This window comes from Agromyces laixinhei, from assembly GCF_006337065.1.
Classification (GTDB): domain Bacteria; phylum Actinomycetota; class Actinomycetes; order Actinomycetales; family Microbacteriaceae; genus Agromyces; species Agromyces laixinhei.
In genome coordinates, this window is record NZ_CP040872.1 from 1586576 (window position 1) to 1644246 (window position 57671).

Below are 57671 nucleotides of genomic sequence, written 5' to 3' on the forward strand. Positions count from 1 at the left end.
GAGACTCGGTGACCGTCAATGGGCTCCCTCGCCTCAGACCCCCGTTCTCGCCGATGCGACTGCGCACCAATGACTACCTCGGCCCCGTGGTGGCCGCACGCGTCAGCGCGCTGCGGCGGCTCGGCGGGTTCCGGCCCGAGGCGCGTCGCGCCCACGTGCTCGATCTCGTGCTGCGCGCCCACGCCGAGGGCCTCGTCGTCGCGCTCGACCCGCAGATCATGGCGACGGAGCAACTGACCCGGGACGACTTCGCAGAGACGTCACCGTCGCAGGCCGCCGTGGTCGCCGCCCACCTCGAGCGCATCGGGGTTCGTGCCTCGATCGAGGCGTTGGAGCCGTTCGTCCGGCGGGTGCGCTACGAGATCGAGGGCGACCCACTGGTCTCGATCGTCATTCCGACCCGCGGGAGCAGTGCCACGATCGCCGGAAGAGACCGGGTACTGGTCGTCGAGGCGATTCGCGGCATCATCGAGCGATCGACGTACCGCAACGTCGAGTTCGTGGTGGTGGCCGATGCCGAGACACCCCCCGAAACGGTCGAAGCGCTGGAGGAACTCTGCGGCGACCGGCTTCGCATGGCGCTGTGGGACGCACCGTTCAACTTCAGCGCAAAGATGAACCGGGGTGCCGCTGTTGCTCGCGGCGACTATCTGCTGCTGCTGAACGACGATGTCGAGGTGGTCACCGACGATTGGATCGAGTCCATGCTCGGCCTGGCGCAGCAGGAGGGCGTCGGCATCGTCGGAGCCCAACTGTACTTCGAAGACAGCACCGTGCAGCACGCCGGCCAGATCTACACCGGGGGAGTCGCCGGGCACGCCGCATTCGGGTGGGTCGGCGGTCGAGACGACTCCATCAAGTCGATGAACACCGACCATGAGGTCTCCGGCGTCACTGCCGCGTGCGCACTCATGGCTCGCGAACTCTACTTCGAAGTCGGCGGATTCACCCTCGCGCTTCCCGGAAACTACAACGACGTCGACCTGAACCTGAAGATCCGCGCGACCGGACGATCCGCGGTATTCAGCCCGTGGGCGCGGCTGTACCACTTCGAGTCGAAGTCCCGTGATCCGCGTATTCTCGAGAGCGACCTCACCACCCTGCAGGGGCGCTGGGCCCGGCGCATGCAGGTGGAGCTCTACTCGCGCATGCTCTGACGCGCGGCGTTCTCAGACTGCGCGTCTCGACCGGGATGCGATCCCGGTGTAGAGATCAGCATGCCCTTCGGCGTCTCTTCCGGCGCGAAACGGGGGTCCCTTCCGTCGCGCAATCGTCGTCGGTGACCCCTCGATTTGGGGACTCACCGAGCGGGAGCGCGGTGCATAGGCTTTCCACGCCCGCAGTGATCTGCGGTACCCGAGAGAAGGCGCACGGATGCATCGTCAGGCACCCTACGGCAGGCATGCCCGATATGCGGCGGCGTGGCTCGCCGCCTTCCTGATGGTCGTGCCGCTTGCGGTCGTGATGCAGACTGCAGCCCCGGCCAGTGCGATCGACAACGAGATCTCGGCCGAGAACGCCCTGCCCGGGTCGCCGGCTTCCGAATGGGACGTCAGCGGTGCGGGCGATGAGAGCATTCAGGGGTACGCGACGCAGATCAGCGTGAACCGGAGTGAGACGGTCGAGTTCAAGATCGACACGGATGCCGCCGACTACGGGATCGACATCTATCGCCTCGGGTGGTACCAGGGCAATGGAGCCCGGAAGGTCGCAACGATCGACACGGCAGCCACGATCGAGACGCAGCAGCCCGAGTGCGCACTCATCGACGGAACGACCGACGACAATCTCGTGGACTGCGGCAACTGGTCGGTCTCGGCGTCATGGAGCGTACCCGGCGACGCGGTGTCCGGCGTCTACATCGCGCGACCGACCCGTGCAGACACGGGCGGCGCGAGCCACATCGTCTTCATCGTGCGCGACGACGACGGAAGCTCCGACCTGCTGTTCCAGACGTCCGACACGACGTGGCAGTCGTACAACCCGTACGGCGGTTACAACGCCTACGACACCGGACCCGAAGGCGTCAACGCGCAGAAGCTCAGCTACAACCGCCCGTTCGCGACGCGCGGCGCAGAACGCGAGAACTGGCTGTTCAACTCCGAGTACCCGATGATCCGCTGGCTCGAACGCAACGGCTACGACGTCAGTTACACGACCCACCTCGACACCGGCACACGCCCGGAGGAACTCCTCGAGCACGAGGCATTCCTGTCGGTCGGACACGATGAGTACTGGTCACAGGAGCAACGAGACGCTGTGGAGGCTGCGCGTGACGCCGGCGTCGACCTCGCATTCTTCAGCGGAAACGAGGTCTACTGGAAGATCCGGCTGGAGGATTCCACGCAGGATCCGGCGCCGGACCAGCGAACCCAGGTCATCTACAAGGAGGGCTCCGCGGCACCGCTCGCGCCCGACGAGCACCGCCGTTGCTACGCCGACTACTCGTGCGACCCCAGCGAGACATGGACGGGTCTGTGGCGAGAATCGCCGCAGTCGTCTGTTGCAGACCCCGTCATCGGCGACCCTGAGAACGCGTTGACGGGCCAGATCAGCTGGCGTAGCAACACCGCGGCGATGGAGGTTCCGGGCGAATTCGCAGGGCTGCGGTTCTGGCGGAACACCGACGTCGCGAATCTCTCCCCGGCCGACGAGGTCACGCTGCCCTATGGCACCATCGGGTACGAGTGGGATCCCGAGCAGGAGCAGTACGCCAACTGGTATCCACCCGGGCGTGTGCTGCTCTCGACCACGACCATCCAATCGTTCGCCGGCTCGGAACAGCACCACATGAGCCTCTATCGAGCGCCGAGCGGCGCGCTGGTCTTCGGAGCCGGAACGGTGCAGTGGTCCTGGGGCCTCGACCGCGTGCACGATCACGGCAGCTTCATGGGCGACCCGGGCAACACCGAGAGTCGGACGATGCAACAGGCGACTGTGAACCTCCTCGCCGACATGGGAGCCCAACCCGCGACGATCCAGTCCGATCTCGTCGCCGCGACGGCATCGACCGACTCCGTCCCGCCGAGCGTCGCCATCGACTCTTCGGTCGCCAGCGTCACCGGCCCTGGAACACGCACCGTGTCCGGTACGGCCACGGATGAGGGCGGCGTGGTCGGAGCAGTCGAGGTTTCGACCGACGGCGGGTCGACGTGGCGCCGTGCGACGGGGCTCGAAGAGTGGAGCTACACGTTCTCCGCACCGGCCGGCGCCCCCGCCATCAGGGTGCGTGCCTCCGACGACAGCGCGAACCTGAGCGGTGTGGTCGGCCTGGGCACCCCCGTGACAGCGTGCCCGACCGGCCTCGCCTGCTCGTCGATCTTCGCTCAATCCGTTTCCGGTGAACAGAACGCCGACGCGTCCGCAGTGGAACTCGGCGTGAAATTCCGTTCGGATGTCGCTGGACAGGTCGTCGGGATCCGCTTCTACAAGACGAGCGGCAACTCCGGTGCCCACACCGGCACCCTGTGGTCGGCCACTGGCCAGCCGCTCGCAACGGTGACGTTCGCCGCCGAGTCTGCGACAGGATGGCAGGAGGCTGCATTCTCGGCTCCGGTCACGATCGAGCCCGGTGCGACCTACGTCGCGTCATATCACACGACAACCGGCCGCTACGCGACCGGATCGTCGTTCGCGAACGCCGGTGTCGACCACCCGCCGCTGCATGCGCTCCAGGAGGGGGTCGACGGCTCGAACGGCGTGTACATGTACGGTCCGGGAGGAATCTTCCCGGCGAACAGCTGGAACTCGGCGAACTACCTGGTGGATGTGCTCTTCTCTTCCGCCGTGCCGGAAGACGCTGCGCCGCCGACCGTCACCGCCACGGGGCCGCAGGCCGACAGTTCCGGCGCGAACGTCGCGGCGGACGTCACCGCGATATTCAGCGAGGCGATGGACCCCGCCTCGGTGAGTTCGACCACGTTCCAGCTCCACGATCCGGCGGGAAGTGTCGTGGGCGCCGTGGTCTCCTACGACGCGCTCAACCGGCGGGCAACGCTCGACCCCGACACCGACCTTGCCGCGGGTACCAGGTACGTCGCCAGCATCAGGGGTGGTGAGGAAGGTGTGTCGGATGCCGCAGGCAACCGGCTCGCTGCAGACCACGTCTGGGGTTTCCTGACCGGGGGCGAGAACACCACGGCACCGGTCGTCATCGGAACATCGCCGTCTGCGGACTCGACCGGCGCAGCCCGAGACGCGAACGCGACGGTCACGTTCAGCGAGGCCATGGATCCCGCCTCGATCAACGCGTCGACGATCGAACTCAGGGACGACGCCGGCAACCTGATCCCGGCGAGCGTCGGATACGATGTCGCCGCCACTTCGGCGGTGGTCGACCCGAGCGGGCCGCTCGCGTTCGCCACACGGTACACCGTCACGGTCAAGGGCGGCGCCGGCGGCGTGTCGGACGCTTCCGGTGTGCCGCTCCAGTCGAACTTCACCGCGGCATTCAGCACCGCCGGCCCCGACACCGCACCCCCGGTGGTGAGCGCGATCTGGCCGACCCGCGATGCGGCGGACTTCGGCGTCGAGGCGAACCTCTCCGCCATCTTCAGCGAGCCGATGGCACCGGACAGCATCAATGGAAACACCGTTCGACTTCGGGACTCCGCAGGTCGCACGGTGAATGCCGTCGTCACCTACGACGCCGGAACCAGGTCGGCAGTGATCGATCCCGTCGCCTCGCTGTCCAACAGCGCCGAGTACACCGTCACGCTCCGTGGCGGCGTGGGAGGCGTGACGGATGCCGCCGGCAACCCCATGGTCGACGAGTACTCCTGGACCTTCGCCACGATCGCCCGTGCCGGAACTCGTGCGAACCCGAATATCGGTCCTGGCGGGCCGCTTCTCATCGTCAAGGGCACGAGTCCCTACGGCGCATACCTTCCTGAGATGATCCGCGCTGAGGGTCTCAACCTGTTCACCGTGCGCACCACGTCATCGTTCAGCGCGGCCGCGCTGGCGCCGTACGACACACTGGTGCTCGGCGAGACCACGCTGACTCCCGACCAGGTGACCTCGCTGACCGACTGGGTGAACGCCGGCGGCAACCTCATCGCGATGCGGCCATCGGGGTCCCTTGCGAATCTTCTCGGACTCGCTCCCACGGGCGGCACCGGGCTCTCCGAGGGATACCTCAAGGTGGACACTTCGACAGAGCCGGGAAGCGGCATCGTGTCGTCGACGATGCAGATCCACGGCACCGCGGACCTTTACCATCCCAGCGACGCAGGCACGCACGTTGTGGCTCGCCTGTACAGCACCGCGACGACGGCGACGGAGTTCCCGGCCGTGACGCTCCGCAGCGTCGGCACGGCCGGTGGAACGGCATCCGCATTCACCTTCGACCTCGCACGCTCGATCGTCTCCACACGACAGGGCAACCCGGCGTTCGTCGGCCAGGAGCGCGACGGGATCTCGCCGATCCGCAGCGACGATCTCTTCTACACCGACTACATCGACCGGTCGAAGGTGGCGGTCCCGCAGGCAGACGAGCAGCAGAGACTCCTGGCCAACCTCGTCACCGAGACCACCCGTGATGAGTTCCCTGTTCCCCGATTCTGGTACTTCCCGCGAGGCGAGGTCGCCGCCGTCGTCATGACGGCGGATGAGCACAACGGCGGAGCAGTCCCCGCTCGGATCGCCAACGAACTCATGCGAAGCCCTGCGGGCTGTTTCGTCGCCAACTGGGGGTGCGTGAGGTCGACGTCGTACCAGTTCATCAACTACCCGCAGATCTCGGATGCCCAGGCCAAGACGTACGAGCAACAGGGCTTCGAGTTGGCGCTGCACCCCAACTCCGAGTGCGGCGACCCCGATCGCGCCGAGTTCGCCGCGATGCTGTCGGAACAGCTTGCAGCCCTCGCCCTGCACTACCCGAGCATCACTTCGCCCAAGACCAGCCGCAACCACTGCGTGTTCTGGATCGACTACACGACGGTCGCCGAGGAGGAGGAGAAGGCCGGCATCAACCTCGACACCAATTACTATTACTGGCCGCCTTCGTGGGCGGCAACGCGACCCGGCATGTTCACCGGCTCGGCGATGGCACAGCGATTCCTCTCGCTCGACGGCCGCCTCATCGACGTCTACCAGGCCGCTACCCAGATGACCGACGAGTCGGGGCAGGAGTATCCGTCGACAGCAGTCGCGCTCTTGGACGGCGCGATCGAGAAGGGCTACTACGGCGCGTACGTCGCGAACCTGCACACCGACCGCACCGGCGGCGAGCATGACGCGGTGATCGCGGCCGCGCAGGCGCGGAGCATCCCCGTCATCACAGCCGAGCAATTGCTCGAATGGACTGACGGTCGCAACGCCTCCTCGTTCAAGAACATCGCCCGAAACGGCGGCGAACTGACGTTCACACTCACTCCGGGCAGCGGGTCCGCCGGGCTTCAGGCGATGCTACCGACCGAGGGCGCCACCGGAACCCTCCGGTCGGTCTCCCGCGGCGGCACTGAGGTGTCGTTCCAGACGAAGGTGGTGAAGGGCGTCGACTACGCCGTGTTCGCTGCGGTCGACGGCAACTACACGGCTCGATACAGTGTCGATTCGACGGCCCCGACAATCAGTTCGGGAACCGCGGTCGCGACCGGTGGCACCACGGCCGATGTCTCGTGGACGACCGATGAGCCGGCGTCCCCGCGGGTCGAGTTCGGCACGTCGCCGACCGCGTTGACATCGTCGTCCCAGGCGGCGACGCTTGCCACCTCGCATCGGGTCCAGCTCACCGGCCTCGCCCCGAACACCACCTACTACTACCGTGTCGTCGCGACCGACGCGTACGGGAACACCGCCGAGTGGCCGGAGACCGGGGAACCGGCTGCGCGTTTCAGCACGCCGTCGGCTGCCGCCACCGACACGACCGTGTCGCAGTTCGGTGCGGGCTCCCTAGGCACGGGCACGTACCTTGCCGACTCGGCCGGCGGGGAAGTGCAGCTCGCACCGCTCTTCGGCACCGAGTTCGCAGGATCTGGCGTGCCTGCCGGCTGGTCGACCGGAGGCTGGACCGGCGGGACGACGACGTTCTCCGGCGGCACCGCATCGGTCGACGGCTCGTGGCTCCGCACGGATGTTCGTGTCGCCTCCGGCCGTGCCGTCGAGTTCGCCGGAACATTCAGCGGCGCACCGTACCAGAACGCAGGATTCGGTGTCACGCTCGCCTCCGGCGGTGAGTCATGGGCGATGTTCGGCACGAACGAGACCACCGGGGTGCTGCAGGCGCGCACCCGCAACGCCGGGGGGGCGGTGATCGACGTCGCACTCGGGTCCCAGTACACGGGCTCCGAGCACGTGTTCCGGATCGAGTGGGATTCGTCGGTGCGGTTCTACGTCGATGGTGTGCTCGTGCACACCGCGGCGACGGTGAGCGGCACGATGCGCGCGCTCGCCAGCGAGTACACCAACGGCGGCGGCGATCTCGAGCTGAAGTGGTTGCGTGTGACGCCGCACGCCTCCAACGGCTCATTCCTGTCGCGCATCCATGACGCCGGGGTGACCGCCGACTGGGGCGCACTGAGCTATTCGGCCCAGGTTCCCGCGGGTTCGACCCTTGCGCTGGACGTTCGTACCGGAGATACCGCGAATCCCGACGCGACCTGGACCGCGTTCACGCGGGTCGCGACCGGCGAAGATGTGCCGGGTTCCGGCCGATACCTCCAGTACCGAGCGCGGTTCACCACCGGAGACGGCTACGTCACGCCCGTCCTCGCTGCGGTGAACCTGCCGTACACCCCGCGTCCGCCGGCGCCTGACACGACCGCGCCGACGATCTCGGATCTCACCTCCCAGGTGATCGGGCAGAGCACGGCGAGAATCACGTGGTCGACGGATGAACAGGCAACGACGCGCGTTGAGTACGGCACTTCCCCCGATGTGCTCGATTCGGCCGCGGAGGTCATGACACTCACAACGGCGCACAGCATCGATCTCTTGGACCTCGCTCCGCAGTCGCAGTACTTCTTCCGCGTCGTCTCGGCCGATGCAGCCGGGAACACCGCGACCTCGACGGTCGCACAGTTCACCACTCCGACACCCGACACCACTGCCCCGCTCATCACGGGACAGACCCCGGCACCGGGCGCGACGGAAGTGGCGGTTGACACCGACGTCACGGTGACGTTCAACGAGCCGATGTCCACACCGACGTTCACGCCCGCGAGCGTCGTGCTCCGCGCGGCGGGTGCAGGAACGGACGTCGCCGCGACGATCGCCGTCTTCGGCGCCGTCGTCACCCTCGATCCAGACGCGAATCTGCTGCCGGCCACCGCATACAGCGTCACCGTTGCGGGCAGCGTCGCGGATGCCTCGGGCAACCCGCTCGGCTCTGCCGCCACGTGGTCCTTCACGACCGCATCGGCCGTCGCCACCGTACTCGACGACAGCACGTTCTCGCAGTTCACCGCGGGGGCGACGGACCCGTCGACCTACGTCGCGAACTCCGCGGGCGGTGAGGTCACGCTTGCACCGCTGATCGGTGCCGAGTTCGAGGGATCGGGCGTGCCCGCCGGATGGGCGAGGGGAAGCTGGACCGGCGGCACGACGGCGTTCCCCGGCGGCAACGCGTCGGTCGACGGGTCGTGGCTGCGGACCACCGCATCAGGCGGCTCGGGGCGGGCCCTCGAGTTCTCGGCGACGTTCACGGGTGCTGCGTTCCAGAACGCCGGATTCGCCGAAGCGCTGACCGGTGCGAACGAGTCGTGGGCGATGTTCGGCACGAACGAGACCACCGGAGTACTGCAGGCGCGCACGCGGAACACCGGCGGTGCGGTCGTCGATGTCGCGCTCGGGTCGCAGTACGTCGGTTCGGAGCATGTGTTCCGGATCGAATGGGACTCCGGCGTTCGCTTCTACATCGACGGTGCGCTTGTTCACACCGCGGCGTCCGTCGGCGGCTCGATGCGCCCACTCGCCAGCGACTACAGCACGGGGGGCGGCGGTGTCACCTTGCGCTGGATGCGCCTCACGACTTCGCTTCCGACGATCACGACCGACTTCGACGGTGCAGGTCTGCCGTCAGGTTGGCGAAGTTCCCTCTGGGCCGGCGGTTCCGGCGGCACGGCGGTCTCCGGCGGCGTGGTCGCGGTGAACGGAGCGCTCCTTCGCACCGCCGACCTCTCGGGTCCCGGCAGTTCACTCGAATTCGTCGCCACGTTCGGTGCCGCGAGCTTCCAGCACGTCGGCCTCGGAACCGACCTGTCGGGCAGCTCTCCGTGGGCGATCTTCAGCACGATGGGGAGCACGGACACGCTGTATGCGCGCACCAACGATGCCGGGAGGTTCGCCGACACGCCGCTCGGCACGGGGCTCGTGGGCACTGCGCACACCTACCGGATCGACTGGCTCGAGGACCGCCTCGTGTTCTCGATCGACGGCACGGTTCGCCATACAGCGAACCTCTCGCTCTCGGGCAGGATGGGCGTCGTGGTCAGCGACTACACTGCAGGCGGCGCGGCCGTGACGGTCGACCGTGTGCAATCGACCTCGGCCCCGCGGACCGGAGTATTCACGTCTCGCGTGCTGGACGCCGGGAAGACGGCCGAATGGCAGACCCTCGACGTCGCGGCACAGGGGCCCGGGGGTACCTCGGTCGTGATCGAGGTACGAACGGGCGACACCGTGACTCCTGATGGATCGTGGACGGCCTTCACGCTGGTGAACGCCGGAGCAGACATACCGGGTGGTTCCCGCTACATCCAGTACCGTGCGACACTGACGGGAACGACGTCGGTCTCCCCGACGCTCGAACGGGTGGGTGTCACCGGCCTGGTCGCGCCGTAGCCGACGGCGGCCGGCGGGGCCGCCGCCGGACGCACGGATGGGCTCAGGCGGGGGTGACGCCGGCTTTGGTCAGCACGTTCTGCATCAACTGCTGGATCGTCGGATCCACGACGAGGCTGCCCCCGAACGTCAACGAACCGACGGAGAACACGAAGCCGCCCCCCGGATGCTCATAGCAGATCATGTCGGCGCCGGGCCCAGTGCCGTCGAACACACCGGTCGCGAGGAACGCCAACCCGTCCGGCAACTCGGAAGGGGGGATGACGGCGGGAGTCTCCATGGCGCAGCTGTACGGAATCGAGATCGCTCCGAGCCCATCTGCCGTATCGACCTCCCATGCGCTCGCCTTGCCGTTGCCGAATCCCGTGTTCAGGCCCACTTGGCCGAATCGGTCGCCGTTCGACAGACCCATGCCCCCGAAGAGGGGATGATCGGCGTCCACCACCTCGTACGGTGATCCCGTCACTGCACATCGTTCGGTGGCGACGCCGATCACCGCTCGTTCAGGGCGCAGAGGTTCACGCGTTCGCAGGAGCGCGGGCACGCGAGAGCCGCCTTCGACGCCTTCGAGGTACATCATCTCGCGTGCCCCGGCGTTGTACACGCACGTTTCGAAGAGTCCGTTTCCGCCCAGGTAGGCAAAGCTGCCACCGTCATCCAGGTAGGCGAGGAGATTGTCGTACATCTCCGGAGTCCAGTACTCGGGGTGGGTTCCGACCACCAGAAGACGGTATTGCCCGGCGTCGCATCCGTTCTCGTGGAAGTCGAGGTCGGAGTACGAGTCGGGGTCGTAGCCTGCACTCTCAAGCCAGCCCTGGATCCAGAGTTCGCCTCGGGTGAGGTGCCAGTCGGTCGGGAACGGCGTGGATGGAGCGGCGTTCTCCATCGGACGCATGAGGCTGATCTGCGCCAGTCCGGTGTACTTGGATGCGCCGCCCCACCCGTCGTACGCCAGCCACGTGTTGGTGTTCGCCAGCAGCGCGACCTGCGAGCGTTGCGTCGGCTTCGGTTTCACCACGAAGGTGATGTCGGCACTGCGACCCTCGGCGTCGACGCACAGTGCGGAGTAGATCCCAGATCTCCACCCAGCACCGACATCGACCCCGAACGTCTCGCTCCAGCCGCACCCGACATGCCACGGCTCCGCCGGGGTGGGCTGCACGGGCGAGGTGAAGTCGATCTGCATCACCGTCTCCGAATCGATGTCAGCGGAGGTGGATGTGTGTCGGCGGATGGTTGCGGTGCACGCGTCTCCGCCCGAGGTCATGAAGGAGATGCGCTGGCCCGGCTCGGCCGAGAGTGGCCAGCAATACCCTTCCACGGGTCGTACGGTCGATCGCCACAACCGCAGCTGCCCCGTCGCCGCCTGATATCCGAGCAGGTCGACCCACGTGTCCTCGGTGAACTGCCCGGGAATGAACTCCCATCCCGACGTCGGATTCGCCGAGTCCCATTGTTCGAACGCGAAGCGTGTTCCGTCGTTGGTCCCGACCCACATGCTGCCGTTGCTGGGGTGATAAGCGAAGAGGTCCGCTTTCGCCCGGCCGGTGAAGTACCCCGGGGACAGTTGCCACCCCGCCGCAGGCTGAAGGACCCCGTGCTGCGCAAGATCGAACTCACCTCCCGCATTCTCTCCGAGCCAGATCGAACCGTCGCTCGGGTTGTACCCGGCCACATCCGGACGACCGCTGCCGGTGAAATCACCCACCGCGAATTGCCATACGGGGCCAGTCGTCACCGTGCCCCACTGGGTGAACGAGAACCCGGCGCCGGTATTCTGGCCGACCCAGAGACTCCCGTTGCTCGGGTGGTACGCGAACAGGTCGGCCTTGGCTCCTCCAGTGAAGTAGCCGACGCCGAATCGCCAGCCCGATGCGGGTTGCACCGAACCCCACTGTTCCAACGCGAAGTGGGTACCGGCGTTCCTGCCGACCCACAAGGTGCCATTGCTGGGGTGGTAGCCGACGATGTCGTCTCCTGTTTCCGCGCTGAAATCGCCTGCCCCGAACCACCACCCGTCCGAGGGCGAGACCGTACCCCAGTGCCCGAACCCGAATCCGCCGCCGGCGTTCGTGCCCACCCACAGGGTGCCATTGATCGGGTGATATCCGAAGAGGTCGGCTTGACCCGACGTGGTGATGAACCGCCCGGAGCAGAATTGCCATCCGGAACTCGGCGACACCAGCCCCGAGTCGGCCACCGTGAACGTGCGCTCAGCCATGATCCGCCAACCTTCCGGTTCGCCTTGGAGCCGATGAAGAATCGACTCTCCTCCGGCACGGTCACATTGCGCCGGGAGTCACCGCTGCATCGATGCCCAGACGAGCAGATCAAGCGCCATCAGGCTCTCTCCGCACCATAGCTACGCGAGGCCATCGCCACAAGGTGCTTCCACCCGACTCCGCTACGAGCGGTCGAACACTCCGGAGGAGAAGGCTGCGGTGAGCGCCTCATGCCATGGCCGCAGCGGGGTGATGCCGGCGGCGTTCCAGGCGTCGTGGCCGAGCACCGAATAGGCGGGCCGTGCTGCCGGGCGCACGAACGCGCTGCTGTCGGTCGGCCTGATCCGCTCGGGGTCGAGCCCGGCCCCTTCGAGCACCGCTCGCGCGAACCCGAACCAAGTCGTCTCGTCGGAGTTCGTGCCGTGGTAGATTCCAGCCGGAGCATCGGCGTCGATCATGGCGACGAGCTGTGCCGCGAGATCGGCAGTCCAGGTGGGTTGGCCGAGCTGATCGTCGACGACCGACCAGGTGTCTTTCGACTCGGCGAGCTTCAGCATCGTGGCACCGAAGTTCGGCCCGTGGGCGCCGTACAGCCATGCGGTGCGTACGACGAAGGTACCGTCGGGGTGGCGTTCGAGCGCGAGCTCCTCGCCCGCGGCCTTGGTCCGCCCGTACGCGTTGATCGGGTCGCGCGGGCGGTTCTCGGCATAGGGCGTCGTGGCGTTGCCGTCGAACACGTAGTCCGTCGAGATCGTCACGAATCGGGCGCCGTGGTCGGCGCATGCCGTCGCGAGGTTCGCCGGGCCGGTCGCGTTCACCGCGAAGGCGACATCTTCATGCGACTCGGCGTCATCGACCTTCGTGTACGCCGCGCAGTTCAGCACGACGTCGTGGCCGCGTACCGCGGCCGAGACCGCCGAGGCATCGGTCACATCGAGGTCGGTGCGGCCGAGCGCAGTGACATCGCGGCCCGCGAGCACCGCCTGCAGGTCTCGTCCGAGCATTCCGGATGCCCCGGTGATCATGTAGCGCATCGCGCTATTGTCCCTGCGCCTTGTAGCGCGCCTCGGTCGCGTTCTTCTGGGGTGCCCACCACGCCTCGTTGTCGCGGTACCACGCGATCGTGTCGGCCAAGCCGGACTCGAAGTCTGCGAACTGGGGCTGCCACCCGAGTTCCGTGCGCAAGCGGGTCGAGTCGATCGCGTACCGAAGGTCGTGGCCGGGCCGGTCGACGACGTGGTCGTAGGCATCGGCCGCCTGCCCGAGGTGGGTGAGGATCAGTTCGACGACGTCCTTGTTGTTCCGCTCGCCGTCCGCGCCGATGAGGTACGTCTCACCGAGCTCGCCCCGGTCGAGGATCGTGAGCACAGCGGAGGAATGGTCGTTGGCGTGGATCCAGTCGCGCACGTTCTCGCCCGTGCCGTAGAGCTTGGGCCGCTCGCCGCGCAGCACGTTCGTGATCTGGCGCGGAATGAACTTCTCGACGTGCTGGTACGGACCGTAATTGTTCGAGCAGTTCGAGATCGTCGCACGCACGCCGAATGACCGCACCCAGGCCCGCACGAGCAGGTCGCTGCCTGCCTTGGTCGACGAGTACGGGCTCGACGGGTTGTAGGGCGTCGATTCGGTGAACCTCGCAGGGTCGTCGAGTTCGAGGTCTCCGTACACCTCGTCGGTGGAGATGTGGTGCAAGCGCATGTCATGCTTGCGCGCCGCCTCGAGCAGCGTGTACGTGCCGATGATGTTCGTCTCGAGGAACGGCCTGGGGTTGTCGAGTGAGTTGTCGTTGTGGCTCTCAGCGGCGTAGTGCACGACCGCGTCGTGCTCTACGAACAGTTCGTCGACGAGCGCCGCGTCCTGGATGTCGCCCTTGACGAAGCGGAAGCGATTCTCGGGCAGCCCTTCGAGGGAGGCGAGATTGCCGGCGTATGTGAGGCTGTCGAGCACTGTCACCGAGTGGTCGGTGTTCGCGAGCACGTGGTGCACGAAATTGGAGCCGATGAAGCCGGCACCGCCGGTCACGAGGATTCTCATGGAAGTGGGTGTCTCCTGACGATGTGTGGGGCAGCCCACCGAGTCTATCCGGACGCGGCTGGGAAGGGCCGTCGAGCTTCGCGCGCGCAACACCTATGCTGTTCCACAGGACTCGGATCAAGGATGCTCATGACGATGCTCGACGACGACCCCACCCGTCAATGCGCTGTGACGTCTGTTTCTGCCTGGCTCAGCCCGGCGTCGTACTGGCAACCGGCGCACATCGTGACATCCGCTTGGCTCGAGCACGCCCCGTTCGCATTCTGGCTGGCCGACGCCGTCCGTCCGCGTCGCATCGTCGAACTCGGCACGCACTACGGGTTCTCCTTCTTCGTCTTTTCAGAAGCAGCTCGCCGTCTCGAGATCGACATGGAGATCTACGCACTCGATACGTGGGAGGGCGACGACCATTCCGGCCACTACGGCGACGAGGTGTTCGAGTCCGTGAAAGAGGTGGTCGATCGCGAGTATTCGCGCACGAGCCATCTCCTGCGGGGATTGTTCGAGCACTCGCGGTCACTCATCCCCGACGATTCGGTCGATCTCCTGCACATTGATGGCAGGCATGGGTACGACGACGTCAAGCAGGACTTCGAGCAGTGGCGAGATTCCGTGCGCGAAGGGGGGATCGTACTGTTTCACGACGTTGCCGAACGTGATCGCGGTTTCGGAGTGTGGCGGTTGTGGGAAGAACTGTCGTCGCAGTACCCCTCGTTCGAGTTCACTCACGGTCATGGGCTGGGTGTGCTTGCTCTTGGCACTGTTCGCGTCGATGCGTTGACCGAGCTCTTCGGCGCCGACGAATCGACGACGGCACTGATCCGGTCGGACTACGAGCAACTCGGATCGAGAGTCACACGCCAGGCGCAGCTCGAGGCCATGCCCGCGGAGGTCGCATCGCTCCACGACGTCGTCTCGGCACAGACGGCAGAACTCGCGCGGGTGAACAGCGCGCTCGATCAACGCGATGAGGTGCTCGCGGAGTATCTGCACAGCACCAGCTGGAGGATCACTCGGCCCCTGCGAAGCCTCGGCCGATTCCTGGGCCGGGGCAGGGGCGGCTCGGGAGCCTGATGCGACGACGCGCGTGGGGCCGATCCGGGCGAGTCGGCGGCGCCGTCGAGTAGGCTTTGGTTCCGTGCAGATTCGAGAACTGAGCATTCCTGACAGCTACGAGATCACACCGCGACAGTTTCCCGATGATCGTGGCGTTTTCCTCGAGTGGTACCGTTTCGACCGGTTGGCGGAAGTCGTGGGGCATCCGCTCGACCTCGCCCAGGGGAACAGCTCGGTTTCCAAGCGCGGTGTGGTTCGCGGAATCCACTTCGCCGACGTGCCGCCGAGCCAGGCGAAGTACGTCACGGCAGTGCACGGTGCGGTGCTCGACTTCGTCGTCGATGTCAGGGTCGGGTCTCCGACATTCGGGCAGTGGGACTCAGTGCTTCTCGATGATGTCGATCGGCGTGCGATCTACATCGCCGAGGGGCTCGGGCACTGCTTCGTCGCGCTCAGCGACAATGCCACGGTCAGCTACCTGGTGACATCGACGTTCAACGCCGAGCGCGAGCACGGCATCGACCCCACCGACCCGGAGATCGGCCTCGTGTTTCCCGAAGCTGCCGGCGACGTCCTCCTCTCTCCGAAAGACACCGCGGCGCCGAGCCTCGCCGAGGCCGAGGCAGCCGGTCTCCTGCCGACGTGGGGCGCGGCGCGCGCGTACTACGAGCAACTCAACGGAAAGGCCTGACATGCGCGGAATCATCCTGGCCGGCGGGTCTGGAAGTCGGCTCTGGCCGATCACCAAGGGCATCTCGAAGCAGCTCATGCCGATCTACGACAAGCCGATGGTCTATTACCCGCTCTCGACCCTGATGATGGCTGGCATCAACGAGATCCTCATCATCACGACACCCGAGTACAACGCACAGTTCCGTGCGCTCCTCGGCGACGGATCGGCGCTCGGGATGCGGCTCGAATACGCTGTGCAGCCGAGCCCCGACGGACTTGCGCAGGCGTTCATCATCGGCGAGGAGTTCATCGGCGATGACTCGGTCGCGTTGGTCCTCGGCGACAACATCTTCCATGGAACCGGACTGGGCTCCGCCCTCCGCAGAAACAGCGACATCGATGGCGCGCTCATCTTCGCCTACCAGGTGAGCGACGCCACCGCGTATGGTGTCGTGGAGTTCGATGACGAGTTCACCGCCCTTTCCATCGAGGAGAAGCCCGAGGATCCGAAGAGCAACTTCGCCGTGCCCGGGCTGTACTTCTACGACAACGACGTCGTTCGAATCGCCAAGACCATCGAGCCGAGCGCCCGCGGCGAGCTCGAGATCTCGACGGTCAACGAGCGGTACCTCGAGGCTGGAAAGCTCAGCGTCCAGGTCCTGGATCGCGGTACCGCGTGGCTGGACACGGGCACATTCGAATCCATGATGCAGGCCTCGGAGTACGTTCGCGTGATCGAGGACCGGCAAGGGTTCAAGATCGGCTGCATCGAGGAGATCGCGTGGCGAGCGGGCTGGATCGATGATGACCGGTTGGCCGAGTTGGCGGCCCCGCTCGTGAAGAGCGGCTATGGCGCATATCTGCGCACTCTGCTTGCGCAGGGCAGGTCGTAGGTCCGATTCGACGGATACGACGGCCGAGTCTCAGCGGCTCGTTCGACGCACCGCCAACGTCGATCGGAGCCGCAGACCGGTCAGAAGCACGAGACGAACCGGCCAGTTGACCGCGCCGGGGTACTTCTTCTGGATGAAGCGTTCAGCACTTCGGTGATGGGCGCGAACCATCGCGGCCGACTCGCCGGCGGTGGAATGACCGCCGGTATGAGTGACTCGTGCTGCGGGCGTGAACCGGTTCCGCCAGCCTGCGCGGCCCAGGCGATATCCGAGGTCGACGTCTTCGAAGTACATGAAGAAGCCTTCGTCGAAGCCGCCGATCATGTCGAATGCCGCGCGACGCACGAGGACGCAGGCACCGGACAGCCATCCGGCATCGCGCTCAGACGTGGTTGCGGCAGTGGCGTGATAGCGCCGGGTCCATGGGTTCGACGGCCAGACGCTCGAGAACACGGCATGCCCCGAACCGACACGTACTCCGGGTATGACTCGGGCCGACGGGTAGACGCTGCCGTCGTCGTTGAGCGTGAGAGGACCGACTGCGCCGATGTCGTCGGCCGCCCTTCCGACCTCGATCATCCGATCGATCGCACCGGCGTGGAACACGACATCGGGGTTCGTGATCATCACCCACTCGATCTCGGGCGGCAGACCGCGGACGGCCTCGTTGATGGCACCACCGTACCCGAGATTCGACGTCATCGGCACGTAGCGCGCTCCGGCAGCCGTGACGACCTGCTTCGTATGACCTGCTGCAGGAAGATTGTCTGCAACGACGACGAGTGGAGCGACGGATGCCGCGCTCGGCAGGCTTCGCAGCATCGACTCGAGCTCCGCCTCCGAGCGGTAGCTCACCGACACCACAGCGATCGTCGACGACGATGTCGCACTCATGTGGCTATCGGCGTCACACTCGCGGCCGCCTCGAACTGCACGACGCCTGCGCCGAACGGGTCGTCGGCGAAATCGAGCTGGCCTGCCGATTCGAGCAGTGCGAGCGGTTCCCCGAGGCCGTCGGTCGCGCCGGCGCTCAGAACCAGTCGACTGATGCCGAAATTGGTGTGGGGAATCGAGAACTGCACGTCGTAGCGGCCAGGCTCGGTCGGAAGCTCGATCCCGAACCCCTCGGTGTTGAGCCGGTAGATCGCCTGTCCGAGGGTCGATTGCAGGGTGAAGCCGGTGATCCACTCGGTCGGCTGGAGCACCTCGGCGTGAATCGTCACGACGAGCCCGGTGCCGCGCTCGATGGGGCCGGCGGGCAAGGGGTCGCCGGCACTGTCGGTGATGGACACCGAGGCGATCTCCACTATCGGGCGCTGTGGTTCGCCGGAGTCGTTCTCGTGGCTCGCGAGCCGATCCCGCTCGTACCCGTCGCGAAGTACGCGGACGCCTTCGCCGACATCACCGTCGTGCACCACCTGACCGCCGTCGAGCACGACAGCACGCGTGCAGACGTCGGCGACCTGCTCCGAGGAGTGGCTCACGAGCACGATCGTGCGACCCTCCTGCTGGAACTGACGGATCTTGTTCATGCACTTCAACTGGAACGGTTCGTCCCCGACCGCCAGTACCTCGTCGACGAGGAGGAGGTCGGGATCGGAGTGCACGGCGACAGCGAACGCCAGACGCACATACATGCCCGACGAATAGAACTTGACCTGCGAGTCGATGAAATCGCCGATTCCCGAGAACTCGACGATCTCGTCGAAGACGGCGTCGGTGTCTGCGGTCGACATGCCGAGGAGCGCCGCGTTGAGGTACACGTTGTCTCTTCCCGACAGATCCGGGTGAAAGCCGGCGCCGAGTTCGAGGAGAGCGGCGACTCGGCCGCGGCGGAACACAGCTCCCTCGCTCGCCTCGATGATGCCGCCGATCACCTTCAGGAGCGTGCTCTTTCCGGAGCCGTTGTGGCCGATGAGGCCGACGGTCTCGCCGAGTCCGATCTCGACATTCACATCTTGGAGGGCGAAGAACTCGGAACGAGATCTGGACCGAGACTTCCAGTAGAGGACGCGATCTTTCAACGACTTGTCCTTGTGGAGGACGAATCGCTTCGAGACGCGTTCGACGCGGACGAGTGGCTCTGCCATGGACGTGATGCTCACAGTTCCTGCGCGAAGTTGCTTTGAAGACGGGAGAAGATGCGCTGCCCGATGACCAGCAGTATTCCGCAGATGACGATCGCGACGAGCATGCGCAGCCAGAGGAGATCGGGCCAGAACTGCGTCGGGTCCGCGCTGCCCGAGATCCACATGGCCTTCTGCATGCCGAGTACTCCGAGCGTGACCGGGTTGGCGAGGTAGATCTCCTCGAGCACCGTTCCGCCGATCGCCGAATGCACGAAACTCATCGAGTACACGATCGGAGACGCCCAGAAGAGCACCAGGAGCAGGATCTCGATGAGGTGCTGGATATCCCGGAGGTACACGTTCAAGGCGGAGAGCACGAGCGCGAGTGCGGTGGCGAAGAGGAAGATGAGCGCCACGCTGAGCGGCAGGTAGAGGAGATCCGCGTGCAGTGGCGCCTGGCCGAGCACGACGGTCGCGATCACGAGGATTGCGAATTGGACGACGAAGTTGAAGCCTGCGGCGCCGACGGCGGCCAACGGGAAGATCTCTCGCGGTACGTAGACCTTCTTGACCAGTCCCGAATTGCTCACGATGGAGTTGGTGCCTGCTGTGAGGATCTCGCTGTAGAGGCTCCACGCGGTCAGTCCGGTGAACACGAAGATCGCGAAATCCGGAATCGAACGTGCAGCACCCAGGAACTGCCCGATCGCCACGTAGTAGATGAGGAGCTGTGCAAGTGGCCGCATCAGGGACCACACGATGCCGAGGCTGCTGTTCTTGTACTTCGCCCGCACCTCGCGATCGACGAGTCGACCCAGCAGTTCCCGGTGCTCGAAGACCTCGGTCAGCGATTGCCAGGTGCCACGCCCGAGCGAGGGGTTGCGGCCGATGCGCCTCAGCGGTTCGTCAACCACCCGGGTGCCGGAGGCTCCGCTGGGTTCAGGCATATATGTACTTCCAGTCTGTGGGGGTCCAGACGATCTTACCGACTGTCGAGCTCGAGTGCCCCCCACGATGCGGGGCCACGATCCGTGTCGGTTCGTTCGAGTTCGACAGGCATGGCATACCCTGAACGCGACCGCCCGGCATGTTCCGGGGCAGGGATCGACCGGGGGGTATCGATGGTGCACGTCAGGCCACGGGGGCGCGTTCTCATCATCGTGTTGGCGCTCGTCGCTGCAGTGATCGCTCCGCTCGGAGGCGGTGCCGACAGGGCGGCAGCGGTCACCGCCGCCGATTGGGACCCGGGCAACATCATCAGCGACGCGAACTTCTACAACGGGTCGGCGATGTCGGAGGCCGAGATTCAGCAGTTCCTGGTGGGAATGGTCGGCTCCTGTCAGAACGCGAACTGCCTCGCGGCGTATCGAGCGGACACCCCCACCCGGACCTGGTCGTTCGGAACCTGTTCCACGTACCCCGGCGGTGCAGCCGAATCCGCTGCGCGGATCATCTTCAAGGTTCAGCAGGCGTGCAACCTCAGTGCCAAGGTCATTCTGGTCACACTGCAGAAGGAACAGGGTCTGCTGACTGATCGCGCTCCGAGCGACGGAGTGATGCGGAAGGCCATGGGGTACGGGTGCCCCGACACCGCGTCGTGCGACTCCACCTACTACGGGTTCTTCAATCAGGTCTTCGCCGCCGGCCGTCAGCTCACGTGGTACGGCAATCCTGCTGGATCCTTCACTTCGATCCGGGTCGGTTCGTACAACGCGATCCAGTACCATCCGAACTCCGGATGCGGCACCCGCGACGTGCTCGTTCGAAATCGTGCGACGGCGGCCCTGTACTACTACACGCCGTACACGCCGAACTCGGCCGCGCTCGCGAACCTCACCGGCACTGGCGATGGATGCTCCGCATACGGGAACCGTAATTTCTGGGTCTTCTACAACAACTGGTTCGGACCGGCGTCGGGTCCCGACGGACGGGCGTTCATCGCTGCCGAGTACGGCGCACAGGGCGGCGTGACCGGTGCCCTCGGTCCGGCGATCTCCGATGTCATCACGATCCCCGAGAACGGCGGCGGACTCGGCCAGGCCTTCAGCGGAGGCTCGATCTACTGGAGCGCCGGCACCGGCGCGCTGACGGTCTACGAGAGTCCGCTCCGCCAGGCCTACTTCCGACACGGTGGCGCTGCGGGCGCCGTCGGCTGGCCGGTGCTCAACCAGCAGTCGGTCGCCGCCAACGGCGGGGGCATCGCGCAACTCTTCACGGGGGGCTCCATCTTCTCGTCGGCGGCAGGCGGATTCGTGGTCTCGGGACAGTTGCGCAACGGTTACTTCTCCCAGAACGGGGCACTCGGTGCACTCGGCTGGCCGAAGGCCGACGCGGTCTGCGGCCTCGCCGGCGGCGCGTGCACGCAGGCATTCCAGGGCGGCACGGTCTACTCGACGTCAGGAGGGACCCACGCCTTGTTCGGATCGATCGACACGGCATATCGGGCGTCGGGCGGCGTCGATTCCGCGTGGGGCGTCCCCGACAGCGGAATGATCCGAATCGGCGACGGCTTCGGTGCGGCATTCAGGCAGGCGTCGGCCTATTCGCTCGGTAGCGGTCCGGCGTACGGGGTGGACGGTGCCATCCGCCAGCTCTACTTCGAGCACGGTGGGGCGACCGGACGATTCGGATTCCCGACGTCCGAGAAGTCCTGCGACCTGCCCGGGGGAGAGTGCGGTCAAGCCTTCCAATACGGATCGATCATCGCCTCCGCCGTTGGCGTCGCCAGGATCGCTTCGCCGGAGATCGAGGCCGCCCACGCCCGCAACGGTGGAACGTCCGGAGTCCTCGGAGCTGTTGCGAGCCAACTCACCTACTATCCGTACGGGGGTGGCGGGCTGGCTCAGGCATTCGCGGGCGGTTCCGTGTTCTTCAAGCCTGCGCACGGAGCCTTCGCCGTCACCGGCGAGTTCCGGGCAGACTACTTCGCGGGCGGCGGCGCGGCCGGCGCATACGGCTGGCCGCGCTCGGACGTCGTCTGCGGAACACCGGGAGGGTCGTGCGCCCAGACCTTCGAAGGTGCCACCGTCTACTGGACCGAGTCGACCGGGGCTCACGGTGTGAGCGGTGCGATGCTCAGTGCGTATGATGCGGCCGGGGGAGCGGGCGGGGGCTGGGGCTGGCCGGTGTCGTCGAGGCTGCAGGTCGGCGATCGAGGGGCGGGGCAGGTGTTCACGAACGGCTCCGGCTTCGCGCTCGACCAGGGCTCCGCCCACCTGGTCTCCGGCCCGATCCGCGACGCCTACTTCGGCACCGGCGGCGCCGTGGGAAGGTTCGGATTCCCGACCTCCGATGCGACGTGCGACCAGGGCGCTTGCGTGCAGACCTTCGAGGGCGGTACCGCGCGATCGGATGCCTCCGGCGCGGTGACGCTGGGATGAATCCGCCGTTCACCGTGCCCTTGCTAGGCTGGCTCGGTCGCGCCGACGGTGCGTCCGAGCCGTCACCGACATCATAGGCACCATGAGAATCGCAGTCGTCAACAACTTCTTCCCGCCGCGACCCGGCGGCTCCGCCCACCTCTCGGATCACCTCGCGGCCCAGTACGCCGCAGCGGGCCATGAAGTGCTCGTTCTCACCGCTGCGTACAAGGATGCACCGGCCGAGGAAGCGCGCGACGGGTTTCGTATCGTTCGGATCCCCGCGTGGACGCTCCCGCAGACGCGGTTCGCCGGAAACTTCGACATCGGGTTCACGATCTCGCCGCGCGCGAAGCGCCGGGTGTTCGACCTGCTCGACGACTTCGCCCCCGATGTGGTGCATCAGCACGGCCAGTTCTTCGACCTCACCTGGCTGTCGGGATGGTGGGCGAGGCGCCGGAGGGTCCCCACTCTTCTCAGCATCCACACCAGGCTGGAGAGCCCGCTCAGCAAGTTCAATTCATTCGTCTACGCCACAGCGGACCGCCTGCTCGTGGCACCACTCATGCGTGTCCACCGACCTCGACTCGTCGTCATGGACATCCTGATGGAGCGATACATCGACCGCCGCTATCGCCGTTCGCACGGCGGAAAGGTCGCGATTCCGGTCGGAATCGACCCCACGGTGATGCGAGGCGGCGATGCCGCCGCCGCCCACGAACGGCTGGGCTTCGACGATCGACCGATCGTACTCTCGATCGGGCACGTCATTCCGCAACGAAGCCGAATCGCGCTCGCCGAGGCCCTGCCGACCGTGCTCGATCGATTCCCCGAGACGATGGTGGTCGTGATCGGGGGCCTGTACCACGACGAGTTCCTCCAGGTGGCGCGACGGCTCGGTGTGGACCACGCCATCCGTGCGCTCGGCGCCATGCCGCAGCGCGACATCCCCGACTTCCTCGCGGCGGCCGATGTGGAGGTTCACGAGCTGGAGGGCATCGGCTTCGGAACCGCGAGCCTCGAGGCGCTGGCCGCCGGTGTGCCCGTCATCGCGTGCATCGAGCCCGACAACTTCCTGTCGATTCGGGTCGAAGACGGACGAGAGCTGTTCATCACCGCTCCCGTGAGCGCCGAAGACCCGAAAGCCGACCCCGCCGCGCTGGCATCGACGCTCATCAGGATTCTCGAGGATCCGGAACGGACACGCCGACAGGTCGGCGACAACGCCATGCGACTCATCGACGAGAACTTCACCATCGCACGGGTGGCGGAGCAGCATCTCGAGGTCCTCGCCGGGATGGTGCGTTCCTAGCGTTCGCCCCTCCCGGAGTACTCGCCCAGTGTCGACAAGCTAGGATCCAACGACGTGACCGAATCGCCCCGCCAGCGCGCAACCGTTCGAGAGCGCTTCGACGCGTTCGTGCAGCCGACGCTGAACGGACTGCCGAATCGGCGGGTCGTGTTGGTGCCGCTCGGGGTGCTGCTCGGCCTGCTCATCGTGCTCGTCGGGCTCGGGATCACCGGCTCGTCGACGGGGTACCTCAACCAGTTCGTGAGCACAGCGCCCGATGATCGGGCGATCGTGGGGAGCCCACAGAGCATTCGCAGTGACGAGTGGTTCGTGCAGTCCACGTGGGCCGTGTCGCAAGAGGAGCAGGGCCTCCCGGTACGCAATGAATCGTTCCCCGGCGGCATGGACGCGACGGTGCAGCACGATCTCCCGGCGCTGGACTGGTCTCTTGTGCTCAGACCCCACCTCTGGGGTTTCCTCTTCCTGCCCCTCGACAATGCCATGGCGCTCAAATGGTGGTTGCCCGGGTTCAGCCTGATCGCAGCCGTCTATCTCTTCTCGGTCACGATGCTTCCCCGACGACCCGTGACCTCGACGTTCCTCGCCCTCGGCTTCTTCTTCGCCCCGTTCTTCCAGTGGTGGTATCTCACGATCACCCTGTTTCCGCCGGCCTGGGCGCTCCTGCTCATGTCCACCGTCGTCTGGCTCGTGAGGGGGGCGAGTCGTACGGGACAGATCACGATGGTGGCCTTGACCGCATACGGTGCGGCGGCGGTCGGCACCACGATCTACGCACCGTTCATCATCGCCGCGACCTGGCCGGCGCTCGCGTTCGTGCTCGGATTCGTGTTCACGCGAGATTCCATGCCCGGTGCGAGTCTGCGCGATCGGCTCTGGCGACTGAGGTGGCTCGCGGTCGCGGCGGTCGCGGCGGTCGCCGTGCTCGGCGTCTGGCTCGCGACCCGCTGGGAGACGATCGAGAGCTTCACGTCCACGGTGTATCCCGGCGAACGGCTCCAGCCGGTCGGCGATTCCTCCCTGACCGACTTCCACTCCCTGATGGCGGGTGTCTTCTCGCGTGGCCTGGAGGGTCAGAACGGGGTCCCGCTCGGTGGGAACGCATCGGAAGCATCGACGTTCCTGCTGCCCGGCCTGTTCCTCGTCGTGCCGTTCATCTGGTTGATCGTCAGGCGGCTCCGCGCGAAGAACGGCGTCGACTGGTTGGCCGTCGCGCTGCTCGGCGTGGGGGTGCTCTTCGCGGCATACATGTTCGTCCCAGGCTGGGACGCACTCTCCCACCTGCTGCTGCTCGATCGCACGACACCCGGCCGATTGCGCATGGGGTTCGGCATCCTCTCACTGGTGATGATGGTGGTGGTTGCCGCACGAATCGACGAGCTCAAGAAGTTCGATCGAGGAAGGATCGTGCCCATCTGGGTGCCGATCGGCGCCACCGCTCTCGCGTTCGGATCCACGGCGCTGGTCGCGGCATGGCTGTACTCCGTCGGTTCCCCGCTCGTGACGATCTGGACCTGGGTACCCGTGTTCCTGCTCGTCCTCGCCTGTGTCGCCGCATTCTCGATCGGCCGGCCGCTCGCGGGCGCCACCGCATTCCTCGTCGCTTCGGTCTTCTGCGGCGCCACCGTCAACCCCATCTATCGCGGGGTCTACGACCTGAACGAGACCGACCTCGTCGCGGCGATGGAGCGGATCGACCGCGGCGGCGAAGCCACATGGGTCGGCATCGGGGAGACTCCGATTCCGACGGTCGCCCTCGTCGAGAGCGGACTCCACTCGTACAACGGCTTCCAGAGTTCGCCGTCCGATGAGATGTGGGAGCAGATCGATCCCGACGGTGACGTCGAGTACGTGTGGAACCGCTTGGCGAACGTGTCCTGGAGCGCAGGAACGGGCGCGCCCAGTCCCACCAACCCTGCGCCGGACCAGATCCATATGACGTTCGACTCGTGCGATGCCTTCGCTCAAGAGAATGTCGACCTCGTGCTGAGCGAGTCCCCCCTGCAGCAGGACTGCGTCCAGCTCGTCGAGACCGTGCGCGAGGGGCCGAGCACGTACCGGATCTACGAGGTCCTCCCGAACTGAGCCCGGGGCGTTCCGGTCCGGCGTCGTCAGTCGAGTTCGGAGACTGCGGTGATGTGGCGCGCGATCTCGAGTGCGCTCGTCGCCGCCGGTGACGGGGCGTTCAACACGTGGACCTGGTTCTCGGTCCGCTGGATGAGGAAGTCGTCGACGAGGCGTCCGTCGCGGCCGATCGCCTGAGCGCGAACACCTGCGGCCGCACGCACGATGTCGTTGCGGCCGATCGCCGGGACCAATCGGGCGAGGCTCTTGGCGAACGTCCGCTGCGAGAACGACCGCCAAACCTCGCTGATGCCGAGTGGGATGTTGTGCGAGGCCATCCGAAGGAATCCGGGATAGGTGAGGTCGCCGAAGGCCTCACCGACGTTGATGTCGCGCCAGGTGTAGCCCTCGCGGGCCAGCGCCGTCACGGCGTTCGGCCCGGCATGCACCGAGCCGTCGATCATGCGAGTGAGGTGCACCCCGAGAAAGGGCAGGTCCGGGTCGGGCACCGGGTAGATGAGGCCGCGGACCAGCGCACCTGCCTCGGCGGTCAGTTCGTAGTATTCGCCGCGGAACGGGATGATCCGCGCCTCGGGCACGAGCCCGGCCATGCGTGCGATCCGGTCGCTGTAGAGCCCGGCGCAGTTGATGAGCAGATCAGCGTCGACGGTGCCGCCGTCATGTTCGAGCTGCACGCCGCCAGCAGTGTCATGGATGTTGCGCACCTCGGTCGAGCGCATCATCGTTGCGCCGTGCTCGGCGGCGAGCTCGGCGAGTCTCACCGAGACGGCCGTGTAGTCGATGATCCCGGTCGTCTCCACTCGGAGCGCGGCGACACTCGCGACGTCGGGCTCGTACTCATGGGCCTCGGCGGCCGTCAGCATCCGTACCGGGACGCCGTTTGCGATCGAGCGCTCATGAAGTGCCCGGAGCCGCGGGATCTCCTCCTCGTCGACCGCGACGATCAGCTTGCCGCAGATCTCGAACGGGATGTCGTGTTCCTGCGCGAATGCCGTCATCGAACGATTGCCGGCCGTGCTCATCGCGGCTTTGAGGGAGCCAGGCTTGTAGTACGGCCCAGCGTGGATCACGCCTGAGTTGTGACCCGTCTGGTGCACCGCCCAGGAGTCCTCCTTCTCGAGCACGGTGACATCGTGGCCGAGTCGCACTGCCCGTTCTGCGACCGCCAGACCGACGACACCCCCGCCGATCACGGCCACTCGCTTGAAGGTCACAGTTCCAGCTCCTCGCATTGTCCATCGCCGACCGGGTCGGGGGGCGATCCAACGTTCGATACTATGGGTAAGTCTGCGCGCGGAGTTCACCGCGCCTATCAAGAAACGCGAGGAACCCTTGTCAGACGTCGTTGCGCTCGGCCAACCCACTGTCGGCGACGAGGAACTCGAGGCCATCAGAGCCGTCTTCGAATCCGGCTGGCTCTCTGGAGCCGGGCCGACCTGTCAGGCGTTCGAGCAGCGCTTCGCGGCCGAGGTCGCCGGCACCGCCCATGCACTGGCGACGAGCAATTGCGGGTCGGCGCTGCACCTCGGTCTGGACGTGCTCGGGGCCGGCCCCGGTGACGAGGTCATCGTCGGCGACTACACGTTCCCTGCGACCGGCCATTCTGTCGCGTGGACCGGTGCGACTCCGGTGTTCGCCGACATCCGCCCAGACATCTGGAGCGCCGATCCCGCGGCCGTCGAGGCGGCCATCACCCCCAAGACGGTCGGCATCCTCGCCGTCGACGTCTTCGGGCAGCCCGCTGACTACGATGAGCTTCGCGCGATCGCCGATCGGCACGGCCTCTGGCTGATGGAGGACGCCGCGTGCTCGGCAGGCGCGAGCTACAAGGGCCGCCCGGCGGGCAGCCTCGCCGACGTCGCGACGTTCAGCTTCCACGGACGCAAGGGCATCACTGCGGGCGAGGGCGGGGCGTTGACCACCGACGATGCCGAGCTGGCCTCGCACGCCCGAAAGCTGCACACGTACGGCATCGCACCCGCACTCACCCGCGAGGGCAGCACCGACCTGCCGGTTCCGTCGTTCGATGAACTCGGCTACAACTACCGGCTCTCCGACCTCGCCGCGGGCGTCATGCTCGCCCAGCTCGATCGTCTGGGCACGCTCCTGACCAATCGCCGCCGCATCGCGGCCGCCTACGAGGAGATGCTCAGCAGCGTCGACCGCGTCTCCGCTCCTGTCGCGCTCGCCGATCGTGAGCACCCCTGGCAGTCGTACGTCGTGACGCTCGACTCCGACGTCGATCGCGGTCGCGTCGCCGCCCACCTCAAGGCGAACGGCGTGCAGTGCAACTTCGGAACCTACGCCTCGCACCTTCAGCCGGTGTACGGGTTCACCGGATCGCTGCCGGTGTCGGCCGATCTCTTCACCCGTCACCTCGCGATCCCCATGCACGCGAACCTCACCGACTCCGAGGCCGAGCGTGTGATCGAGACCCTGGCCCAGGCGATCGAGTCATCCGCAACCGCCTGATCGTACGTATCAGAACGCAATCCAGAGAAGGAAGCACCAGTGTCAGAAAAGAACGTCCTCGTCGTCGGCGGCGCGGGATTCATCGGCCTCCACGTCGTCGAGCAGCTCCTCGCAGAGGGTTGGAATGTACGAATCTTCGACAACATGGTTCGCGGTGATCGCGATCGTGCGAACGAACTCATCAAGACCGGCCGCGTGGATGTCGTCGACCAGGACACGCGCAACGGCGCGGCCGTGTATGCGGCGATGAAGGGACACGACCACGTCATCCACCTGGCCGCCGACTCGATCAACAAGAGCGTTGCAGACCCGTACTCCTCGATCGACATCAACATGGTCGGCTCCCACAACGTGTTCGCCGCCGCCGCGGACCTCGGCGTGAAGCGGATCGTCGCCGCGTCGAGCGCGTCGGTGTACGGTGACCCCGAGAAGCTCCCGATGCACGAGGACGACCGTCTCAATCCGCTGACGCCGTACTGCATCGGCAAGCGCACGAACGAAGATCTCCTCGGCTACTACGGCCGCTCGAAGGGCCTGCCGTGGATCGCACTCCGATTCTTCAACGTCTACGGCGAGGGCCAGAAGACGACCGCGTACTACACGTCGGTGATCAACCACTTCGTGAACCGCCTGAAGAACGGCGAGGCGCCGGTCATCGACGGCGAAGGCAAGCAGTCGATGGATTTCATCCATGTGAAGGACATCGCTCGCGCGGTCGTGCTCTCGCTCACCTCTGAGCGCGCGAACATGCCCATCAACGTCGGCACCGGCATCGACACCACGGTCGCCGAGCTCGCCGAGATCCTCGTCGATGCCGTCGGCGTCGACGTCGAGCCGCAGTTCAACGCTCGTCCCGTGCTCGTCACCAGGCGTGCCGCCGACGTGACGCGTGCCAAGGAGGTGCTCGGCTTCGAAGCGAGCATCCCGGTGCGAGATGGAATGACCGCACTCGTCCGGAACTCCTGACGATGTCGGCAGCCCTCGCTGACAACCCGTACAACGAGCATGCCTGGATCATCGGCACTCCGTCGATCGGCGCAGGCACTTGGATCGGCGCTTTCACGGTGATCGACGGCTCCGGCGGGTTGACGATCGGCGAGGGCTGCGACATCTCGTCCGGCGTGCAGATCTACACCCACTCGAGCGCGAAGCGGTGCGTTTCCGGGCGTCGCTACGAGAGCGTCGATCGGGCACCGGTCACGATCGGTGACCGTGTGTTCATCGGCGCGAACGCCGTCGTCAACATGGGCGTCACGATCGGTGACGAATCCATCATCGGCGCAGGGGCGGTCGTCACCGCCGACGTTCCGACCCGCACCGTCGTCGCAGGCGTCCCGGCTCGGCCGATCGCTCTGGTCGACCTGTCGGATCCTGCCGCGCCCGGAATCTCACAGCTCTGACACTCAGGGGTGCTGCACGGCACCGACCCTGCCGAGTACCGGCGTGTGCTCGCCCGGTACTCGGCGCGACGACGACGATCAGGCTTCGGCGCCGTTCTTGAGCGCCTCGACGATGCTGTGGGCCGGAAGGATCGATCGGCGCTCGGTCTCCGCATCGACCGTTCCGTCGATCAGCCCGACGAAGTGCTCGAGTTGCGCGGCGAGCGGCTCCTGTGCCGTGAGCAGTTCGGGGATCTCGATGACGGTCTGCTGGCGGTACCCACGCCCCTCGGCGTCTGCCGCCTGGTCGGAGACGTGGCGGTAGACGGTGACGTCGCGGCGGAGGAGGTCGACCTCGATGAGCTTGTCGAGGTCGTGGATGCTCATCGTGCGGATCTTACGCTGTCCGACACGGCTGGCCGAGACGTGCGCCACCCGGCCCCCTTCGAACGAGAGCACCGCCTCGGCGACGTCTTCAGCGCCCGGAACCGACAACGGGTGGAACTGGCCGAGCACGCCGCGGACGGCCGTCGGCGACCCGCCGAGCAGCAGGCTCGCAAGATCCACATCGTGCACCAGGAGGTCCCAGCTGACGCCGGTGCGGATTCGCGGCGCGTAGGGGGAGTGGCGCGTCGCCGTGACGAACTTCGGGTCGTCCATCAGGGCACGTGCGGTCACCACGGCGGGGTTGAAGCGTTCGAGGAGCCCGCACATCATCGGGACGTCGCGGGTTTCGGATCGGCGAAGGATCTCGAGCGTCTTCTCGAGGCCGTCGGCGACGGGCTTCTCGACGAGCACGGGTCGATCCTGTTCGAGCACTTCGAGAGCGAGATCGAAGTGGGCTTCGGTCGATGCCGCGATCACGACAGCATCGACGTCGGAGAGATCACCGAGTTCCGGAGCCCAGGAGGCCCCGTAGCGCTCTGCGAGACCCGTGCCGACGTCTTCGCGACCGTCGACGACTCGCGCGAGCGTTGCGAGCGGGGACTGCGCGATCACGCGTGCGTGGAGCGAGCCCATGGAGCCGGCACCGACCAGCAGGATGCGAGGTTGCGTGCTCATGCGCTGTGCACGATCGATGAGACGCCGGCGACGATGCGGTCGAGCTCGTCGCGAGTGAGGTGGGTGTGCACCGGAAGTGAGACGACCTCCTGCACGACGCGCTCGGCGACGGGGAAGTCGCCGACGATCACGTCGTCGCGTCCGCGGTACGTGGGGTAGTCGAATACGAGCTTGGGATAGTAGATGCCGGCGCCGATACCCTGCTCGCCGAGCTTCGCGACGAATTCGTCGCGACTGATGCCCGCGTCGGGCGTGACGCGAATGGTGAACTGGTGCCAGACATGCCGCCGCCCGGGTGATTGGCGCGGGCTCACGATGCCGGGGACGTCGGCCAGACCGGCGCGCAGGTACTCGGCGTTCCGCTGACGCGTCGCCACGACGTCGTCGTACGCGTCGAGCTGGGGGAGTCCGACCGCCGCCTGCAGGTCGGTCAACCGCCAGTTGTGGCCGGCGACCTCGTACTGGTACCGCGCCCGCATGCCCTGGTTGCGGAGGATGCGGAGGCGATCTGCGAGCACGTCGTCGTCGGTCGTGATCATGCCCCCTTCGCCCGTCGTGATGTTCTTCGTCGCGTAGAACGAGAACGAACCGAGCCCGTAGCTGCCCGCGTGGCGCCCGTTGAGGGTCGAGCCGTGAGACTGCGCCGAATCCTCGACGATGGCCAGCCCCCGGTCTGCGGCGAGCGCCGAGATCGAATCCATGTCTGCGATCTGGCCGTAGAGATGCACCGGCATGAGCACGCGCGTGCGATCCGTGATCGACGAGGCGAGGGTCTCCGCCGAGAGGTTGAAGTCGTCATCGGAGATGTCGGCGAATCGCGCCGTCGCTCCGGCCTCGAGGATGGCGTTGAGGGTGGCGACGAAGGTGAACGGGCTGGTCACCACCTCATCGCCCGGTTGGAGATCGAGCACCTGAAGTGCGGCGACGAGCGACGTCGTGCCGTTGTTGACCGCGATCGCATGCTTGACGCCGAGCATCGAGGCGAAGCGATCTTCGAACTGTTTGACCAGGCGCCCCTGGGCGATGTTCCCCGAGCGGAGAACCTCGAGAACGAGACGTTCGGTGTCCTCACCGAACTCGACGACAGTAATGGGTATCATGAAACCTGCTTCAGTCAGGGGCGCCAGACGGACGACGCTTCACACAAACACCCATACTAGAACGAAGCGACCCCCGCGCCTGACCGGTCCCGCTCCTCGTGTGTGCGGCCGGCCATGACAGTTGAGAGCGAATGAAGAAGATCAAATCCCTCGCGCCGCGTGCGCTGACCGTGCTGCGCTACGTCCTCGTCGTGGTCGTGATCGGTTTCGCGGTCTACTACCTGGTGTCGCAGTGGGACGAGATATCCGTCGCCCTGACGTTCATCTCGTGGCAGTCCATCGTGGTCTCCTTCCTCCTCGTGCTCGTGGGTCTCGTGTGCGGGACGCTCAGCTGGATCGCCGTGTTGAACGGACTCGGTCCGCGAGTACCGACCCTTCGAGGGGCGCAGGTGCTCCTCGTCGGACAGCTCGGCAAGTACGTACCCGGGTCCGTGTGGTCGTACGTCATGCAGATGGAACTCGGTCGCCAGTACGGGATCCTTCGGCCGCGGGTGCTGGTGACCGCGTTGTACGCGGCGGGCATCGGGGTCGTCTCGTCGCTCATGCTCGGTGCACTCGCCCTTCCGGTCGTCGTGCAGGGACATCCGGAGCTGATGTGGCTCTTCCTCCTGCTGCCGATCGGCCTCGCCTGCCTGCACCCGAAGGTGATGACCTTCCTCGCGTCCTTCGTGCTCAAGCTGTTCCGTCGGCCGCCGCTCGAACACGAGGTCACATTCCTGGTGGTCGGGAAGGCCGTCGGGTGGTCGCTGCTCTCGTACATCGCGTACGGTCTGCACCTCTGGCTGCTGGTGAACTCCCTCGTCGATCCCGACATCGGCACGCTGGTCCTGCTCACCGGAGCGATGGCGCTCGGGTTCACCGTCGGTCTCATCGCGTTCATCTTCCCGTCGGGCCTCGGCGTGCGAGAGGCGATCCTCATCGGAGCCATGGCGCTGCTCCTGACGATCCCCGAGGCGACCGCGGTGAGCCTCGTCTCTCGGGCCATGTTCACGGCTGCCGATCTCCTCGGCGCCGGAGTCGCGATCCTCTTCGTGGTGCTCCTGCGCCGTCGGCTGGCGCGCGAGACCACGGCGTACCTGCGCGAGGAGGTGCAGTACGAGCACTCGGAAGATCGTGCGCACTCGAGCCCGGCAGCGACGAGGGAGGACGAGCGTGAATGAGATCCACCCGACCGCGTTGATCGAGGGTGACGTGACGATCGGCGCCGACAATGTCATCGGTCCACACGTGGTGATCACCGGCCCGGTCGAGATCGGCTCCGGCAACTGGATCGGTGCAGGCGTCGTCATCGGCGCCCCGCCCGAGGTTCGTACCTGGCCGCACCCCACGCCCGGCGCCCCATCGGTAGCCGGCGGGGTCGTGATCGGCGATCGCAACGTGATCCGCGAATACGCGCAGATCCACCAGGGCTGGAAGGCGAAGACGGTGATCGGCGACGAGGCCTTCATCATGAACCAGTGCTACATCGCCCACGACTGCTCGCTCGGAAGCGGTGTCACGATGGCCTCGAGTGTGTTGCTCGCGGGGCATGTGCAGCTCGATGACGGCGTGAACCTCGGGCTCGGCACGACAGTCCACCAGTTCCGGACGATCGGGCGAGGTTCGATGGTCGGCATGTCCTCGGTCGTGACGCGTGACCTGCCGCCGTATGCGAAGGCGTTCGGCAGCCCCGCGACCGTTCGCGGGGCCAACGTCATCGGCATGGAGCGTTCCGGGGTCGACGGCGGACTCGTCGCCCGCATCTCCGCGTTGTACGACGGCACCGAGACCGACCCGTCCGGCATCGCGGATGACCGGATCCGGGAGCAGATCACCGCATGGATGGAGGGAGGCGCTCGCGCATGACGGGCAGCGAGCGCGCATCGCCGACCATCTCGGTCGCACTCGGCACGCACAACGGCGCCGTCTTCCTGACCGAGCAACTCGAGAGCATCCTGGCTCAGTCACGCCCGGTCGACGAGATCGTCATCTCCGATGACGCCTCGACCGACGGGACCCTCGAACTCGCGAAGCGCGTGATCGCCGCTCGGGGCGCGGGCGGTCCGGCACCCGCACTCGTCGCGCTCAGCAATCCGACCGCGCTGGGAGTGACGGCGAACTTCGAGCGGGCGCTGCGAGCGGCGAGCGGCGATCTCGTCGTCCTCTGCGATCAGGATGACATCTGGCACGTCGATCGCATCGCGATCGCGGTCGAGCACTTCCTCGAACGGCCTGAACTCGACCTCGTGCACGCCGATGCCCGCCTCGTCGACGGCGACGGTGCACCGCTCGGGTCCACGCTCTTCGAGACGTTGTACGTGAGCGACACCGAGCTCGCGGCGGAACGGGACGGACGGGCGTTCGAGGTGCTGATGCGGCGCAATGTGGTGACCGGGGCGACGACGATGCTCACCGCGAGACTCGTGGCACGTGCCCAACCGTTCCCCGACTCCTGGGTGCACGACGAGTGGCTTGCGATGATCGCGGCGATCGGCGGAGGAGTCGTGGCCGTCGAACGGCCGCTCATCGACTACCGGCAGCATGGCGGAAATCAGATCGGCGCGGAATCACTCGGGATCGCCGGCAAGCTCGGTCGGCTCCGAACTCCTCGCACTGCACGCAACGCGCGGCTTCTCGCGCGCGCCGGGGACCTCGCGCAGCGGATGCGGACGATCCAGCCGCGCCCATCCGATGAGCGGCTTGCGGCGGTCAGCGAGAAGCTCGCCCACGAACGGGTGCGGCATGCGTATCCGGCAGCAAGATTGCGGCGCATCCCGCCCGTGTTGCGAGAGGTGCGCACCGGCCGCTACCGGCGTTTCGGCCTCGGCGTGCAAGACGTGGTTCGCGACCTCGTGCAACCGGTCTGAGGCCGTTCCGGCTCAGCCGGCCCGTCACTCCTGCGGCACCGGCGGCCGCCCCGCCGCGAGGGCGTCGCGCCAACTCATGTCGCGTGCCGCCTTCACCGCGCAGACCACGAGCAGCATCCATCCGCCTTCGACGAGTGCGAAACTCTCGGCGAACGAGGTCACGGCGATCGCGACGAGCATGAGCGCCGGCCAGACGTAGACGACGCTCCGCCGCGTGGAGGCGAGCAGCCACGCCCGCACGAGGGCGACGCCGATGAGCGCGATGAAGAGCAGCGCGCCGATCACCCCGACCTGGAAGTACACGTCGATGAAGGCGTTCAGGGCGGAGCCGTGCTCCCGGCCCGTGGCGATCTCGATCCACGTGTATGGCGCGGAGTCGGGCCATGGCCCGACCCAGCCCCAGCCCTGGAGCGGGTTCAGGTTGAGGTACCGCGAGAGTTCACGCCAGACGTCGAGGCGTACGTCGAACTCGCTGCGCACGTCGAGCAGTTCGATGATGCGGAGCCGGAAGATCCAGGCGGCCGCGATGGCGACGATGCCGCTGACGAGGAGCGTGACCTGCCAACGCCAACTCGTCGACGCCGACGCCCTCCGAAGCCCGTACAGCGCACCGAGCGCCGCGAGCGCGGCACCGAGCGCGAACCAGGTCGTGGGTGAACCCGAGAGCATGAGGCAGAGTCCGGCAAGCACGAGCGAGGCGACGGCGCGGGTGCGCGACACGATCTTCATGCGCCATTCGACGAGGAAGGTGAGCAGCGCGATGAGGGCGACGAAACCGAGCATGTTGCGCGAGCCGAAGATGCCCTGGATCGGGCCGAGCGACGCGATGTCGCCCTGGATTCCGAGCACGTGGATGGGCACGTCGAGGATGATGCCGGAGAGCACTTCGAGCACGATCGAGGCGCCGAGGAGCGCCCGCATGACGTCGCCGAAGGCGCGCACGATCTGGATGGTGTCGCGCATGAGCGCGACGTAGATGCCGACGAAGGCGAAGGCGACGAGGTATCCGAGCCGGGCGAGCGAAGCCAGCGGGGGCAGGTTGCTCCAGATCACGGATGCCGCGCACCAGCCGATGAACACCAGGATCGTCAGCGGCAGGATGCCGTACCACTCGACCGCCCGCCAGCGCGCCACGAGCGAGGCCGCGCACAGCACGACCAGAGCGGAGAGGGCGGCGAGGAGCCCTGGGGCGCCGATGACACTGCGGATCGCGTGCGCCCCGAACGCGAGGCCGACGGCGAGCAGCGTCAGCGCCTGGGCGAACCTCGCCGAGCCGGCGAATTCGCGAAGCGCGGTCGGGATCCGTGACGGATCAGGGGTGGGCGTCATCGCTCGTCGAGCGTGTCGAACGGGCGGGTGGTGCCGTCGGCGGGCGCGGGGAGCGCCACGCGCGCAGGAAGCGGCACGGGATCCGCCGGAAGCGGTTCATGCTCCCACTGGCGCCACTTGGTCGACCAGGCGACCGCGATGAGCAGCATCCACCCGCTCTCGACCAGGATCCGGCTCTCGGCGAGGCCCTGGCCGATGAGCGCCACGACCAGCAGCAGCGGCACGAAGGCGGCGGCCGAGTGGGGGAGCGGCTGCCCCGCGGCATCCATCGGCCGATCGACGGCGAGGAACCACGAGCGCCACAGCGCACCGATCACGATCGAGGCGAACGCGAGCAGGCCGATGACACCGAGCTGCATCCACACGTCGAGCCAGGCGTTGTGCGCCTGCAGGTATGTGACGCCCTTGCGCACGGCGAGGTCGTCGAAGGGCTCGACCCACGGCACCCAGTAGCCGACCCAGCCCCAGCCGAACCACGGCCGCTCGGCGGCGAGCCCGATCACCGAGTTCCAGATGTCGAATCGGCCGGTGAGGTCTTCGCTCTTGCCGAGCGCACCGAGCAGCCGGCCCCAGAAGACCGCGACCAGGGCGACGGATGCCGCGAGCGACGCCGCTGCCGTCCAGTACACCCTCGCGCGCCGGTCGGGGCCGACCCTGCGTGCCCACAGCGCGAACGCGAACGCGACGACGACGATCACGCCGACGAGCAGCACGGTGGCCGAGCGGGTCAGCGCCATGACGCCGCCGGCGACCACGATCCACGCGATGCCGGGGAAGCGTCGCACGCTGCCTGCCGCGAGCCGTGCACCGAAGACGATGAGGGCGAGCAGGGCGATCATGCCGAGGAGATTGCGGTTGGCGACGATGCCCTCGATCGGACCGCCGTCGAACAGCAGCCCGCGCGACCAGTAGAAGGCCATCGGCAGCTGCTCACCGGTCACCTCGAAGTCGGGGAAGTTCGGCAGCACCGGGCCGCCGACGAAGATCGCGACCCAGAGTTCGAACGCGAGTGAGAGACCGAGCACCCACTTGAGCGCGGCGCCGAGGCGGCGGACGAACTGCGTCCAGCTCAGGCACAGCACGAGCGAGACGGCGGTGAGGGTCGTCGCGAGCGTGATCGCCACGCCGAGCGCGGATGCCCCGGGGTAGAACGACCAGGCGATCGAGAGCGTCGCGAGCAGCACGAAGACGAGGGTCGATTTGGGCACCCGACGCCAGATCCACTTCGGGCGCACCTGCACGAGCAGTACGACGGCGCCGATCAGCACGAGGCCGGCGACGATGCCGAAGCCCCACCAGCCGAGGAGATTCCGCCAGAACTGGCCGGCAAGCAGGGTGAACACGGCGAACGTCGCGTACGCCGTGATCCAGCGTCGATCGGTGCCCATGGGCTACAGGCTATCGCGGGCTCGATCGGTTGCCTGTGGAGGGTGCGACGGCCGGTCCTTGGTAGCTTGGACGCATCCGACCGAGAGGACCCCTCACGCATGTTCGTGGCGATCGGCAATACCCCGCGTGATTACGCGTGGGGCTCGACCACCGCGATCGCGGAGTTCCGCGGCACCGCGGCCCCCGGCGGCCCCGAGGCCGAACTCTGGCTCGGAGCGCACCCGGGGTCGCCCGCGCGGGTGCTCGACGAGGCATCCGTCGGCCATGCCGATCTCGCCGCCTGGATCGCGGCCGCTCCCGAGCGGGCGCTCGGCGCCGAGCTCGCCGCGCACGGTGCGCGGCTCCCGTACCTCTTGAAGCTGCTCGCGGCGGCCGCGCCGCTGTCGTTGCAGGCGCACCCCACGCCCGAGCAGGCCCGGGCCGGATTCGCCCGTGAAGAAGCCGACGGGGTGCCGATCACGGCGTATGACCGCAATTACCGCGACGAGTTCCACAAACCCGAGATCGTCGTCGCCGTGAGCGACACCTTCGACGCGCTCTCGGGGTTCCGCCCCCTCGAAGAGGTGCGGGGCGTCCTCGAGGTGTTGCGGGCTGCGGATGCTGCGGCGCCCGAGTCCGACCCCGGCGCGCTCGATCTGCTCGAGTCGCGCCTGTCGGGTGTGCACGCGCTCCGCGACACGGTCGAGTGGCTCCTGCGCGACGGCCGCGGCGGCGACACCGGCGAGGCGTCGTGGGTGATCGACCGGGTGACGGCGCTCGCGGCATCCGCCACCGCCCTCGCTTCGCCGTTCGCACGGTCGTTCGAGACGGTCGGCGCGCTCGCCGAGGCGTACCCCGGCGACCCAGGCGTGGTGATCTCGCTGCTCCTGAATCGCGTGCGGCTCGTGCGCGGCGAGGGGCTGTACCTCGCGGCAGGCAACATCCACGCGTACCTCGGCGGGCTCGGCGTCGAGCTCATGGCCGCCAGCGACAATGTGCTGCGCGGGGGCCTCACGCCCAAGCACATCGACGTCACCGAACTCATCGACGTGCTCGACTTCACGCCGATGCCGCCGCCGCGACTCGCGCCCGTCGAGGTTTCGCCGGGGGTCACCGTGTTCCGCCCCGGCGTGACCGACTTCGTGCTCTACCGGGTCGAGCGTGCCGCAGAGGCCGTGGGCAGCGCGCAGGTCGCGCTCGACGGCCCCGCGATCGTGCTCGTCGAGGGCGACCACGTTTCGATCGGCGGCGGCACCGGGGCATCCGCCTCGCTCAGTCGAGGCGAGTCGGCGTACATCACGCCCGACGAGCACGTGCTCGAGATCACGGGCGACGGTATCGCCTGGATCGCGACGACGGGCTCTGCGGCAACGGTCGCCGTCTAGGAGGCGGTGCGCATGCCGAAGAGCCGGCGGTAGGCCGTCGGCGTCGTCTGCAGCACCTTCACGAAGTGGTGTCGCATGACGGCGGCGGCACCGAATCCCGTGTCGCGCGCGATCTCCTCGAGGGTGAACGAGGTCTCTTCGAGCAATTGCTGTGCGCGCAGCAGTCGCTGGCGATTGAGCCAGGCGTTGGGCGTCGTGCCGGTCTCGGCCCGGAACCGACGCGCGAAGGTGCGCGGCGACATGAGCGCCTTGCGGGCCAGGAGGTCGACCGTGAGGTCTTCGTCGAGGTGCTCGACCATCCACTCGGTGATCTTCGCGAACGAGTCGCTGTTGCACTCGGCGACCGGAGTCTGGATGAACTGGGACTGACCGCCGTCGCGTTGCGGTGCCACGACCATGCGGCGCGCGATCATGTTCGCCGCGCTCGCACCGAGCTCGGAGCGCACGATGTGGAGCGCCGCGTCGATGCCGGCGGCGGTGCCCGCGCCGGTGACGACCTTGCCGTCCTGCACGAAGAGCACGTCGGCATCGACGTCGGCACGAGGGAACATCTCGGCGAGCCGCTCGGTGTACATCCAGTGCGTCGTGGCGCGGCGGTCGTCGAGCACGCCGGCCCGGCCGAGGGTGAAGGCACCGGAGCACACCGAGAGCACCCAGGCGCCGCGCTCGACCGCGTTTCGCAGCACCTCGGAGACGCGATCGTCGACGGGCTCGTCGATGAGTGAGGCGGGCACGGCGACCAGGTCGGCCGTCTGCGCGAAGTCGAGGCCCTCGTGCACGACGATGTCGAAGCCGAGCTTGGTGGGGATGGGACCGGGATCGGCGGCGACGACGTGGAAGTCGAAGGTCGGGCCGCCGGTGTCGCTGCGGTCGATGCCGAACACCTCGCAGAGCACGCCGAACTCGAACGGCGCCATCTGGGGCATGGCGATGCAGGCGATGGTCTGGAGCACGGCGGCCTCCGTTGGCAGGAATTGATCGGTTCATGGCTACTCTGCCACTTTCGGCAGTATCTCACAAGTCATAGATTTACTGCCATGACCACGATCATCCTCCTCGCTCTTGCAGGACTCGCCATCTGGGGTGTGCTCGCCACGGTGCTCCGCCTCGACACCGACGGTTACGGCCGGCCCGAGATCCGCGACCGCAACCGGCACGCCGAGCACCTGCCCACGCGAACCGTCTGACCGCCTCGCCTGAGCGACCCGGCCAGGGCGCCCGGAGCGGGTTGCCGCGCGCGCCCGGCCCGAGCCGGTTACGATCGATTCCGGCACGGAGCTTCCGCGCCGGGAAGTGGGAGACATGAGCTGGCTGGTCACCGGAGGCGCGGGGTACATCGGTGCGCACGTCGTTCGCGCCTTCGAAGCCCAGGGCATCGGTGCCGTCGTACTCGACGATCTCTCCTCCGGCAGGGCCGAGTTCGTTCCCAAGTCGGTGCCGTTCGTGCACGGAAGCATCCTCGACGGTGCCGCCGTCGAGCGGGCGATCGAAGAGCACGGCGTGACCGGCGTCGTGCACCTGGCCGGGTTCAAGTACGCGGGCGTCTCGGTCGAACGGCCGCTGCACACCTACCGGCAGAACGTCATCGGCACCGCGACGCTGCTCGCGGCGATGGAGTCCAAGGGCGTCGGGCGCATCGTGTTCTCGTCGAGCGCCGCCGTGTACGGCACGCCCGACGTCGACCTCGTGACAGAGGCGACGCCGAAGCATCCGGCGTCGCCGTACGGCGAATCGAAGCTCATCGGCGAGTGGCTGCTCGCCGACCAGGCGAAGGCCGCCGGGCTTCGCCACACGAGCCTGCGCTACTTCAACGTCGTCGGCTCCGGCACGCCCGAGGTGTTCGACGTGAGCCCGCACAATCTCTTCCCGCTCGTGTTCGACGCCCTGCTGGGCGGCCGCACGCCGCGCATCAACGGCACCGACTACCCGACGCCCGACGGCACCTGCGTGCGCGACTACATCCATGTCGCCGATCTCGCCGACGCCCATGTCGTCGCCGCTCGCCGGCTCGACGCCGGAGAATCGCTCGAACCCGTCTACAACCTCGGTTCCGGCGACGGCGTCTCGGTCGGTGAGATCATGCGGGCGGTCGCCGAGGTGACCGGCATCGGGTTCGAACCCGAGCACGCCCCGCGCCGCGAGGGCGACCCCGCGCGCATCGTGGCGTCGGGCGAACTCGCCGCCCGTGACCTCGACTGGCGCATGCGACACACCCTCGCCGAGATGGTCGAGAGTGCCTGGCGGGCCCGCCGAGCGGCATCCGATTGATAACGTCTGATCGACGGTCGGCGTGTCGGGGCCGTGTTCAAGCCTCGACGGCGACTTGAGGGTTTACGATCTGCGACTTGACTCTCACGAATTACACCGGTGTAATTGTCATGACACACCCTCTGGGTGGTCGGTACAACTGGGTGGGAGACGATATGGGCAATCCTGAATATCGTTCTGGAGTACCTGACGATTGGTTCGTCGATCCGGTCAGGCTGGGCGTTCCGGGGGTTCGTTCGGTCGCAGACGATGACAATCAATTGGCATGGCAGAGCGACGCGCTGTGCGCGCAGACCGATCCTGAGGCGTTCTTCCCTGAAAAGGGCGGATCGACGCGGGATGCGAAGAAGATCTGCACCGGTTGCGAGGTACGCGATCAGTGCCTCGAGTACGCGCTCGGAAACGACGAGCGCTTCGGCATCTGGGGCGGGCTCTCCGAGCGCGAGCGTCGCAAACTCCGCAAGCGAGCAGTCTGAGCTTCACCGTTCAGAACCAGGCCTGATGACGGCAGTTCCTGTGGGTCCACGCTTCACGTGACCCGCAAGAACTGCCGTCTTCCTCGATCTGTTTCGAGGCACGCCCGGTGCGGTGACGGATGCTTCGGGGCGCGACGCTTAGGCTGACCCCGATGTTCCCCAGAGTCACCGCCGTCCTCGTCGCACATCACGGTGGCGACCACCTCAGACGCTCCCTCGAAGCGATTCGAGCGCAGCACCGTGCCCCCGACGCGCTCGTCGTCGTGCTCACCGAGGCCGATGCCGAGGCTCGGGAGATGGCCGCTGCATCGTCGCCGACCCATATCGTGGAGCTCTCGCAGCGCCGGTCGTTCGGTGAAGCCGTACGGGCCGCGGAGCGCGTGCTCGACGAGCCGGGCTCCGACGCCGATGCGCTCTGGCTTCTCGCGGAGGACACGGCGCCCGCCCCCGAGGCGCTCGAACGACTCGTGGCGACGCTCGAGACGGCCAAGTCCGTCGCCGTCGCGGGGCCGAAGCTTCGAGAATGGGACGAGCCAGACCGCATCGCGAGCTTCGGGCGCACGATCACCCGGTTCGGGCGCAGCGTCGCGCTCGTGTCCGACGAGCTCGATCAGGGCCAGCACGACGGGCTGAGCGACGTGCTCGGCCTCGATCCCGCCGCGATCCTCGTGCGCCACACGGTCTGGCGAGCACTCGACGGGTTCGATCCGGCGCTGCCGACCGTCGACGACGCACTCGACTTCTCGATCCGGGCGCGCCTGGCCGGCCACCGGGTATCGGTGGTGCCCGACGCGCACGTGGTGTTCGCAGCGGTCGGCGTCGTCGGACCGCCCGCCGATGCGCGTGCGCGCGCGAGCCGGCGCCGCCTGCGCGCCGCCCGTGCCGCAGTGCTCCACCGCCGGCTCGTCTACGCTCCCGCCGTCGTCGTGCCGGTCCACTGGCTCACGTTCCTGCCGCTCGCGATCCTCCGATCCATCCGACTGCTGCTCGTCAAGTCGCCCGGAGCGATCATCGGTGAGTTCACGGCTGCATTCGCCACGATGTTCTCGGGCATGCGCGTGGCTCGCGCGCGGCGGCGGCTGAGGGCGGCACGCACGACCGGCTGGTCGGCGATCGCACCGCTCCGCATGCCGCCCGACGAGGTGCGACGCCGTCGTCAGCACGCCGCAGAGGCCAGGCGGGCGCGGGCGCGCGGGCGCAAGGAGGAACTGCAGTTCCTCGGAACCGGCGGCGGATGGGTACTGCTCGGGTCGATCGTGGCATCCGTCGCCCTCTTCTCCTGGCTGCTCAGCGCGAGCGGGCTCCGGGGCGGCGGCATCCTGCCGTTGTCGAACGGGCTCGACGCCCTGTGGCGCAACGCCGCCTACGGATGGCGCGACATCGGCGCCGGGTTCGTCGGCGCGGCCGACCCCTTCGCGGGGCTGCTCGCGGTGCTCGGATCCCTCACGTTCTGGGCGCCGTCGTTCGCACTCGTGCTGGTCTGGCTGCTCGCGGTGCCGGTCGCGACGCTCGGCGCCTGGTTCGCAGCGTCGAGGCTGACGGAGCGCGGTTCGGTGCGTGCCGTCGCCGCGCTCGTGTGGGGTCTTGCGCCGCCACTGCTCGTCGCCCTCGCCGACGGACGCCCCGGTGCCGTGATCGCGCACATGGTGCTCGGCTGGCTCGCGTTCGCCGTGTTCGGCGCCGCGACGTCGTGGGCCGCCGCCGCGACCGCATCCCTCCTGTTCGCGGTCGTGATCGCTGCGGCTCCGAGCCTCGCGCCGGCGCTGCTCGTCGCGTGGATCGTCGGCCTCGTCGTGAGCGGCCGGGCGGCGGTGCGTCTCGCCGGGCTGCCGCTGCCGGCACTCGTGCTCTTCGCGCCGCTCGTGATCACGCAGTTCGGCCGCGGCACACCGCTCGCGCTCATCGCCGACCCCGGCCTTCCGCTCGACAGTGCGGTTCCCACTCCGTGGCAGCTCGCGCTCGGCTTCCCCGGCGCGCCATGGGGCGACTGGGCCGCGTTCCTCGGTGACGGATCCGCGGTCGACCCGAAGCTGCTCCTGACTCTGCTCGTCGTTCCGCTCATCATCGCCGCCCTCGCCGCGGTACTCGCGCCCGGCATCCGCAGTGCCGTGCTCAGCCTCGGCGTTGCGCTCCTCGGGTTCGCGACAGCTGTTGCGGCCGCCCTCGTGGCCGTCGCTGTCGCCGGGCCCCAGGCCGTGCAGGTGTGGACGGGCGCCGGACTGAGCCTCATGTGGCTCGGGCTGACGCTCGCGGCCGTCATCGCACTCAGCGCGCTCCGCCGCGGCGGAGCGGTGCTCGCCTGGCTGGTGGCCGCGGCCGTGGTCGCCGCCGTGCTGCCCACAGGACTCGGCATCGCCACCGCCTCGACCGAGATCGCCCCCGCCGCCGATCGAACGCTCCCGGCGTTCGTCGGCGCTGAGGCCGCCGCCGATCCGCGGGTGACGACGCTGCGCATCCAGCCCGAAGCAGACGGCAGCATCAGGGCGACGCTCGAGCGGGGCGCCGGCACGACGCTCGACGAGCAGTCGACGCTCGACCAGACCCTCGAAGAGATGAGCGAGTCGGAGGAGGAGTTGGCGGAAGTCGCCGGCAACCTCGCATCACGCAGCGGGTTCGATCCGGATGCCGCGATCCGCGAGTTCGGCGTTTCGTTCGTGCTGCTCGCTCCTCCGGCCGGCGATGACCGGGCCGGAGCGGCGACGACCGATCGGGCGCGCAGCGCCCTCGACGGCAATGCGGCTCTGACCGCGGTCGGCGAGACCGACTTCGGTACGCTCTGGCGCTTCACAGCTGCAGAGCCGGATGCTCCGGCGGCGCAGATCCCGCCGGCCGCCGGGCTCACGGGGGTCATCACCGCGGTGCAGCTCATCGTGCTCGGCGCTGTCCTCCTGCTCTCGATCCCGACCGGCATCGGCCGCGAGGCCGACCGGCGCCCGGCGGAGCGCCGACCGCGGAAGCAGCGGGGGAGCAGCACGGGGCGTGCGGCGGTCGAGACGGCCGATGCGGCAGACGCGACTGACGCGGCTGACGCGGCTGACGCGCCTGACGCGGCTGACGCGCCTGACGCGGCTGATCCTGAAGCGTCACCGCCGGCCGACGAACCGCCCGCTGATGATCCGCCGACCGACGAACCGGCGACCGACGAACCGGCGACCGACGAACCGGCGGCCGAACCGACCGAGCGATCGAGCGAGACGAAGGGAGACGACGATGCGCGCTGATCGCCGCAGAACCATCGTCCGCGTCGGCGGCCGCGTCGCCGGGTTCCTCGTGGCGGCGGCGCTCGCTGCCGCGGCCCTCGGTGCCGCAGCCGTCGTGCCATGGCCGGAGCACGAAGTCGTACCGCCGTCGCTCGTGGTGCAACCGGCCGAGAGCCGGCAGCAACGGGTCTGCCCAGGGCCGCTGCTCGCCCTGGCCGACGACGCCGCCGAAGCGACCACCGCGTCGTCGATCGGGCCCGCCGACGTGGTGTGGGGTGCCGACCCCGACGATGCGAACCTCACCGAGACCGAACTCGAAGCGCCCGACAACCCGAGCTCCGATCGCGATGGTGCTCCCGTCGTGATCGACGCCGAACCGGGATCCGTCGACGCCGGCATGCTCGCGGGCGCGCAGTCGCAGTCGGCGGCCACCGAGACGGTCGCCGGGTTCGCCGCCACGGCCTGCGCCGAGGCGACGGCCGAGTCGTGGCTCGTCGCAGGCGCGACGACGCTCGGGCGCACGAGCCTCGTCTCGCTCGCGAATCCCACCGACGTCGCGGCCACGGTCGACGTGCGCGTGATCGGCGAGGCTGGGGCGGTCGAGGCGGGTTCGGCGCTCGGCATCATCGTTCCGGCGGGAAGCCAGCGGGTGGTCTCGCTCGCCGGGCTCGCCCCGAATGTGATGTCGCCGGTCGTGCACGTCACGAGCACGGGCGGCACGATCGCCGCGGCGCTCGAGCAGTCTGGCGTGGACGGCCTCGCACCGTCGGGCGTCGAGTTCACGGGCGCCGCAGCGCCACCGGCGAACAGCCAGGTCATTCCGGGCTTCGTGGTCGCGGAGTCCGGCGGTCTCGACCCCACCGACGATCACGCCGAGGGTGATGACTTCCCGGCCGTTCGCCTGCTCGCCACGGGCGACGAGCCCGTCGATGTGACGGTCGGCGTCGTGCCCGAGGCCGGCGCGGCCGGTTCGACCATCGAGGTGGCGCTCGAGCCCGGCCGCACCACCGACGTGCCGCTCGGAGTGCTCGACGCCGGCTCGTACACGTTGCGGCTCGAAGCCGACGGGCCCGTCGTGGCCGCGGCCCGCGCCTCGGTCGCCGTCACGAGCGACGAGACGGCCCCCGGCGACACCGTGCCCGGCGACACCGTGCCCGGCGACACGCCGCCCATCGACGCGGAAGCCGCGGCATCCGGCGACTTCGCCTGGTGGGTGGCGACCGCGCCGCTGCTCGAGACGGCCGTCATCGCAGTGCCCGACGGGCCGGGGGCGACGCTCCACCTCGCCAACGAGGGGGAGGACGACGCCCGGGCGCGCGTCACGATCGACGGTGAGAGCCGTGAGGTGGCGATCGACGCGGGCTCAGCGGCATCCGTCGAGGTCGACTCGGGCGCGATCGTGACACTCGACGGCGTCGCCGGAGTGCACGCATCGCTGTCGTTCAGCGGCGACGGCGAACTCGCCGCGTTCGGCGTGCAGCCGCCCGGGCCGCTCGACTCGCCGATCCGCGTCTTCCCGCGGTAGGGCTAGAGGTGGCGGTAACGACCCGGCGAGAGCTCCCACGGGTCTTTGCCGAGCAGGTCGGCGATCGCACGGAACACGCAGCTCTCGATGAGCAGCTTCTCTTCGCGCTCCTCGCCCTCCTGCAGGCGCAGGAAACGCACGATCGGCAGCCGGTAGAACACGATGCGACGCTCGTCGTGGAAGACCTTCCACCGGTCGATGTGGTCGTCGTGGATCGCCTCGGCCGGGCCCTGCGCCACCTCGAAGACGACGCCCTCGAGCTCGGGCCAGATGCCGCGCAGGTAGGCGGCGGTCGTGCCGACGGTCACGTCGAACTCGTCGAGCCGATTGTGCAGCATCGGCAGGTGCGGCCCGGTGACGGCCGAGCGGAGTCCGCGGCCGTGGCGATCTCTGGCGAGCCGCCGGGGCGAACGCTGCACTGAGGCAGCACGACGGGAGCGGGGCATGCCTCCATCGTACTGAGTCGTATCCCGGCATCGGCCCCGATGCTCGCTATTCTGGTGGAGCCATGAGACGTTGTTCGCGCACAGCCTGCGCCGCCGAAGCGGTCGCCACGATGACGTTCGACTACGCGGATTCGATGGCCGTGCTCGGCCCGCTCGCCCTCGACCGAGAGCCGCACGGCTACGACCTCTGCGCACGTCATGCCGAGCGCACCTCCGCTCCCGTCGGGTGGCAGGTCGTGCGCCACGTGAGCCTCGGTCAGGTAGGTTTCAAGGCATGACTCCCGGTGCAACCTCCGACGCACGCGCGCGCCTCGACGCGATCGTGAAGACCTACGACGTCCGCGGCATCGTGGGCGAGGGCCTCACCGCCGAGACGGTCGAAGCGCTCGCCGCCGCGTTCGTCGACGAGGTCGGTGCCCGAGGCGGCCGAGTCGTCGTCGGCCACGACATGCGCGACTCGTCACCCGGGTTCGCCGAGGCGTTCGCGCGCGGTGCGGTCGCCCGAGGCGCCGACATCGTCTCCATCGGGCTCTGCTCGACCGATGAGAGCTATTTCGCGTCGGGCTCGATGGCAGCGCCCGCTGCGATGTTCACGGCGAGCCACAATCCCGCCGCCTACAACGGCATCAAGTTCTCACGGGCGGGCGCGCAGGGCATCTCCCTCGACACCGGACTCGCCGCGATCCGCGATCGAGCGGTCGACTACCTCGAGCACGGCATCACGCCCGACGAGGCCCCCGGCGCCGTCTCGACCGTCGATGTGCTCGCCGACTACGCGGCATACCTGCGCTCGCTCGTCGACCTCAGCGGCATCCGACCGCTGAAGATCGTCGTCGACGCGGGCAACGGCATGGGCGGGCTCACCGTTCCCGCCGTGCTCGGCGCCGCCGCCGGATTGCCGGCGTTGCCGCTCGACATCGTGCCGCTGTACTTCGAACTCGACGGCACCTTCCCGAATCACGAGGCGAACCCGCTCGAGCCCGCCAATATCGTCGACCTGCAGCGCGCAGTGGTCGAGCACGGCGCCGACCTCGGACTCGCGTTCGACGGCGACGCCGACCGCTGCTTCGTCGTCGACGAGCAGGGCGCCGCGGTCGATCCCTCGGCGGTCGCCGCGATCGTCGCGCTCCGCGAGATCGCCTGCGCGCATGCGCTGGGTGAAACGGATGTCGCGGTCATCCACAACCTCATCACCTCCGTCTTCGTGCCCGAGACGATCGAGGCGGCCGGGGCGACTCCCGTGCGCACGCGCGTCGGACACTCGCTCATCAAGGACCAGATGCGGGCCACGGGTGCCGTCTTCGGCGGTGAGCACTCGGCGCACTACTACTTCCGCGACTTCTGGAGCGCCGACAACGGCATGCTCGCCGCCATGCACGTGCTCGCCGAGTTCGGTGCGCAGCAGTCGCCGCTCTCCGAGATGTCGGCGCGCTTCACCCCGTATGCGCTGTCGGGCGAGATCAATTCGACCGTCGACGACGTGCCCGAGGCGTACACGCGCATCGTCGAGGCGTTCACCGGCCGCGCCGACTTCGAGGAGTTCGACGGCCTCTCCGTCACGGGCATCACCGCCGAGAGCGAACCGTTCTGGTGGTTCAACGTGCGCCCGTCGAACACCGAGCCGCTGTTGCGACTCAACGTCGAGGGGGCGGATGCCGCGACGATGGAATCCGTTCGCGACGAGGTGCTCGCCCTCATCCGCGCCTGACCCATTTCACCTTTTTCAGGAGTTTTGGTTCGTTTCCCGGGCGAAACGTCTGATTCTTCCTGAATAGTGGTCGCTGACGCCCACCGTTCCTGAAAACGGTGGGGAGGCCGGGGAGGTTCAGGGAGGTTCGGGGGAGGTGAACTGGCAGAATGGGCAGATGACCACGCTGCCTGCGACCACCGCCCTCCCGTACAAGGTCGCCGACCTCTCGCTCGCCGAGTCGGGCCGCCACCAGCTCCGCCTCGCCGAGAACGAGATGCCCGGGCTCATGGCGCTCCGCGCCGAGTTCGGCGCATCGAAGCCCCTCGCGGGCGCCCGCATCGCGGGAAGCCTCCACATGACGGTGCAGACGGCCGTGCTCATCGAGACCCTCGTCGCCCTCGGCGCGCAGGTGCGTTGGGCGAGCTGCAACATCTTCTCCACGCAAGACGAGGCCGCTGCCGCGGTCGTCGTCGGCCCAGAGGGCACGCTCGATGCGCCGGCCGGCGTGCCGGTCTACGCGTGGAAGGGCGAGTCGCTCGAGGAGTACTGGTGGTGCACCGACCGCATCTTCGACTGGTCGGCGGAGGCCGCGGCATCCGGCGCCGACTGGATCGGCCCCAACATGATCCTCGACGACGGCGGCGACGCGACCCTGCTCGTGCACCGCGGAAGAGCCTTCGAAGCCGCCGGCGTCGTGCCCGAGGCGACGGATGACGCGAGCCACGAGTACCGCGTCGTGCTCGACACGCTGCGGCGCAGCCTCGAACTGAGCACCGACCGCTGGACACGTATCGCCGCAGAGCTGAAGGGCGTCACCGAAGAGACGACGACCGGCGTGCACCGCCTCTACGAACTGCACGCCGAGGGCGAACTGCTCTTTCCGGCCATCAACGTCAACGACTCGGTCACGAAGTCGAAGTTCGACAACAAGTACGGCATCCGCCACTCGCTGCCCGACGGGTTGAACCGCGCGACCGATGTGCTCATGGGCGGCAAGGTCGCGTTCGTCGTCGGCTACGGCGATGTGGGCAAGGGGGCCGCCGAGGCGCTCCGCGGCCAGGGTGCCCGTGTCGTCGTCTCCGAGGTCGACCCGATCTGCGCGCTGCAGGCCGCGATGGACGGCTACCAGGTCGCCCGCCTCGACGATGTCGTCGGCGAGGTCGACATCTTCGTCACCTGCACGGGCAACAAGGACGTGATCAGCCTCGAGCACATGCTCGCGATGAAGCACCTCGCGATCGTCGCGAACGTCGGCCACTTCGACAACGAGATCGACATGGCCGGTCTCGAGTCGTTCGCCGGCGCCGAGCGCGTCGAGATCAAGCCGCAGGTGCACGAGTGGCGCCTGCCGACGGGCCGCTCGATCCTCGTGCTCTCCGAGGGCCGCCTCATGAACCTCGGCAACGCCACGGGGCATCCGTCGTTCGTCATGTCGAACTCGTTCACGAACCAGGTGCTCGCCCAGATCGAGCTGTGGACCCGCCCCGACCAGTATCCGGTCGGCGTCTACGTACTGCCGAAGCACCTCGACGAGAAGGTCGCCCGACTGCACCTCGACTCACTCGGGGTCGAGCTCACCGAGCTCTCGCCCGAACAGGCCGCCTACATCGGCGTGCCGGTCGAGGGCCCGTACAAGGTCGACCACTACCGCTACTGAGACGGCGACGGATGCCGCGGCTCGCGGAGGTCGGGCGCGACACCTCGCACCCCAGCAGTACCGTCTCGTGTACCGCAGAGAATGGCTGGACGACCCGAACGCCATGCCGATCAGCTTGTCGTTGCCCCTGACCGCGAAACCTGCCACCGGGCTTACCCTCACAGCGTTCCTCGACAACCTGCTGCCTGACAATGCCGACGTCCGAGACCGTTGGGCGATCGACGCAGGGCTCCCGACCACCGACCCGTTCCACCTGCTGCGGGTGTACGGCACCGACGTCGCCGGCGCCATCCAGTTCGCCGAACCGGGCACCGACCCGAACGATGACGGTGACCGCATCCCGATCACCGACCAGGAGATCGCATCGAGGATCCGAGCGATCCGTGAAGACGACACCAACTGGCAAGACCCGGACCGTGACACCGGGTACTTTTCGTTGGGCGGCGCCCAAGGGAAGTTTTCACTCGGGAACATCGGCGACGGCTGGTACCAACCGACGGGGAAGCACCCGACAACCCACATCCTGAAACCCCGTGTCAGGCAGCACGCCGACGGCGAACTGATCGAGTACATGGCGATGACCGCCGCCCGTGTCGCAGGGATCAACACCGCCCCAGTCACGATCGAACGGTTCGAAGACGAACACAGCCTCATCGTGACCAGGTTCGACCGCGTGCCGACTGACAATGGGCTCGTCCGGCTCCACCAGGAAGACCTGACCCAAGCGTTCGGGAAAACCAGGTTGCAGAAGCACGAATCACGCGGTGGCCCAGGATACAGGGAGGTCATCCGCCTCCTCGAAGACCAGGTCCCCGACGAACGCAAGACCGCATCAATGGACACGTTCGTCCGCGCCCTCGTGTTCTCGTGGATGATGCTGAACACCGACGCCCACGCCAAGAACTACTCCGTGTCCATCGTCCCGGGCGGGGTCGACCTGACACCCCTGTACGACGTCAGCAGCTTCATTCCGTACGCCGGCCGCGCCGACGACAATGGGAGACGCACCGGAGCAGCTTTCCGTAGCACCAAGCTCTCCATGAGGATCGCCGCGGACTACGAAGCCGGGCAACAATCGTGGTTCGAGTGGCAGGCCATCGCCCGCGAGGCAGGGCTCGACCGTACCGGGATCACCAACTGGGCACGAGCCGTCGCCGAACGCCTCCCTGAACTGATCACAGCGATCGCAGGTACCCTCCCCGGCGACCTGCAAACCGAAGTGGTCGCAAGATTCGTCGACCGGGCGCCAATCAGGGCCCGCCAAGTACACTCAGCGATTGACCGGTCATAGGTTGACGAACTCCGTCGCCGGGCCACCGTTCTCGCTGCACCGGCCGTTACGGGGACCTTGGCGTTTCGAACCTGCATGAGGGCGGCTATCGCGCCGGAGGATGGGCAGCGATCCGTGTGAACTCCGCCCCAGCTCTCGATCGTCGAGGACTGCTGCGTTGGTGCGGGCGTGAGTGTGGGTCAGTTGCCGTCGTCGGCGGCTCGGTCTCGGAGGTCAGCGCTCGGGGAAGCCGGTCGGCGTCGCCGTGAGCACGGGCGCGAGCGACGCCATGCGGGCGTCGACGAGCGCGATGGCCACCGCGTCGCGCTCTCTCCGGAGCGCCGCGACGCCGGCGAGGAAGCGCTCGGGGGGAGCGCTGGGCAGCGGGGAGACGAACGGGGCGACCTCTGCGGCGAGCGATGCGGCCACCCGAGCACGGCTCTCGGGCACGAGGTGCGCGGCGTTCGTGAAGAACGCGGCGACCCGGCGCGCGAGCGGGTCGGGGAGGCGAGCGACGTCGGCGACCTTCGCCCATGCCTGAAGTTCGGCGGGCACTCCGAACGCGGTGGAGGGCAGCTTCGGCACCCGCTCGACCTGGGAGTGCGTGCCCGCGAGCAGGTCGCCGAGGCGCTTCGACGACGGATTCAGGAATCCGACGAGCACCGCGAGCCCGCCGAAGGTCAGGTAGATCTCGATCACGCCGGTGAGCGCGCGGATGAACGCGTGCCTGAACCCGATCGAACCGCCGTCGTCGCGCACGACACGGAGCCCCAGCGCCAGCTTGCCGAGCGAACGACCGCGCGAGGCGGTCTCGACCGTGGTCGGCACGATGACGATGCAGGTCACGACGGCCGCGATCAAGACGGCCTGGAATCCCTTCGGGTCGATGCCGAGGCCGGAGAGGGCGAGCAGCACGCCGAGGATGAGCAGCACGGAGACGAGCACGTCGATGGCCGCGCCGCCGGCCCGGATGACCGCGCTCGCTGGGCGGATGTCGAGTGCCACGGCCTCGCCGGTGACGACGCCCTTGTCGTCGAATCGGGCGACGCTCTGAGCGACATCGGGGCCATCTGCCATGGGTAGTATTCAAGCAGATGGACCTCGATGCGCTCGCTTCCGCTCGTCACGACGACTGGCAGCGGCTCGACGCGCTCGCACGTCGCCGGCAGCTCGACGGCGCAGAGGCCGACGAACTCATCGAGCGGTATCAGAGCGCGGCATCCGACCTCTCGCTCGTGCAGGCGACGGCCGGCTCATCGGCGCTCGGCGACCGGCTCTCGGTCACGCTCGCCCGCGCTCGGCTGGCCTTCACCGGTGCGCCCGAGAACCCGCTGCGGCAGTTCACGAGATTCGCGGTCGTGAGCATGCCCGCCGCGTTCTTCCGATTGCGCTGGCTGACGCTCGCGGTCGCGATCGTCACGGTCGTCGTCGCCGCGCTCTACGCGTGGTGGCTCAGCGCCGACCCGCGCGCGCTCGCGGCGATCGGCAGCGAAGCGGAGTTGCGCCAGATCGCAGAAGAGGGCTTCGTCGCCTACTACTCCGAGAACCCGGCCGCTTCGTTCGCGGGCGCCGTCTGGACCAACAACGCATGGATCGCGGCGCAGTGCGTGGCCTTCGGCATCACCGGCGTGTGGGTGCCGTGGGTGATCCTGCAGAACGCGCAGAACCTCGGCATCAACGCGGCGGTCATGTTCGCCTATGACGAGGCCGACACCTTCTTCCTCTACATCGCGCCGCACGGCCTGCTCGAACTCACGTGCGTCTTCGTCGCCGCCGCGGCGGGGCTCCGCATCTTCTGGGCGTGGGTCGCGCCGGGTGCCCGCCCGCGCGGCACCGCGCTCGCCGAAGATGCGCGGTCGCTCTTCAGCGTCGCGATCGGCCTCGTGTTCTTCCTCTTCGTCTCAGGGCTGATCGAGGGCTTCGTCACCCCCGCTCCGTGGCCCTGGCCGGTGAAGATCGGCATCGGCGTACTGGCACTCGGCGGGTTCCTCGCGTACATGCTCGTGCTCGGCGGCCGAGCGAGTCGCGCCGGCGAGACCGGAGACCTCGCCGAGTTCGACGCCGGCGCGCGCCGCATCGTCGCCGGCTGACGACACCTGTCGGCCCCGCGGGTTCAGAGCCGGCCGGAGGCCTTCAGCTCGAGGTAGAGGTCGGCGAGCGCGGGCGGGAGTTCGTGCGGAGGAGCCGCCACGGTGAGGGCTCCGAGCCGGCGAACGGCGGCTCCGACGCGTTCGCCGTCGAGCAGGCCGCGCTCGGCCGCGGCCGCCGCATACACCTGGGCGAGATCTTCGCGTGAATGAGCCGCGTCGATGAGCGCAGGGTCGGCGACGGATGCCACGACCACCGTGTGCCGTGACGTGAGCTGCGGAAGCACCGAGAGCAGGCCACGCGAGCTGCCCGGCGAGTCGGCGGCCGTGAGCAGCACGACGAGCGCGTGCCGGCTCGTGATGCGCCGAACCTGGGCCGGAACCGCCGCCCAGTCGGCCTCGATGAGCTCGGCGTCGATGCCCGCCATGGTGTCGACCATCCGCGCGAGCAGCTCGGGGCCGCTCGCACCGTGCACGCGGCCGCGGAGCCGGCGATCCCAGGCGAGGAAGTCGACACGGTCGCCCGCGTGCGAGGCGAGGGCACCGAGCAGGAGCGAGGCCTCGAAGGCCGTGTCGAGCCGCGGTTCGTCGGCGATGCGCGCGGCGGCGGTTCTGGAGGTGTCGGTCACGATCACGATGCGCCGGTCGCGCTCGGGCCGCCACGTGCGCACCATGAGCCGAGTGCTGCCGGGCACCTCGGGGTCGGCGTGCCGGGCGGTGGCCCGCCAGTCGATCGAGCGCACGTCGTCACCGCGTACGTACTCGCGGATGGAGTCGAACTCGGTGCCCTGTCCGCGGATGAGGAGCGGCGTGCGACCCTCGAGCTCGCGCAGCCGGGTGAGTCGCGACGGCAGGTGCACGCGCGAGTGGAACGGCGGCAGCACGCGAACCCGGCCGGGTGCAGCGAGCGTCGCCTGTCGGGGCCACAGCCCGAGCGGACCCGTCGAGCGGATCGTGACCTGCTCGGTGCGCCGGTCACCGCGCCGCCACGGTGTCAGCTGCATCGTGAAGCGCCGCCGCTCCGCCGGCGGAATCCGCAGCCGGGTGCGGCCCGGCCCGGCGACCCCGGCCGACGGCTCCCAGCCGTCGCGCACGGTGGCCCGGAGCATCCGCGGCCCGAGGTTCTCGACGCTGAGCACCGCCGACACCGGCTCACCGAGCCGCACCCGCTCGGGCAGCTCGCGGCGCAGTGCCACGCTTCGCGGCGATGCCGCGAGCGACAGGTCGAGCACGCCGGCCCCGATGACGAGCACGAGCCAGCCGAAGAGCGCGACCCACGCCTCGAGCGCGCCGGCGGTGCCCGCCACGATGACGGGCACGACGCCGAGGGCGACGAGAAGCGCGAAGCGGCCGGTGAGTGCCATCAGATGGTCCTGGTCATCTCAGAGCGGCACCTGCACCTGTTGCACGATCGACGCCAGCACCGCGTCGACCGACACGCCCTCGAGCTCGGCCTCGGGGCGGAGCTGCACACGGTGACGCCAGACCGGCAGCAGCATGGCCTGCACGTGGTCGGGGGTCAGCGACTCGTAGCCGGTGAGCCAGGCCCACGCCTTCGCGGCGGCGAGCAGCCCGGTCGTGCCGCGGGGGCTCACGCCGAGCCGCATCGAGGGGCTGCGACGGGTCGCGCGCGCGAGGTCGACGAGGTAGCCGAGCACGTCGTCCTCCACCCGAACAGCGGATGCCGCGGCGCGCGCCGCAGCGAGTTCGGCCGCGCCGAGCACCGGGGTGACGCCGGCCGCAGCGAGGTCGTGCGGGTCGAAGCCGTCGGCGTGGCGGCGGAGGAGCGAGAGCTCGTCGACGCGTTCGGGCACGTCGAGCACGAGCTTCAGCAGGAACCGGTCGAGCTGCGCCTCGGGCAGCGAGTAGGTGCCCTCGTACTCGATCGGGTTCTGCGTCGCCGCGACCATGAACGGGTCGGGGAGCGGTCGGGTGACGCCGTCGGCGGAGACCTGACGCTCCTCCATGGCCTCGAGCAGGGCCGATTGCGTCTTCGGCGGCGTGCGGTTGATCTCGTCGGCGAGCAGGATGTTCGTGAACACCGGCCCCTCGCGAAAGGCGAACTCGCCCGAGCGAGGGTCGTAGGCGAGCGAGCCGGTGACGTCGCCGGGCATCAGGTCGGGCGTGAACTGCAGTCGGCGGGTGTCGAGCCTGAGCGTGCGGCTCAGCGTGCGCACGAGCAGCGTCTTCGCGACGCCCGGCACACCCTCGAGGAGCACGTGGCCGCGGGTGAGCAACGCGATGATGAGGCCCGTCACGGCGCCGTCCTGCCCGACGACGGCCTTGCCGACCTCGGTGCGCACCCGGTTGAGTGCGGTGCGCAGCTCGTCGTCGCCTGCTGGCGGAGCGGAAGCGGGGATGGGATCGGTCATGGTCGCCTTCCTGTGGGGTCGGTGTCGCTCGCTGCCCGCGGGTCGTTCCCTGCCCGCGGGTCGAGGGTGCGGGCCACCTCGGACTCGAGGCGCGCGAGTTCGTTCGAGAGCTCGACGAGCTCGCGATCGCCGGCGGGAAGGGTGCTCGCGAGCAAGCGGTGCACGGACGCCCCGTCGCGGCCGGTCGCGCGAGCCGCGGCATCCGTCACCTGGTCGACGTCGGCAGACCGGGGGAGCCGGAGCATGCGGGCGATGCGCCGGATCGTGCCGATGCGCAGCTGGTCGAGGGCGTGGGTTCGCGAGGCGGAGCGGGCGTACAGGCGCGCGCGACCCTCGCTCGTCTCGCCGGCGGGCACGTGCACGGGCAGCCGCTCGACGACGAGGGGGCCGAACCGGCGCCCCTGCCAGATGCCCGCGGCGACGACCACGACGATCGCGAGCACCATCACGGGGCTCACCCAGCCGGGCGTGAGTTCGCCGAGCGTCGGGGCTTCGGCCGCGTCGGCATCGCCGGGCCCCGGCAGGTACCAGACGAGTTCGTCGGAGGCTCCCGTGAGGCCGACCGCGAGGGCGGCATTGCCGGCGCGGGTGATGGTCTCGTTGGTGAAGACGGTGGTCGCGCCGACGATCGTGAGGTCGGCGCCGCCCGGGCCGGGGCCGTTCGCGACGGCGAATCCGAAGTCGCCGTCGCGGAAGCAGCCCTGCCAGCCGTCGTCGGCCGCGACGTCGTCGACGGTGACGAGCCGCTGCCCGTCGGAGAGCGAGCCGGCGCGCTCGGCCGGGCCGAGGTCGCAGTCGACGTCGTCGAGCGGGCCGCTCGCGGCACCGGCGAAGCGGACGCCGGGGGCGAGCGTCTCGAGCGCCGTGAAGCCGGGCTCCACGACGACGAGCCGTTCGGCGGCCCCGGCGAGCTCGCTCAGGCGGGCCTCGTCGAGGATGCCGTACTCGTCGTAGAGGAGCACGGTCGCGGAGCTGCTCGCCGCGTCGAGCGCGGCGCCCAGCGATCGCGCTTCGGACACGGTCACTCCGCGGTCGCGGAGAACCTCGACCAGTGCCTTCGACCCGGCGGCGCCGGGGTTGTCGGGCGCGAGCGGGGCGCCGGGGCCGCGCGCGGTGCCCTGTATCGTGAGCACGAGCAGGGCCCCGAGCACGAGCACGGCCGCGAGCACGATCCAGGTACGGCGATGCCGGACGAACGCCCTGACGGTCGGGGTCACAGCGGGGGCGGCGTCGACCGACGTCATCGAGCGACCTCGGCGCCGTCGCGTCCGGCCCGGTCATGATGGGCAGCGGATGCCCCGTGCTCGCCCGTCGCCGGCCGCGTGTCGGAGATGCGTCGCTCGAGCACGGTGACTCGCTCGTAGTCGTCGGGCGATCCGCTTCCGCCGAGGTAGCGCACGGCGTCGAACCCGGCGGCGGCGGCACGCAGCTCGGCGCCGTGGCCCGGGAACGAGGCCGCCGCGGCATCCGCGAACCCACGTGCCGTCGTGCCGGGGTGCACCGTGACGACCTCGCGTTCGACGAGTCCGCGCACGACGGCGCGGAACCGTTCCTCGATCGCGAGCGGCCAGTCGGCGGCTGCGGCGGCCGCTGCGGCGGCTCGGCGAAGGGCATCGAGGTCGCGCCGATCGTGGTCGTCGAAGAGCGGCACGTCGCTCCGCCGCCGGCGACGCAGGCGCGGCAACCCGAATACGAGGAGTCCGACGACCACGACGACGATGACGAGCGAGACGAGCAGCAGCGTGAGCACGGGGCCGGGGAGACCGGTCGCGCCGTCGAAGAGGCCGACGAACCAGTCGCGCACCGCCTGCATCGCGAGGTCGAACGCGCTCGGCTTCGCGGCCGCATACTCGGGTTCGGACAGTTCGTCTTCGAGCCACCGGCGAGCCTCGGGCGCATCGGGATCGAGCGGGGTGCCGCGAACGAGGCTCACGATCACGCGAGGCCGGATGGCGCCGGAGCGCCGTAGGGGTCGGCCACGGGCAGACCGGCGTCGCGCTGCTCGACGTACCGCACGAGATCGAGGTCGAGCGCCTCGGTGCGCATGCGCAGGTCGATGTAGATGACGGCCACGAGCGCGGCCTGCACCACGGCGGTGATCGCGCCGATCAGGAGCGAGAGGATCAGGGTGACGACCATCGTCACGACGGTGATGGGCACCGCCGCGCCCGAGCCGGTCGGGTCGATGACCGCCGCGAGGATCGTGCCGATGAGCGAGACCGGTTGCACGACCACTTGGGAGGCGAGGTACAGGATG

44 protein-coding genes (2 of these 44 running past the window's edge) are annotated in these 57671 nt (G+C 68.2%); 25 read left to right on the plus strand and 19 right to left on the minus strand.

The window, feature by feature from the left end; all coding sequences use genetic code 11:
- On the plus strand, nucleotides 1-1157 hold the 3' portion of the coding sequence (locus FHG54_RS07500; RefSeq protein ID WP_139416723.1) for a glycosyltransferase family 2 protein. 358 nt of this gene lie to the left of the window's left edge; 1157 of the gene's 1515 nt are visible here — the last part of the coding sequence; its start codon lies off the left edge, out of view; its stop codon occupies nucleotides 1155-1157.
- Nucleotides 1158-1374: 217 nt separating this feature from the next.
- Complete coding sequence (locus FHG54_RS07505; protein WP_139416724.1) at nucleotides 1375-9783, plus strand: N,N-dimethylformamidase beta subunit family domain-containing protein; 8409 nt, start codon at nucleotides 1375-1377, stop codon at nucleotides 9781-9783.
- A gap of 43 nt (nucleotides 9784-9826) precedes the next feature.
- Here the strand turns inward: FHG54_RS07505 and FHG54_RS07510 are convergent, their stop codons facing one another.
- The 3 genes from FHG54_RS07510 to rfbB form a co-directional block, all read right to left on the minus strand.
- Complete coding sequence (locus tag FHG54_RS07510) at nucleotides 9827-12004, minus strand: FG-GAP repeat domain-containing protein (RefSeq protein ID WP_139416725.1); 2178 nt, start codon at nucleotides 12002-12004, stop codon at nucleotides 9827-9829.
- Between the two features lie 183 nt (nucleotides 12005-12187).
- On the minus strand, nucleotides 12188-13039 hold the full coding sequence (rfbD, locus tag FHG54_RS07515; protein WP_139416726.1) for a dTDP-4-dehydrorhamnose reductase: 852 nt from the start codon (nucleotides 13037-13039) through the stop codon (nucleotides 12188-12190).
- 4 nt (nucleotides 13040-13043) lie between these two features.
- The gene (gene rfbB / locus FHG54_RS07520; RefSeq protein WP_139416727.1) at nucleotides 13044-14039 is read right to left on the minus strand and encodes a dTDP-glucose 4,6-dehydratase; all 996 of its coding nucleotides are present in this window, start codon (nucleotides 14037-14039) and stop codon (nucleotides 13044-13046) included.
- A 21-nt stretch (nucleotides 14040-14060) separates the two neighbouring features.
- On the opposite strand from rfbB, the gene FHG54_RS07525 reads away from it, so the two are divergent.
- From FHG54_RS07525 to rfbA, 3 genes are all read left to right on the plus strand, one after another.
- Nucleotides 14061-15113, plus strand: coding sequence for a class I SAM-dependent methyltransferase (locus FHG54_RS07525; protein ID WP_233437902.1), 1053 nt, complete (start codon nucleotides 14061-14063; stop codon nucleotides 15111-15113).
- 64 nt (nucleotides 15114-15177) lie between these two features.
- Complete coding sequence (locus FHG54_RS07530) at nucleotides 15178-15786, plus strand: dTDP-4-dehydrorhamnose 3,5-epimerase family protein (protein ID WP_139416728.1); 609 nt, start codon at nucleotides 15178-15180, stop codon at nucleotides 15784-15786.
- Nucleotide 15787: 1 nt separating this feature from the next.
- Nucleotides 15788-16660: a glucose-1-phosphate thymidylyltransferase RfbA gene (rfbA, locus tag FHG54_RS07535; protein WP_139416729.1), complete on the plus strand. Its 873-nt coding sequence runs from the start codon at nucleotides 15788-15790 to the stop codon at nucleotides 16658-16660.
- Nucleotides 16661-16690: 30 nt separating this feature from the next.
- On the opposite strand, the gene FHG54_RS07540 is transcribed toward rfbA, so the two are convergent.
- Genes FHG54_RS07540 through FHG54_RS07550 form a run of 3 tightly spaced genes read right to left on the minus strand, consistent with a single transcriptional unit; the run spans nucleotide 16691 to nucleotide 19676 of the window.
- Entirely contained in the window at nucleotides 16691-17554 is an 864-nt protein-coding gene (locus FHG54_RS07540) for a glycosyltransferase family 2 protein (RefSeq protein ID WP_139416730.1), read from the minus strand.
- Nucleotides 17551-18750 (minus strand): ABC transporter ATP-binding protein, encoded by a 1200-nt coding sequence (locus FHG54_RS07545; protein ID WP_139416731.1) that lies wholly within the window; start codon nucleotides 18748-18750, stop codon nucleotides 17551-17553. Before FHG54_RS07545 ends, FHG54_RS07540 begins: the two co-directional genes overlap by 4 nt.
- A gap of 11 nt (nucleotides 18751-18761) precedes the next feature.
- Complete coding sequence (locus tag FHG54_RS07550; RefSeq protein WP_139416732.1) at nucleotides 18762-19676, minus strand: ABC transporter permease; 915 nt, start codon at nucleotides 19674-19676, stop codon at nucleotides 18762-18764.
- Between the two features lie 174 nt (nucleotides 19677-19850).
- Here FHG54_RS07550 and FHG54_RS07555 point away from each other — a divergent pair, with 174 nt between their 5' ends.
- The 3 genes from FHG54_RS07555 to FHG54_RS07565 all read left to right on the plus strand — a co-directional run bounded on the left by FHG54_RS07555 (nucleotide 19851) and on the right by FHG54_RS07565 (nucleotide 25482).
- On the plus strand, nucleotides 19851-22109 hold the full coding sequence (locus FHG54_RS07555; RefSeq protein ID WP_168197141.1) for an LGFP repeat-containing protein: 2259 nt from the start codon (nucleotides 19851-19853) through the stop codon (nucleotides 22107-22109).
- Nucleotides 22110-22191: 82 nt separating this feature from the next.
- The gene (locus tag FHG54_RS07560) at nucleotides 22192-23400 is read left to right on the plus strand and encodes a glycosyltransferase family 4 protein (RefSeq protein ID WP_139416734.1); all 1209 of its coding nucleotides are present in this window, start codon (nucleotides 22192-22194) and stop codon (nucleotides 23398-23400) included.
- A gap of 54 nt (nucleotides 23401-23454) precedes the next feature.
- On the plus strand, nucleotides 23455-25482 hold the full coding sequence (locus FHG54_RS07565; protein ID WP_139416735.1) for a DUF7657 domain-containing protein: 2028 nt from the start codon (nucleotides 23455-23457) through the stop codon (nucleotides 25480-25482).
- Nucleotides 25483-25508: 26 nt separating this feature from the next.
- On the opposite strand, the gene lhgO is transcribed toward FHG54_RS07565, so the two are convergent.
- Nucleotides 25509-26786, minus strand: coding sequence for an L-2-hydroxyglutarate oxidase (lhgO, locus tag FHG54_RS07570; protein ID WP_233437903.1), 1278 nt, complete (start codon nucleotides 26784-26786; stop codon nucleotides 25509-25511).
- A 28-nt stretch (nucleotides 26787-26814) separates the two neighbouring features.
- Between lhgO and FHG54_RS07575 the strand changes: the two genes are divergently transcribed.
- From FHG54_RS07575 to FHG54_RS07585, 3 genes are read left to right on the plus strand one after another with little or no spacing between them, the layout of a single operon-like run.
- Complete coding sequence (locus FHG54_RS07575; RefSeq protein WP_139416736.1) at nucleotides 26815-27954, plus strand: DegT/DnrJ/EryC1/StrS family aminotransferase; 1140 nt, start codon at nucleotides 26815-26817, stop codon at nucleotides 27952-27954.
- A 39-nt stretch (nucleotides 27955-27993) separates the two neighbouring features.
- Entirely contained in the window at nucleotides 27994-28920 is a 927-nt protein-coding gene (locus FHG54_RS07580) for an NAD-dependent epimerase/dehydratase family protein (RefSeq protein WP_139416737.1), read from the plus strand.
- Between the two features lie 2 nt (nucleotides 28921-28922).
- The gene (locus tag FHG54_RS07585) at nucleotides 28923-29354 is read left to right on the plus strand and encodes an acyltransferase (protein WP_139416738.1); all 432 of its coding nucleotides are present in this window, start codon (nucleotides 28923-28925) and stop codon (nucleotides 29352-29354) included.
- A 78-nt stretch (nucleotides 29355-29432) separates the two neighbouring features.
- Here FHG54_RS07585 and FHG54_RS07590 read toward each other — a convergent pair whose 3' ends face one another.
- Both FHG54_RS07590 and FHG54_RS07595 read right to left on the minus strand, forming a co-directional pair.
- Nucleotides 29433-30395, minus strand: a complete 963-nt coding sequence (locus tag FHG54_RS07590) for a Gfo/Idh/MocA family protein (protein ID WP_139416739.1) — start codon at nucleotides 30393-30395, stop codon at nucleotides 29433-29435.
- Entirely contained in the window at nucleotides 30392-31495 is a 1104-nt protein-coding gene (locus tag FHG54_RS07595) for a DegT/DnrJ/EryC1/StrS family aminotransferase (RefSeq protein WP_139416740.1), read from the minus strand. Before FHG54_RS07595 ends, FHG54_RS07590 begins: the two co-directional genes overlap by 4 nt.
- Nucleotides 31496-31626: 131 nt before the next feature.
- On the opposite strand from FHG54_RS07595, the gene FHG54_RS07600 reads away from it, so the two are divergent.
- The 3 genes from FHG54_RS07600 to FHG54_RS07610 are packed head-to-tail and all read left to right on the plus strand — an operon-like array spanning nucleotide 31627 to nucleotide 34341.
- Nucleotides 31627-32655, plus strand: coding sequence for a lysylphosphatidylglycerol synthase domain-containing protein (locus FHG54_RS07600; RefSeq protein ID WP_139416741.1), 1029 nt, complete (start codon nucleotides 31627-31629; stop codon nucleotides 32653-32655).
- Entirely contained in the window at nucleotides 32648-33340 is a 693-nt protein-coding gene (locus FHG54_RS07605; RefSeq protein WP_139416742.1) for an LbetaH domain-containing protein, read from the plus strand. Before FHG54_RS07600 ends, FHG54_RS07605 begins: the two co-directional genes overlap by 8 nt.
- The gene (locus FHG54_RS07610; RefSeq protein ID WP_139416743.1) at nucleotides 33337-34341 is read left to right on the plus strand and encodes a glycosyltransferase family 2 protein; all 1005 of its coding nucleotides are present in this window, start codon (nucleotides 33337-33339) and stop codon (nucleotides 34339-34341) included. The genes FHG54_RS07605 and FHG54_RS07610 overlap by 4 nt, the downstream gene beginning before the upstream one ends.
- A 24-nt stretch (nucleotides 34342-34365) precedes the next feature.
- Here FHG54_RS07610 and FHG54_RS07615 read toward each other — a convergent pair whose 3' ends face one another.
- Together FHG54_RS07615 and FHG54_RS07620 are read right to left on the minus strand one after the other, a co-directional pair.
- Nucleotides 34366-35670, minus strand: a complete 1305-nt coding sequence (locus tag FHG54_RS07615; protein WP_139416744.1) for an O-antigen ligase family protein — start codon at nucleotides 35668-35670, stop codon at nucleotides 34366-34368.
- Nucleotides 35667-37058 carry an O-antigen ligase family protein gene (locus FHG54_RS07620; protein WP_139416745.1) on the minus strand — a complete coding sequence of 464 codons (1392 nt, stop codon included), beginning with the start codon at nucleotides 37056-37058 and terminating at the stop codon, nucleotides 35667-35669. The genes FHG54_RS07615 and FHG54_RS07620 overlap by 4 nt, the downstream gene beginning before the upstream one ends.
- A 99-nt stretch (nucleotides 37059-37157) precedes the next feature.
- Here FHG54_RS07620 and manA point away from each other — a divergent pair, with 99 nt between their 5' ends.
- Nucleotides 37158-38423, plus strand: coding sequence for a mannose-6-phosphate isomerase, class I (manA, locus tag FHG54_RS07625; protein WP_139416746.1), 1266 nt, complete (start codon nucleotides 37158-37160; stop codon nucleotides 38421-38423).
- Here the strand turns inward: manA and FHG54_RS07630 are convergent.
- Complete coding sequence (locus tag FHG54_RS07630) at nucleotides 38420-39376, minus strand: GlxA family transcriptional regulator (RefSeq protein ID WP_139416747.1); 957 nt, start codon at nucleotides 39374-39376, stop codon at nucleotides 38420-38422. The genes manA and FHG54_RS07630 overlap by 4 nt on opposite strands.
- Before the next feature lie 84 nt (nucleotides 39377-39460).
- On the opposite strand from FHG54_RS07630, the gene FHG54_RS16335 reads away from it, so the two are divergent.
- The 5 genes from FHG54_RS16335 to FHG54_RS07650 all read left to right on the plus strand — a co-directional run bounded on the left by FHG54_RS16335 (nucleotide 39461) and on the right by FHG54_RS07650 (nucleotide 45892).
- The gene (locus tag FHG54_RS16335) at nucleotides 39461-39610 is read left to right on the plus strand and encodes a hypothetical protein (protein WP_157001497.1); all 150 of its coding nucleotides are present in this window, start codon (nucleotides 39461-39463) and stop codon (nucleotides 39608-39610) included.
- 115 nt (nucleotides 39611-39725) lie between these two features.
- Complete coding sequence (galE, locus tag FHG54_RS07635) at nucleotides 39726-40691, plus strand: UDP-glucose 4-epimerase GalE (RefSeq protein ID WP_139416748.1); 966 nt, start codon at nucleotides 39726-39728, stop codon at nucleotides 40689-40691.
- A 155-nt stretch (nucleotides 40692-40846) separates the two neighbouring features.
- The gene (locus FHG54_RS07640; protein ID WP_139418348.1) at nucleotides 40847-41167 is read left to right on the plus strand and encodes a WhiB family transcriptional regulator; all 321 of its coding nucleotides are present in this window, start codon (nucleotides 40847-40849) and stop codon (nucleotides 41165-41167) included.
- 152 nt (nucleotides 41168-41319) lie between these two features.
- The gene (locus FHG54_RS07645) at nucleotides 41320-44388 is read left to right on the plus strand and encodes a glycosyltransferase family 2 protein (RefSeq protein WP_168197142.1); all 3069 of its coding nucleotides are present in this window, start codon (nucleotides 41320-41322) and stop codon (nucleotides 44386-44388) included.
- Nucleotides 44378-45892: a DUF5719 family protein gene (locus tag FHG54_RS07650; protein ID WP_139416750.1), complete on the plus strand. Its 1515-nt coding sequence runs from the start codon at nucleotides 44378-44380 to the stop codon at nucleotides 45890-45892. The genes FHG54_RS07645 and FHG54_RS07650 overlap by 11 nt, the downstream gene beginning before the upstream one ends.
- 2 nt (nucleotides 45893-45894) lie before the next feature.
- On the opposite strand, the gene FHG54_RS07655 is transcribed toward FHG54_RS07650, so the two are convergent.
- Nucleotides 45895-46338: a hypothetical protein gene (locus tag FHG54_RS07655; RefSeq protein WP_139416751.1), complete on the minus strand. Its 444-nt coding sequence runs from the start codon at nucleotides 46336-46338 to the stop codon at nucleotides 45895-45897.
- Between the two features lie 110 nt (nucleotides 46339-46448).
- On the opposite strand from FHG54_RS07655, the gene FHG54_RS07660 reads away from it, so the two are divergent.
- The 4 genes from FHG54_RS07660 (at nucleotide 46449) to FHG54_RS07675 (ending at nucleotide 50976) form a co-directional block, all read left to right on the plus strand.
- A complete protein-coding gene (locus FHG54_RS07660; protein WP_232331262.1) occupies nucleotides 46449-46616 on the plus strand; it encodes a DUF3499 family protein in 168 nt (55 codons plus the stop codon).
- Nucleotides 46613-48046, plus strand: a complete 1434-nt coding sequence (locus FHG54_RS07665; RefSeq protein ID WP_139416753.1) for a phosphomannomutase/phosphoglucomutase — start codon at nucleotides 46613-46615, stop codon at nucleotides 48044-48046. Before FHG54_RS07660 ends, FHG54_RS07665 begins: the two co-directional genes overlap by 4 nt.
- 157 nt (nucleotides 48047-48203) lie before the next feature.
- A complete protein-coding gene (gene ahcY, locus FHG54_RS07670) occupies nucleotides 48204-49685 on the plus strand; it encodes an adenosylhomocysteinase (RefSeq protein ID WP_139416754.1) in 1482 nt (493 codons plus the stop codon).
- A 67-nt stretch (nucleotides 49686-49752) separates the two neighbouring features.
- Entirely contained in the window at nucleotides 49753-50976 is a 1224-nt protein-coding gene (locus FHG54_RS07675; protein ID WP_139416755.1) for a type II toxin-antitoxin system HipA family toxin, read from the plus strand.
- 213 nt (nucleotides 50977-51189) lie between these two features.
- Here the strand turns inward: FHG54_RS07675 and FHG54_RS07680 are convergent, their stop codons facing one another.
- Nucleotides 51190-52032 (minus strand): RDD family protein, encoded by an 843-nt coding sequence (locus FHG54_RS07680; protein WP_139416756.1) that lies wholly within the window; start codon nucleotides 52030-52032, stop codon nucleotides 51190-51192.
- 17 nt (nucleotides 52033-52049) lie between these two features.
- Here FHG54_RS07680 and FHG54_RS07685 point away from each other — a divergent pair, with 17 nt between their 5' ends.
- On the plus strand, nucleotides 52050-53045 hold the full coding sequence (locus FHG54_RS07685; RefSeq protein WP_139416757.1) for a stage II sporulation protein M: 996 nt from the start codon (nucleotides 52050-52052) through the stop codon (nucleotides 53043-53045).
- A 23-nt stretch (nucleotides 53046-53068) separates the two neighbouring features.
- Here the strand turns inward: FHG54_RS07685 and FHG54_RS07690 are convergent, their stop codons facing one another.
- The 5 genes in view from FHG54_RS07690 to FHG54_RS07710 are tightly spaced (at most 18 nt apart) and all read right to left on the minus strand, a layout consistent with a single transcriptional unit that may run on beyond the window.
- A complete protein-coding gene (locus FHG54_RS07690; protein ID WP_139416758.1) occupies nucleotides 53069-54406 on the minus strand; it encodes a DUF58 domain-containing protein in 1338 nt (445 codons plus the stop codon).
- An 18-nt stretch (nucleotides 54407-54424) separates the two neighbouring features.
- Complete coding sequence (locus tag FHG54_RS07695) at nucleotides 54425-55414, minus strand: AAA family ATPase (RefSeq protein WP_139416759.1); 990 nt, start codon at nucleotides 55412-55414, stop codon at nucleotides 54425-54427.
- Entirely contained in the window at nucleotides 55411-56658 is a 1248-nt protein-coding gene (locus FHG54_RS07700; RefSeq protein ID WP_139416760.1) for a DUF4350 domain-containing protein, read from the minus strand. The genes FHG54_RS07695 and FHG54_RS07700 overlap by 4 nt, the downstream gene beginning before the upstream one ends.
- Entirely contained in the window at nucleotides 56655-57353 is a 699-nt protein-coding gene (locus FHG54_RS07705; protein ID WP_210415486.1) for a DUF4129 domain-containing protein, read from the minus strand. Before FHG54_RS07705 ends, FHG54_RS07700 begins: the two co-directional genes overlap by 4 nt.
- On the minus strand, nucleotides 57350-57671 hold the end of the coding sequence (locus FHG54_RS07710) for a DUF7847 domain-containing protein (protein ID WP_139416761.1). The gene runs 851 nt beyond the window's last position; 322 of the gene's 1173 nt are visible here — the last part of the coding sequence; its start codon lies beyond the right edge, outside the window — the gene reads right to left on this strand; it ends in the stop codon at nucleotides 57350-57352. The genes FHG54_RS07705 and FHG54_RS07710 overlap by 4 nt, the downstream gene beginning before the upstream one ends.

What these genes read in the sequence shown, in the direction of transcription:
- FHG54_RS07685 (WP_139416757.1), top strand. Translation starts at nt 52,050, where the DNA reads ATGGACCTCGATGCGCTCGCTTCCGCTCGTCACGACGACTGGCAGCGG.
- FHG54_RS07540 (WP_139416730.1), bottom strand. Translation starts at nt 17,554, where the DNA reads ATGAGTGCGACATCGTCGTCGACGATCGCTGTGGTGTCGGTGAGCTAC.
- FHG54_RS07655 (WP_139416751.1), bottom strand. Translation starts at nt 46,338, where the DNA reads ATGCCCCGCTCCCGTCGTGCTGCCTCAGTGCAGCGTTCGCCCCGGCGG.
- rfbD (WP_139416726.1), bottom strand. Translation starts at nt 13,039, where the DNA reads ATGCGCTACATGATCACCGGGGCATCCGGAATGCTCGGACGAGACCTG.
- FHG54_RS07505 (WP_139416724.1), top strand. Translation starts at nt 1,375, where the DNA reads ATGCATCGTCAGGCACCCTACGGCAGGCATGCCCGATATGCGGCGGCG.
- galE (WP_139416748.1), top strand. Translation starts at nt 39,726, where the DNA reads ATGAGCTGGCTGGTCACCGGAGGCGCGGGGTACATCGGTGCGCACGTC.
- FHG54_RS07595 (WP_139416740.1), bottom strand. Translation starts at nt 31,495, where the DNA reads ATGATACCCATTACTGTCGTCGAGTTCGGTGAGGACACCGAACGTCTC.
- FHG54_RS07590 (WP_139416739.1), bottom strand. Translation starts at nt 30,395, where the DNA reads ATGAGCACGCAACCTCGCATCCTGCTGGTCGGTGCCGGCTCCATGGGC.
- FHG54_RS07615 (WP_139416744.1), bottom strand. Translation starts at nt 35,670, where the DNA reads ATGACGCCCACCCCTGATCCGTCACGGATCCCGACCGCGCTTCGCGAA.
- FHG54_RS16335 (WP_157001497.1), top strand. Translation starts at nt 39,461, where the DNA reads ATGACCACGATCATCCTCCTCGCTCTTGCAGGACTCGCCATCTGGGGT.
- FHG54_RS07695 (WP_139416759.1), bottom strand. Translation starts at nt 55,414, where the DNA reads ATGACCGATCCCATCCCCGCTTCCGCTCCGCCAGCAGGCGACGACGAG.
- FHG54_RS07620 (WP_139416745.1), bottom strand. Translation starts at nt 37,058, where the DNA reads ATGGGCACCGATCGACGCTGGATCACGGCGTACGCGACGTTCGCCGTG.
- FHG54_RS07665 (WP_139416753.1), top strand. Translation starts at nt 46,613, where the DNA reads ATGACTCCCGGTGCAACCTCCGACGCACGCGCGCGCCTCGACGCGATC.
- FHG54_RS07660 (WP_232331262.1), top strand. Translation starts at nt 46,449, where the DNA reads ATGACGTTCGACTACGCGGATTCGATGGCCGTGCTCGGCCCGCTCGCC.
- FHG54_RS07690 (WP_139416758.1), bottom strand. Translation starts at nt 54,406, where the DNA reads ATGGCACTCACCGGCCGCTTCGCGCTTCTCGTCGCCCTCGGCGTCGTG.
- FHG54_RS07560 (WP_139416734.1), top strand. Translation starts at nt 22,192, where the DNA reads ATGAGAATCGCAGTCGTCAACAACTTCTTCCCGCCGCGACCCGGCGGC.
- FHG54_RS07545 (WP_139416731.1), bottom strand. Translation starts at nt 18,750, where the DNA reads ATGGCAGAGCCACTCGTCCGCGTCGAACGCGTCTCGAAGCGATTCGTC.
- FHG54_RS07555 (WP_168197141.1), top strand. Translation starts at nt 19,851, where the DNA reads ATGGTGCACGTCAGGCCACGGGGGCGCGTTCTCATCATCGTGTTGGCG.
- FHG54_RS07525 (WP_233437902.1), top strand. Translation starts at nt 14,061, where the DNA reads ATGTGTGGGGCAGCCCACCGAGTCTATCCGGACGCGGCTGGGAAGGGC.
- FHG54_RS07680 (WP_139416756.1), bottom strand. Translation starts at nt 52,032, where the DNA reads ATGGCAGATGGCCCCGATGTCGCTCAGAGCGTCGCCCGATTCGACGAC.
- FHG54_RS07640 (WP_139418348.1), top strand. Translation starts at nt 40,847, where the DNA reads ATGGGCAATCCTGAATATCGTTCTGGAGTACCTGACGATTGGTTCGTC.
- rfbB (WP_139416727.1), bottom strand. Translation starts at nt 14,039, where the DNA reads ATGAGAATCCTCGTGACCGGCGGTGCCGGCTTCATCGGCTCCAATTTC.
- FHG54_RS07610 (WP_139416743.1), top strand. Translation starts at nt 33,337, where the DNA reads ATGACGGGCAGCGAGCGCGCATCGCCGACCATCTCGGTCGCACTCGGC.
- manA (WP_139416746.1), top strand. Translation starts at nt 37,158, where the DNA reads ATGTTCGTGGCGATCGGCAATACCCCGCGTGATTACGCGTGGGGCTCG.
- FHG54_RS07550 (WP_139416732.1), bottom strand. Translation starts at nt 19,676, where the DNA reads ATGCCTGAACCCAGCGGAGCCTCCGGCACCCGGGTGGTTGACGAACCG.
- ahcY (WP_139416754.1), top strand. Translation starts at nt 48,204, where the DNA reads ATGACCACGCTGCCTGCGACCACCGCCCTCCCGTACAAGGTCGCCGAC.
- FHG54_RS07700 (WP_139416760.1), bottom strand. Translation starts at nt 56,658, where the DNA reads ATGACGTCGGTCGACGCCGCCCCCGCTGTGACCCCGACCGTCAGGGCG.
- FHG54_RS07600 (WP_139416741.1), top strand. Translation starts at nt 31,627, where the DNA reads ATGAAGAAGATCAAATCCCTCGCGCCGCGTGCGCTGACCGTGCTGCGC.
- rfbA (WP_139416729.1), top strand. Translation starts at nt 15,788, where the DNA reads ATGCGCGGAATCATCCTGGCCGGCGGGTCTGGAAGTCGGCTCTGGCCG.
- FHG54_RS07650 (WP_139416750.1), top strand. Translation starts at nt 44,378, where the DNA reads ATGCGCGCTGATCGCCGCAGAACCATCGTCCGCGTCGGCGGCCGCGTC.
- FHG54_RS07585 (WP_139416738.1), top strand. Translation starts at nt 28,923, where the DNA reads ATGTCGGCAGCCCTCGCTGACAACCCGTACAACGAGCATGCCTGGATC.
- FHG54_RS07645 (WP_168197142.1), top strand. Translation starts at nt 41,320, where the DNA reads ATGTTCCCCAGAGTCACCGCCGTCCTCGTCGCACATCACGGTGGCGAC.
- FHG54_RS07510 (WP_139416725.1), bottom strand. Translation starts at nt 12,004, where the DNA reads ATGGCTGAGCGCACGTTCACGGTGGCCGACTCGGGGCTGGTGTCGCCG.